This is a genomic window from Ruegeria sp. BE10 (assembly GCF_056538905.1).
The window spans coordinates 1,017,309-1,073,202 of record NZ_JBQFTX010000001.1; the positions used below are offsets into that span (position 1 = coordinate 1,017,309).

At 55.7% G+C, this 55,894-nt stretch carries 58 protein-coding genes and 1 tRNA gene (2 of these 59 only partly in view); 23 read left to right on the forward strand and 36 right to left on the reverse strand.

The genetic code is table 11. The annotated features are described in order from the left end of the window. The 5 genes from ACR0M2_RS05060 to ACR0M2_RS05080 all read left to right on the forward strand — a co-directional run. Window positions 1-55: the end of an ABC transporter ATP-binding protein gene (locus tag ACR0M2_RS05060; RefSeq protein ID WP_170347790.1), read on the forward strand. The gene continues 1,463 nt to the left of window position 1, outside the view; only the last 55 of its 1,518 coding nucleotides appear in the window; its start codon lies off the left edge, out of view; its stop codon occupies window positions 53-55. Window positions 56-91: 36 nt separating this feature from the next. Further along, complete coding sequence (locus tag ACR0M2_RS05065) at window positions 92-1,174, forward strand: ABC transporter permease (protein WP_170360597.1); 1,083 nt, start codon at window positions 92-94, stop codon at window positions 1,172-1,174. A gap of 3 nt (window positions 1,175-1,177) precedes the next feature. Beyond that, a complete protein-coding gene (locus tag ACR0M2_RS05070) occupies window positions 1,178-2,098 on the forward strand; it encodes an ABC transporter permease (protein WP_170374180.1) in 921 nt (306 codons plus the stop codon). A gap of 31 nt (window positions 2,099-2,129) precedes the next feature. Next, window positions 2,130-3,203 carry a BMP family ABC transporter substrate-binding protein gene (locus tag ACR0M2_RS05075; RefSeq protein ID WP_170408950.1) on the forward strand — a complete coding sequence of 358 codons (1,074 nt, stop codon included), beginning with the start codon at window positions 2,130-2,132 and terminating at the stop codon, window positions 3,201-3,203. 63 nt (window positions 3,204-3,266) lie between these two features. Continuing rightward, window positions 3,267-4,700, forward strand: coding sequence for an MFS transporter (locus ACR0M2_RS05080; protein WP_480704177.1), 1,434 nt, complete (start codon window positions 3,267-3,269; stop codon window positions 4,698-4,700). Window positions 4,701-4,719: 19 nt separating this feature from the next. Here the strand turns inward: ACR0M2_RS05080 and ACR0M2_RS05085 are convergent, their stop codons facing one another. Then, window positions 4,720-5,952 (reverse strand): HlyD family secretion protein, encoded by a 1,233-nt coding sequence (locus ACR0M2_RS05085; RefSeq protein WP_480704178.1) that lies wholly within the window; start codon window positions 5,950-5,952, stop codon window positions 4,720-4,722. A gap of 3 nt (window positions 5,953-5,955) precedes the next feature. Further along, the gene (locus ACR0M2_RS05090) at window positions 5,956-6,360 is read right to left on the reverse strand and encodes a hypothetical protein (protein ID WP_480704179.1); all 405 of its coding nucleotides are present in this window, start codon (window positions 6,358-6,360) and stop codon (window positions 5,956-5,958) included. A 128-nt stretch (window positions 6,361-6,488) separates the two neighbouring features. On the opposite strand from ACR0M2_RS05090, the gene ACR0M2_RS05095 reads away from it, so the two are divergent. Next, window positions 6,489-7,562 carry an NAD(P)/FAD-dependent oxidoreductase gene (locus tag ACR0M2_RS05095; RefSeq protein ID WP_480704180.1) on the forward strand — a complete coding sequence of 358 codons (1,074 nt, stop codon included), beginning with the start codon at window positions 6,489-6,491 and terminating at the stop codon, window positions 7,560-7,562. Continuing rightward, entirely contained in the window at window positions 7,559-8,212 is a 654-nt protein-coding gene (locus ACR0M2_RS05100) for a DUF938 domain-containing protein (protein WP_480704181.1), read from the forward strand. Before ACR0M2_RS05095 ends, ACR0M2_RS05100 begins: the two co-directional genes overlap by 4 nt. A gap of 42 nt (window positions 8,213-8,254) precedes the next feature. Here the strand turns inward: ACR0M2_RS05100 and ACR0M2_RS05105 are convergent, their stop codons facing one another. The 5 genes from ACR0M2_RS05105 to ACR0M2_RS05125 form a co-directional block, all read right to left on the reverse strand. After that, window positions 8,255-10,762: a GcvT family protein gene (locus ACR0M2_RS05105; protein WP_170408946.1), complete on the reverse strand. Its 2,508-nt coding sequence runs from the start codon at window positions 10,760-10,762 to the stop codon at window positions 8,255-8,257. Between the two features lie 136 nt (window positions 10,763-10,898). Continuing rightward, window positions 10,899-12,173, reverse strand: a complete 1,275-nt coding sequence (locus tag ACR0M2_RS05110; protein ID WP_480704182.1) for a hypothetical protein — start codon at window positions 12,171-12,173, stop codon at window positions 10,899-10,901. 66 nt (window positions 12,174-12,239) lie between these two features. After that, complete coding sequence (locus ACR0M2_RS05115) at window positions 12,240-13,661, reverse strand: FAD-binding oxidoreductase (RefSeq protein WP_480704183.1); 1,422 nt, start codon at window positions 13,659-13,661, stop codon at window positions 12,240-12,242. Between the two features lie 12 nt (window positions 13,662-13,673). Continuing rightward, the gene (gene ggt, locus ACR0M2_RS05120; protein WP_480704184.1) at window positions 13,674-15,467 is read right to left on the reverse strand and encodes a gamma-glutamyltransferase; all 1,794 of its coding nucleotides are present in this window, start codon (window positions 15,465-15,467) and stop codon (window positions 13,674-13,676) included. Between the two features lie 40 nt (window positions 15,468-15,507). Beyond that, complete coding sequence (locus tag ACR0M2_RS05125) at window positions 15,508-16,494, reverse strand: 2-hydroxyacid dehydrogenase (protein ID WP_170349330.1); 987 nt, start codon at window positions 16,492-16,494, stop codon at window positions 15,508-15,510. 170 nt (window positions 16,495-16,664) lie between these two features. Between ACR0M2_RS05125 and ACR0M2_RS05130 the strand changes: the two genes are divergently transcribed. Next, entirely contained in the window at window positions 16,665-17,153 is a 489-nt protein-coding gene (locus ACR0M2_RS05130; RefSeq protein WP_425081164.1) for an SH3 domain-containing protein, read from the forward strand. Between the two features lie 27 nt (window positions 17,154-17,180). On the opposite strand, the gene ACR0M2_RS05135 is transcribed toward ACR0M2_RS05130, so the two are convergent. Both ACR0M2_RS05135 and ACR0M2_RS05140 read right to left on the reverse strand, forming a co-directional pair. Further along, entirely contained in the window at window positions 17,181-17,687 is a 507-nt protein-coding gene (locus ACR0M2_RS05135) for a ferritin (RefSeq protein ID WP_170504517.1), read from the reverse strand. A gap of 51 nt (window positions 17,688-17,738) precedes the next feature. Beyond that, window positions 17,739-18,011 (reverse strand): hypothetical protein, encoded by a 273-nt coding sequence (locus ACR0M2_RS05140; RefSeq protein WP_480704185.1) that lies wholly within the window; start codon window positions 18,009-18,011, stop codon window positions 17,739-17,741. A gap of 106 nt (window positions 18,012-18,117) precedes the next feature. Here ACR0M2_RS05140 and ACR0M2_RS05145 point away from each other — a divergent pair. Then, window positions 18,118-18,192: transfer RNA gene (locus ACR0M2_RS05145), tRNA-Gln, on the forward strand. 105 nt (window positions 18,193-18,297) lie between these two features. Here ACR0M2_RS05145 and ACR0M2_RS05150 read toward each other — a convergent pair. The 8 genes from ACR0M2_RS05150 to ACR0M2_RS05185 form a co-directional block, all read right to left on the reverse strand. Continuing rightward, window positions 18,298-19,635 (reverse strand): adenylate/guanylate cyclase domain-containing protein, encoded by a 1,338-nt coding sequence (locus tag ACR0M2_RS05150; RefSeq protein WP_480704186.1) that lies wholly within the window; start codon window positions 19,633-19,635, stop codon window positions 18,298-18,300. Window positions 19,636-19,899: 264 nt separating this feature from the next. Then, window positions 19,900-20,778 carry a CopD family protein gene (locus ACR0M2_RS05155; RefSeq protein ID WP_480704187.1) on the reverse strand — a complete coding sequence of 293 codons (879 nt, stop codon included), beginning with the start codon at window positions 20,776-20,778 and terminating at the stop codon, window positions 19,900-19,902. Continuing rightward, a complete protein-coding gene (locus ACR0M2_RS05160; RefSeq protein WP_480704188.1) occupies window positions 20,775-21,119 on the reverse strand; it encodes a copper resistance CopC family protein in 345 nt (114 codons plus the stop codon). The genes ACR0M2_RS05155 and ACR0M2_RS05160 overlap by 4 nt, the downstream gene beginning before the upstream one ends. A 12-nt stretch (window positions 21,120-21,131) precedes the next feature. Beyond that, a complete protein-coding gene (locus tag ACR0M2_RS05165) occupies window positions 21,132-21,596 on the reverse strand; it encodes a c-type cytochrome (protein ID WP_480704189.1) in 465 nt (154 codons plus the stop codon). Further along, window positions 21,596-22,063 (reverse strand): DUF411 domain-containing protein, encoded by a 468-nt coding sequence (locus ACR0M2_RS05170; RefSeq protein WP_480704190.1) that lies wholly within the window; start codon window positions 22,061-22,063, stop codon window positions 21,596-21,598. The genes ACR0M2_RS05165 and ACR0M2_RS05170 overlap by 1 nt, the downstream gene beginning before the upstream one ends. Before the next feature lie 58 nt (window positions 22,064-22,121). Continuing rightward, window positions 22,122-22,457, reverse strand: a complete 336-nt coding sequence (locus ACR0M2_RS05175; RefSeq protein ID WP_480704191.1) for a hypothetical protein — start codon at window positions 22,455-22,457, stop codon at window positions 22,122-22,124. Between the two features lie 209 nt (window positions 22,458-22,666). Continuing rightward, window positions 22,667-23,206, reverse strand: a complete 540-nt coding sequence (locus tag ACR0M2_RS05180; RefSeq protein ID WP_480704192.1) for a luciferase domain-containing protein — start codon at window positions 23,204-23,206, stop codon at window positions 22,667-22,669. 63 nt (window positions 23,207-23,269) lie between these two features. Beyond that, window positions 23,270-23,860 carry a YceI family protein gene (locus ACR0M2_RS05185; RefSeq protein WP_480704193.1) on the reverse strand — a complete coding sequence of 197 codons (591 nt, stop codon included), beginning with the start codon at window positions 23,858-23,860 and terminating at the stop codon, window positions 23,270-23,272. Between the two features lie 124 nt (window positions 23,861-23,984). On the opposite strand from ACR0M2_RS05185, the gene ACR0M2_RS05190 reads away from it, so the two are divergent. Beyond that, window positions 23,985-24,566, forward strand: a complete 582-nt coding sequence (locus ACR0M2_RS05190; RefSeq protein WP_480704194.1) for a TetR-like C-terminal domain-containing protein — start codon at window positions 23,985-23,987, stop codon at window positions 24,564-24,566. Between the two features lie 463 nt (window positions 24,567-25,029). On the opposite strand, the gene ACR0M2_RS05195 is transcribed toward ACR0M2_RS05190, so the two are convergent. Continuing rightward, window positions 25,030-25,728, reverse strand: coding sequence for a hypothetical protein (locus ACR0M2_RS05195; protein WP_480704195.1), 699 nt, complete (start codon window positions 25,726-25,728; stop codon window positions 25,030-25,032). Window positions 25,729-25,962: 234 nt separating this feature from the next. Between ACR0M2_RS05195 and ACR0M2_RS05200 the strand changes: the two genes are divergently transcribed. Beyond that, window positions 25,963-26,844 carry a cation diffusion facilitator family transporter gene (locus ACR0M2_RS05200; protein WP_170351308.1) on the forward strand — a complete coding sequence of 294 codons (882 nt, stop codon included), beginning with the start codon at window positions 25,963-25,965 and terminating at the stop codon, window positions 26,842-26,844. 159 nt (window positions 26,845-27,003) lie between these two features. After that, the gene (locus tag ACR0M2_RS05205; RefSeq protein ID WP_480704196.1) at window positions 27,004-27,861 is read left to right on the forward strand and encodes a hypothetical protein; all 858 of its coding nucleotides are present in this window, start codon (window positions 27,004-27,006) and stop codon (window positions 27,859-27,861) included. A gap of 75 nt (window positions 27,862-27,936) precedes the next feature. Here ACR0M2_RS05205 and ACR0M2_RS05210 read toward each other — a convergent pair whose 3' ends face one another. The 3 genes from ACR0M2_RS05210 to ACR0M2_RS05220 form a co-directional block, all read right to left on the reverse strand. Then, window positions 27,937-28,584 (reverse strand): response regulator, encoded by a 648-nt coding sequence (locus ACR0M2_RS05210; protein ID WP_170351307.1) that lies wholly within the window; start codon window positions 28,582-28,584, stop codon window positions 27,937-27,939. Next, window positions 28,581-29,984, reverse strand: coding sequence for a sensor histidine kinase (locus ACR0M2_RS05215; RefSeq protein ID WP_480704197.1), 1,404 nt, complete (start codon window positions 29,982-29,984; stop codon window positions 28,581-28,583). Before ACR0M2_RS05215 ends, ACR0M2_RS05210 begins: the two co-directional genes overlap by 4 nt. 103 nt (window positions 29,985-30,087) lie before the next feature. Then, a complete protein-coding gene (locus ACR0M2_RS05220) occupies window positions 30,088-30,486 on the reverse strand; it encodes a MerR family transcriptional regulator (protein WP_170351305.1) in 399 nt (132 codons plus the stop codon). A gap of 99 nt (window positions 30,487-30,585) precedes the next feature. Between ACR0M2_RS05220 and ACR0M2_RS05225 the strand changes: the two genes are divergently transcribed. From ACR0M2_RS05225 to ACR0M2_RS05240, 4 genes are all read left to right on the forward strand, one after another. Further along, complete coding sequence (locus ACR0M2_RS05225) at window positions 30,586-30,909, forward strand: hypothetical protein (protein WP_170351304.1); 324 nt, start codon at window positions 30,586-30,588, stop codon at window positions 30,907-30,909. A 4-nt stretch (window positions 30,910-30,913) separates the two neighbouring features. Further along, a complete protein-coding gene (locus ACR0M2_RS05230; RefSeq protein ID WP_480704198.1) occupies window positions 30,914-31,132 on the forward strand; it encodes a GDCCVxC domain-containing (seleno)protein in 219 nt (72 codons plus the stop codon). Window positions 31,133-32,395: 1,263 nt separating this feature from the next. Further along, window positions 32,396-33,193 carry an MBL fold metallo-hydrolase gene (locus ACR0M2_RS05235; protein ID WP_254438689.1) on the forward strand — a complete coding sequence of 266 codons (798 nt, stop codon included), beginning with the start codon at window positions 32,396-32,398 and terminating at the stop codon, window positions 33,191-33,193. Between the two features lie 2 nt (window positions 33,194-33,195). Continuing rightward, window positions 33,196-34,137, forward strand: coding sequence for an MBL fold metallo-hydrolase (locus ACR0M2_RS05240; RefSeq protein ID WP_480704218.1), 942 nt, complete (start codon window positions 33,196-33,198; stop codon window positions 34,135-34,137). Window position 34,138: 1 nt separating this feature from the next. On the opposite strand, the gene ACR0M2_RS05245 is transcribed toward ACR0M2_RS05240, so the two are convergent. The 14 genes from ACR0M2_RS05245 to ACR0M2_RS05310 form a co-directional block, all read right to left on the reverse strand. Then, on the reverse strand, window positions 34,139-35,158 hold the full coding sequence (locus ACR0M2_RS05245; protein WP_254437323.1) for a YeeE/YedE family protein: 1,020 nt from the start codon (window positions 35,156-35,158) through the stop codon (window positions 34,139-34,141). A 97-nt stretch (window positions 35,159-35,255) separates the two neighbouring features. Next, window positions 35,256-36,479: a 5-aminolevulinate synthase gene (hemA, locus tag ACR0M2_RS05250; protein ID WP_480704199.1), complete on the reverse strand. Its 1,224-nt coding sequence runs from the start codon at window positions 36,477-36,479 to the stop codon at window positions 35,256-35,258. A 1-nt stretch (window position 36,480) separates the two neighbouring features. Then, window positions 36,481-36,915, reverse strand: coding sequence for a DUF302 domain-containing protein (locus ACR0M2_RS05255; RefSeq protein ID WP_170408939.1), 435 nt, complete (start codon window positions 36,913-36,915; stop codon window positions 36,481-36,483). An 80-nt stretch (window positions 36,916-36,995) separates the two neighbouring features. Then, window positions 36,996-38,258, reverse strand: a complete 1,263-nt coding sequence (locus ACR0M2_RS05260) for an FCSD flavin-binding domain-containing protein (RefSeq protein ID WP_480704200.1) — start codon at window positions 38,256-38,258, stop codon at window positions 36,996-36,998. Between the two features lie 24 nt (window positions 38,259-38,282). Continuing rightward, on the reverse strand, window positions 38,283-38,990 hold the full coding sequence (locus tag ACR0M2_RS05265; RefSeq protein WP_480704201.1) for a c-type cytochrome: 708 nt from the start codon (window positions 38,988-38,990) through the stop codon (window positions 38,283-38,285). Window positions 38,991-38,992: 2 nt separating this feature from the next. Beyond that, complete coding sequence (locus ACR0M2_RS05270) at window positions 38,993-40,318, reverse strand: c-type cytochrome (RefSeq protein WP_480704202.1); 1,326 nt, start codon at window positions 40,316-40,318, stop codon at window positions 38,993-38,995. After that, on the reverse strand, window positions 40,302-41,564 hold the full coding sequence (gene soxC, locus ACR0M2_RS05275) for a sulfite dehydrogenase (protein WP_480704203.1): 1,263 nt from the start codon (window positions 41,562-41,564) through the stop codon (window positions 40,302-40,304). Before soxC ends, ACR0M2_RS05270 begins: the two co-directional genes overlap by 17 nt. A gap of 24 nt (window positions 41,565-41,588) precedes the next feature. Beyond that, the gene (gene soxB / locus ACR0M2_RS05280; RefSeq protein WP_480704204.1) at window positions 41,589-43,286 is read right to left on the reverse strand and encodes a thiosulfohydrolase SoxB; all 1,698 of its coding nucleotides are present in this window, start codon (window positions 43,284-43,286) and stop codon (window positions 41,589-41,591) included. A gap of 88 nt (window positions 43,287-43,374) precedes the next feature. After that, window positions 43,375-44,220, reverse strand: a complete 846-nt coding sequence (soxA, locus tag ACR0M2_RS05285; protein ID WP_170408934.1) for a sulfur oxidation c-type cytochrome SoxA — start codon at window positions 44,218-44,220, stop codon at window positions 43,375-43,377. A 70-nt stretch (window positions 44,221-44,290) separates the two neighbouring features. After that, entirely contained in the window at window positions 44,291-44,620 is a 330-nt protein-coding gene (soxZ, locus tag ACR0M2_RS05290; RefSeq protein ID WP_480704205.1) for a thiosulfate oxidation carrier complex protein SoxZ, read from the reverse strand. A 36-nt stretch (window positions 44,621-44,656) separates the two neighbouring features. After that, complete coding sequence (gene soxY / locus ACR0M2_RS05295) at window positions 44,657-45,073, reverse strand: thiosulfate oxidation carrier protein SoxY (protein WP_170408933.1); 417 nt, start codon at window positions 45,071-45,073, stop codon at window positions 44,657-44,659. Between the two features lie 46 nt (window positions 45,074-45,119). Next, entirely contained in the window at window positions 45,120-45,596 is a 477-nt protein-coding gene (gene soxX / locus ACR0M2_RS05300; RefSeq protein WP_170408932.1) for a sulfur oxidation c-type cytochrome SoxX, read from the reverse strand. 131 nt (window positions 45,597-45,727) lie between these two features. After that, window positions 45,728-46,306: a thioredoxin family protein gene (locus ACR0M2_RS05305; protein ID WP_480704206.1), complete on the reverse strand. Its 579-nt coding sequence runs from the start codon at window positions 46,304-46,306 to the stop codon at window positions 45,728-45,730. 14 nt (window positions 46,307-46,320) lie between these two features. Beyond that, window positions 46,321-47,061: a cytochrome c biogenesis CcdA family protein gene (locus tag ACR0M2_RS05310; RefSeq protein WP_170408930.1), complete on the reverse strand. Its 741-nt coding sequence runs from the start codon at window positions 47,059-47,061 to the stop codon at window positions 46,321-46,323. A gap of 149 nt (window positions 47,062-47,210) precedes the next feature. Between ACR0M2_RS05310 and ACR0M2_RS05315 the strand changes: the two genes are divergently transcribed. From ACR0M2_RS05315 to ACR0M2_RS05325, 3 genes are all read left to right on the forward strand, one after another. Beyond that, window positions 47,211-47,516 carry a hypothetical protein gene (locus tag ACR0M2_RS05315; RefSeq protein ID WP_367647891.1) on the forward strand — a complete coding sequence of 102 codons (306 nt, stop codon included), beginning with the start codon at window positions 47,211-47,213 and terminating at the stop codon, window positions 47,514-47,516. A gap of 100 nt (window positions 47,517-47,616) precedes the next feature. Further along, window positions 47,617-47,925, forward strand: a complete 309-nt coding sequence (locus ACR0M2_RS05320; RefSeq protein ID WP_142635976.1) for an ArsR/SmtB family transcription factor — start codon at window positions 47,617-47,619, stop codon at window positions 47,923-47,925. A gap of 42 nt (window positions 47,926-47,967) precedes the next feature. Next, entirely contained in the window at window positions 47,968-49,029 is a 1,062-nt protein-coding gene (locus ACR0M2_RS05325; RefSeq protein WP_480704207.1) for a YeeE/YedE family protein, read from the forward strand. Between the two features lie 1,134 nt (window positions 49,030-50,163). Here ACR0M2_RS05325 and ACR0M2_RS05330 read toward each other — a convergent pair. Beyond that, window positions 50,164-50,766, reverse strand: coding sequence for a helix-turn-helix domain-containing protein (locus ACR0M2_RS05330; RefSeq protein WP_170360624.1), 603 nt, complete (start codon window positions 50,764-50,766; stop codon window positions 50,164-50,166). A 146-nt stretch (window positions 50,767-50,912) separates the two neighbouring features. On the opposite strand from ACR0M2_RS05330, the gene glyA reads away from it, so the two are divergent. The 4 genes in view from glyA to ACR0M2_RS05350 are tightly spaced (at most 25 nt apart) and all read left to right on the forward strand, a layout consistent with a single transcriptional unit that may run on beyond the window. Next, window positions 50,913-52,166 carry a serine hydroxymethyltransferase gene (gene glyA / locus ACR0M2_RS05335; protein WP_480645944.1) on the forward strand — a complete coding sequence of 418 codons (1,254 nt, stop codon included), beginning with the start codon at window positions 50,913-50,915 and terminating at the stop codon, window positions 52,164-52,166. A gap of 11 nt (window positions 52,167-52,177) precedes the next feature. After that, entirely contained in the window at window positions 52,178-53,557 is a 1,380-nt protein-coding gene (gene lpdA / locus ACR0M2_RS05340) for a dihydrolipoyl dehydrogenase (RefSeq protein ID WP_425081143.1), read from the forward strand. Between the two features lie 14 nt (window positions 53,558-53,571). Continuing rightward, window positions 53,572-54,516 (forward strand): lipoyl synthase, encoded by a 945-nt coding sequence (lipA, locus tag ACR0M2_RS05345; protein WP_170374142.1) that lies wholly within the window; start codon window positions 53,572-53,574, stop codon window positions 54,514-54,516. 25 nt (window positions 54,517-54,541) lie between these two features. Next, window positions 54,542-55,894 carry the 5' portion of an alanine/glycine:cation symporter family protein gene (locus tag ACR0M2_RS05350; protein ID WP_170360634.1) on the forward strand. 18 nt of this gene lie beyond the right edge of the window, so 1,353 of the gene's 1,371 nt are visible here — the first part of the coding sequence; its start codon is at window positions 54,542-54,544; its stop codon lies beyond the right edge, outside the window.

Below are 55,894 nucleotides of genomic sequence, written 5' to 3' on the forward strand. Positions count from 1 at the left end.
TGAGATTGGCCTGATGATGGGCGGCGCACATGGCATGGAGGTGGCCCATGTCTAACCCATTACAAAAGAATGAAATCAGGGGGATGAGCGGATGATTGTGTTGGAGAAACGGCCGCAGCCGTCCAAGGCGTGGTCTTATGCCACCCCCCTGGTGGCGGTGTTGGCAACGATGGTGTTTGGCGGCATTCTGTTCGCAATTCTGGGTAAGAACCCGATCGAAGCAATCGGCACCATTTTCTGGGAACCTCTGTTCGGAGAATTCGCCTTTTATTACCGTCCGCAATTGCTGGTGAAAGGGGCACCTCTGGTGCTGATCGCTATTGGCCTATCGCTGGGTTTCCGCGCCGGTATCTGGAATATCGGGGCCGAGGGTCAATACATCATGGGTGCCATCTTTGGTGCCGGTGCGGGCTTGGCCTTCTATCCGCTAGAGGCGTTTTACGTTTTTCCGATCATGGTGATCGCTGGCGCGCTTGGCGGTTGGTTGTGGGCATCCATTCCGGCCTTTCTAAAGGTCCGTTTCGGCACCAATGAAATACTTGTTTCGCTGATGCTGGTGTACGTGGCCGAACAGATGCTGGCCTCGGTCTCGCTGGGCCTGCTGAAAAACCCTGAAGGCTTCGGCTTTCCCGGCTCGCGTAACCTGCAATCCTATGAAAGCGCACATAATGCGGAACTGATCGCGGGGTCCGGGATGCACTGGGGTGTCGTGACCGCACTGATCGCGGTGATCTTTGCCTATGTCCTGCTGAACCGGCACATGTTGGGCTTCCACATCCGGCTGACCGGAGAAGCCCCTCGCGCGGCAAAGTTTGCAGGCGTGAACCCGGCGCGGCTGATCTTGTTCTGCCTGGGTCTGTCCGGCGCGCTGGCCGGGCTTGCGGGCATGTTCGAAGTGTCCGGCCCCTCGGGTGTGGTCAGCATCGACTTTAACGTCGGCTATGGCTTTACCGCGATCATCGTGGCCTTTCTGGGCCGTCTGCATCCGGTGGGTATCCTGCTGGCCGGTGGCCTGATGGCGCTGACTTATATCGGCGGTGAAATCGCGCAGTCTCAGCTGGGCCTGCCCGCCGCTGCCATTCAGGTGTTCCAGGGGATGCTTCTGTTCTTCCTGCTGGCTTTCGATCTTTTGACCAACTACCGCATCCGTGCGGCCCATAGCGAGGTGGCGTGACCCATGGATTTAGGTGAAATCAATCCCGTACTTCTGATCGCCTCGCTGATGGTGGCCGCAACTCCGCTGCTGTTGGCTGCAATCGGAGAGCTGGTGGTCGAGAAAGCAGGCGTCCTGAACCTTGGCGTCGAGGGTATGATGATCGTGGGTGCAATCAGCGGATTTGCGATCTCGGTCGAAACCGGCTCACCCTGGCTGGGGTTCATTGCGGCGGCCATCGGCGGCGCCGTACTGTCGCTACTGTTTGTGCTTCTGACACAGTTCGCGCTGGCCAATCAGGTTGCAAGTGGTTTGGCCCTAACCCTGTTTGGCCTGGGTTTCAGCGCCCTTCTGGGCCAAAGCTATGTAGGTATCAAGCCGCCCAGCATGGGTGACATCCACATCCCGGTGATCAGCGATATCCCGGTGATCGGCCCGATCCTGTTCCAGCATGACCCGATCCTGTATGTCGGTATCGCCCTGACAGCCGCCGTGTGGGCCGTTCTGAAATACACTCGCGTCGGTTTGATCCTGCGCGCGGTGGGTGAAAACCACGATGCGGCTCACGCCTTGGGTTACAAGGTTATCAAGATCCGCATCATGGCGATCCTGTTCGGTGGCGCGTGCGCGGGCCTCGGCGGAGCCTATATCAGCCTGATCCGCGTCCCGCAGTGGACCGAGGGGATGACGGCCGGTGTCGGCTGGATCGCCCTGGCGCTGGTGGTCTTCGCCAGCTGGAAGCCATGGCGCGCCTTGCTGGGTGCCTATTTGTTCGGCGGAATCACGGTGTTGCAGCTTAATTTGCAGGCGGCGGGCGTTGCCATTCCAGTCGAGTATCTGGCAATGTCGCCCTATATCATCACGATCCTTGTGCTTGTGATCCTTTCGGCCGACAAGAGCAGCGCACCTGCCTCACTAGGCCGGATCTTCCATGCCTCACACTAGGGGCCAATTAAACCAACTTGGGGAGTAACACATGAAATTCACATCACTTTTGGCAAGCGCCGCCATGGCGCTGGGTTTGGCGACAAACGCCATGGCCGAAGACAAAACCAAAGTCGGTTTCGTCTATGTCGGCCCCGTCGGCGACGGCGGCTGGACCTATGAACACGACAAGGGCCGTCTGGCGGTCGAAGAGCATTTCGGTGACAAGGTCGAAACTGTATTCGTGGAATCAGTGCCCGAAGGCCCGGACGCTGAACGTGTGATGACTCAGATGGCGCTGGAAGGGGCTGACCTGATCTTTACCACGTCGTTCGGCTATATGGACCCGACCATCAACGTGGCCAAGAAATTCCCAAACGTGAAATTCGAGCATGCGACTGGCTACAAGACCGCCGACAACGTTTCGGTCTATTCTGCTCGCTTTTATGAAGGTCGTGCCGTTCAGGGCCACATCGCCGGTAAAATGACCGAGTCGAACATCGTCGGCTATATTGGTTCCTACCCGATCCCCGAAGTGATCCGCGGCATCAACTCAGCCTATATTCACGCCAAGAAGGTGAACCCGGATGTCGAGTTCAAGATTGTCTGGGCTTACACTTGGTTCGATCCCGCAAAAGAAGCGGACGCCGCCACCGTTCTGATCGAACAGGGCGCCGACGTGATCCTGCAGCACACCGACTCGACCGCGCCGCAGGCGGCCGCGCAAGAGGCAGGCAACGTAATCACCTTCGGGCAGGCCTCGGACATGAGCGAATACGCCCCCAAGCCGCGCGTATCCTCGATCATCGACAACTGGGCGCCATACTACATCGCGCGCACTCAGGCTGTTATGGATGGGTCGTGGGAAACCGTGAACACCTGGGACGGCATCAAAGAAGGCATGGTTGAGATTGGCGAAATCTCGGACGCGGTTCCTGCCGAAGTGAAAGAAGAAGCGCTGGCGATGAAGGCCGCCATGGCCGCAGGTGAATACCACCCCTTCACGGGTCCGCTGAAAAAGCAGGACGGCAGCGACTGGCTGGCCGAAGGCGAAACCGCCGATGACGGAACGCTGGCGGGCATGAACTTCTATGTCGAAGGGCTGGAAGGCGACATTCCGCAGTAAACCTAACAACACTCACACCGAAGGGCTGGCCATTTGGCTGGCCCTTTTTTGTTGGAGTGCGCCTTGACGAACGGGCCGGCACCAGACCTGATGGGGCCGGTGATCCATCAACGGTGGGACGAAAAACCGATGCAAACCAAGGCACAAGATCGCAGCCGCTGGTGGATACTTGGCGCGATGGGGGCCATTCTTGGCGTCATATTGCTGGATGAAACAGTCGTCAGTGTCGCGTTGCCCACCATCCGGGCCGAACTAAATCTGTCGCGGTTGGATGCGCATTGGGTGGTCAATATTTACCTTTTGGTGTTGGCCTGTTTTGCCGGCGCTGCGGGACGATTGGGCGACATTTTGGGCATCCGGGTTTTGCTGAGCGTGGGCCTTCTAATCTTTGGTCTATCCTCAGCGTTGGGAGGGTTTGCCGAGAGCGGCCTGGCGCTGCTGACGGCCCGCGCGGTTCAGGGCGTTGGTGCTGCGCTGATCTTTCCCTTGTCGATGGTGGTGCTGATCCAATCCTTCGATGAAAAGGAACGCGGTCTTGCCCTTGGTCTGTACGGCGGCATCGGAACAGTCTTTCTGTCACTCGGGCCACTGGTCGGAGGCATACTGACCGAATACTTGTCGTGGCGCTGGATTTTCTGGGTCAACCCGCCAATTGTATTGGCTGTTGCCGCGATTGCCTTGGTCTACTGGCGTGATCCACCACACCAGCCTGAACTTGGGTTTGACTGGAAGGGTCTGTTGCTGCTGGTGCCGGGTCTGGCTGCGCTGGTGTTCGGGATCATGGAGGGGCCAGATCGGGGCTGGACCCAGCCCGAGGTGATTATGGCGCTTCTTGCAGGCTTCGTAGCGCTGGCCCTATTTGTCCGGGTCGAACAACGCATTCAAACGCCACTGATTGCAATATCACTATTTGCAAAGCCGGGTTTCGCGGCCTCGAACATGATCCTGTTCACTGCGCAGTTCGGCAAGATTGCCCTGTTTGTGTTCGGCGCGTCGTATTTTCAAACCAAACTTGGCTTTTCACCGCTGGCCGCCGGTGCCGCCCTTTTGCCAATCGCGTTTCCGCAGATCTTCGTGGCCCCATTGGCCGGTAAGGTGGCCGACAGGTTTGGCACGCGCGGCCCATCGCTGACGGGCACAGCGTTGGGGACACTGGCCATCGTGCTGGTTGCGTTGGGAATGCATCTGGAAGTCACGGCGCCGATCTTCGCTGGCTATGTTTTGTGGGGGTGTTGCGTACCGTTCCTGTTTGTCCCGCCCCGGCGGACCATCATGCTTGCCGTGCCACAGGATCTGCACGGGCAGGCCAGCGGGATATCCATGACGTTTCAACTGTTGGGTGGCACGGTCGGCATGGCCTTGGGCAGTTCCGTCTATGCCCTCAGCAACTCATACACCATGGTATTTGGCTTTGTGGCAGGCTTCGCAGCCTGCGTTCTGGCCTATTCTTATGCCTCGCTGACCGAGGCGAAAATACCCGGCCGCGCAACTAAGTGACGGCGCGGCCGGGGTTGGTTTAATGACCGGTCAAAACCAACGTATTCACCGGCATCAGGATCAGACGCAGGCGCAGGCCCGCAGCGTGAACAACGCCAATCGTGTCGATCACATGAAGCGTTGCAGATTTCCAGAAACCCAAATCCTCATGCTCTAGCCGTTCGTGGTTATCGGTATAGACATTGGCCAGACAGTTGCTGCCCGGCGGGATGTCATCGGCCATGCTTTCATAAAGCGGCTCCATATACACCAGGATTGATCCGGGATTGGTATTGGCCTGCACATCCCGCAGCTCATCCGAAGGGCGTATTTGGCCCGAGGGGATAACATCCTGCACCTCAACCACGACCATCGGGATCACGGTGAACGGCTTGGTCATACAACCCAGCTCTCCGATCATGCCCGGTTTGATGACTTGCGCGGACATTTGGTTGAACGCGGCCTGAAACCGATCATGGCCCGAGTGTGACGGCACCAAGATACCTGCCGGACGCAACAGAGGGCTGACATAGTCGCCGACCTGCAGGCCAAACTGTTCAATCCGGCCAGTGACCCCGGCGCTGATCACGGTTTTGTCCAGCTCGGTCAGGGCAGCGTCCAGCTGAGCGTTGGCGCTGGCCAGTTGAGCGGGGATCAACTCCTCGATCTGCTGCACGACTGCTGCGCGCTGTGACTCGGCGGCCCGCAATTGTGCCTCACGCTCGGCTACCAGGTTTTCCAGCCGGTCAATCTCGGCCAGACGCACGGCGCTGGACCCTTCGTCCCGCAGCGTGGTGTTGCGTTCAAGATCCTCCAGCGACTGATCCAACGCAGCGCGTGCCCCGGCGATGCCAGCCTCAGCCTCAGCCAGATCGGTCTGCGCCACCCTGAGCGATGCCTGAACCTGCGCTATATCGGCGTGCGCGGCCTCGACCATGGCTCTCTGTGTGAAATCCTCGATCCGGAAGATCGGCTGTCCAGCGGTCACCGTTTCGTTGTTGCGCACATAAACCTCGGACACACGCCCGCCCAGTTGCGGCAGGATCGTCACGGTGCGGAAATACGAGGCCGCGGTTTTGCTGGCGGGATGAAAATAAAACAGCGTGGTGATCACTGTCAGCGCCAGAATGGCGCAAGTGGTCAGACCCCAGCGCAATTCGTACCACATGGTGAACAGCGTGATTTCATGCCCGATCCGCTTACCCTGAACGTAGCGGCGAAACAGATAGTCGGGCAGCACCGTCACCAGCGCGCACATCAATGTCTCAAGCATATTCTAATGCTCCTGCTGCGCGGTGGGTTCGGTGGGTTGGGCCGTTGCGGGGCCTTCGGGGCGTTGATTGCCCAAAGATCGGATTGCATCCGCAATGGCTCTGAGTGGAGCGGCCACATCGGGGAACTGGAACCCAGCCACCAGAATGGCGGCGACCCAGAACAACCCGTTATGGGTGAACAGCGCCAGCAAGGCCAGTATCCCGACCAACTGGAACTGAGGGTGGTTGGATTCGTGCGCTATCTTTTCGGGGATCGAATGCAGGGTGAAATATCCAACCCCGATCAGAACAATCACCAAAACGGTAAACACAAACATGAACGTTAAAAGAAAATCACTGCCGTCCGCCTGGGTCACGTAGGACGGAATATGCCCCGTGGCCATCGGGTGTAGATCTGCGGTACTCACCCTGCCCTCCTGTTATTGCTTGTTACTTCTTTGGATGGGTTGATGCGCAAATTCAAGCCTGCTTAGAGTTCCAGACAGGTTAGGACGATCGGTTTCGCCATAGTAGGTACGCGGTGAAAAGGGGACATATGATTGATTTTCTTGTCATAGGCGGCGGTATCGCCGGTCTGAGCGCCGGGGCACGCCTGTCATATCACGGTCGGGTAACTGTGCTCGAGGCTGAGGATGCGTTGGGCTATCACGCGTCTGGCCGGTCCGCCGCGTTGTTCGAGGAAAACTATGGTCCGCCCTCCGTCGTTGCGCTGAACAGGGCCAGTGCCGCGTTTATGCGAGCTGAAAACGGCGGGTATCTGACGCCCCGCGATCTGATGTTGGTTGGTCGTAAGGATCAGGCCGAAATCTTTGAACGGGACGTCCATGATCTGAATATGCAAGTGATCCAAACGGCGCAGGCGCTGGCACGTGTGCCAATCCTGAACCCCGACACCCTTGGGTTCGCAGCGCTCAGCAGTGGGGCATTTGATATCGACACGGACCGGTTGCTGCAGGATTTCGCCCGCACCATTCGCGGCAATGGCGGTGACGTGGTGACCAAGGCCAGGGTCACCGCCATTCGCAAGGATGGGCGCTGGGTCGTCGAGGCTGGGGAAGTCTACGAAGCCCGCATCCTGATCAATGCTGCCGGCCCTTGGGTTGACGAGATCGCCGTGATGGCGGGGATTGCAACAATCGGAATAATTCCGAAACGCAGGTCGATGGCGCGGCTGCCTGCCCCCGGCGGGCATGACCTGAGCGGCTGGCCGATGATGTTGGGCGCGGGTGAGACATGGTATGCCAAGCCAGATGCGGGCAAACTGTTGGTTTCCCCGTGCGAGGCCGACCCCGTACCACCGCAGGATGCCTACGCCGATGACATGGTGTTGGCTGAGGGGCTAGCCCGGTACGAAGAGATGGTGACCGAACCCGTCACCCGGGTTGAGGTAAACTGGGCAGGGCTACGCAGCTTCGCGCCGGATGGAACTTTGGTATTGGGGCCCGATCCGTCTGATCCGACCTTTGTCTGGTCTGCGGGTCAAGGTGGCTATGGGTTCCAGACCTCTCCGGCGGCTTCGCAACTGGTTGCTGATCTGACGACCGGCGCGACATCTGAACTGGACCCTGAAATCATTGCCGACCTCAGCCCTGAAAGGTTGCGTCAATGAGCAAAAGAACCCTCCCCTCCAACGCCAGCGTTGCCACCGAAGGTCAGGACGGGCGGCTTGTCGCCCCTGCCGCGACCCGCAATGCCGAAGCTTTGTGTGACCTACTGGCTCAATGGGCCCCCAAAGCAGGCCGGGCGGTGGAAATTGCCAGCGGCACCGGCCAGCATGTCAGCGCATTCGCCCAGTGCCTGCCAAACCTCATCTGGCAACCGACCGAAGTCGAGGTCGAGCGGATAACCAGCATCAAAGCCTATGCTGCCGATCTGCCCAACGTTGTGGACGCAGTGGCTTTGGACGCCACTGCGCAAGGTTGGCACACCGAGTTCGCCGGTCAGGACCTGATCGTCCTGATCAATCTGGTGCATCTGATCAGCTGGCCGGAAACACAAATGCTGGTGACCGAAACCGCGCAGGCGTTGGCCCCCAAGGGGCGGTTTATCCTTTACGGACCATTCAAACGTTCGGGGCAATTGACCAGCGATGGCGACCAACGCTTTCACGATGCTCTGGTCCAGCAAGACGCTGAGATCGGGTATAAGGATGACGATGACATTGCCGCGCTGATGCGCGACCAGAACCTAACCATTGTCGAAATCGTTGAGATGCCTGCAAACAACCTGGCCTTTATCGCGGAAAAGCCGGGCCAATAGCAAAACAGGCGGCACCTCTGCGCCGCCTGTTCTCTGTCCGGGTTAACCGTCCTTGCGGATGGTTTCGTTTTTCGGATCGTAGGGGCTGTCGCAGGTCACGACCGCATCCCAAAGCTTGTCCTGAATTTTGACCTTCAGCTTGGTGCCTTCGACTGCCATTTCAGGTTTCACGTAGCCCATACCGATGGACTTTTCGAACGCCACCGAGTAGCCGCCCGAAGTCAGACGTCCCACACGCTCGCCTTCTGGCGTATACAGCGCCTCGCGGCCCCACGGGTCGGCATCGTCCGGCCCGTCGATCAACAAAGTGCAGCACTTCACACGCACGCCGGTTTCTTCCAGCTTGGCCTTGCCGTGGAAGTCCTTGGACAGGTCGACAAAACGCGGCAGGTCAGCTTCCAGTGGGGTCGCGTCGCGGCCCAGTTCGGTTCCAAAGGCGCGATAGGATTTCTCCTGACGCAACCAGTTCTGGGCGCGCGCGCCAACCAGCTTCATACCGTGCTTCTCACCCGCTTTTTCCAGCAAGTCGAACAGGTAGTTCTGCATTTCGATCGGGTGGTGCAGTTCCCAGCCCAGTTCACCGGTATAGGCCACTCGGATCGCGTTGACCGGGCACATGCCCAGTTCGATCTGACGGGCCGACAGCCACGGGAAACGCTTGTTGGACAGCGCGGTTTCCGGATCGGCGTCCTTGATGACCTCTTTCAGAACGTCACGCGACTTGGGTCCGGCGATGGCGAAGACGCCCCACTGGGTGGTTACGTCCTGGATTTCGATGTAGCCGAACTCTTCCATCTTGTCCTCAGCCGCCTTACGCAGATAGTCGGCGTCATATTCGGTCCAAGCGCCGGCTGAGACGATGTAATAGTTATTCTCGCCATTGCGGACGATGGTGTATTCGGTTCGGGTGGTGCCATGCGAGGTCAGCGCGTAGGTCAGGTTGATACGACCAACTTTGGGCAGCTTGTTGCAGGTGAACCAGTCCAGAAACTGGGTGGCGCCGGGGCCTTTGACGACATGCTTGGTAAACGCGGATGCATCGACCAGACCCACGCCTTCACGGATCGCTTTGGCCTCTTCGACGGCGTATTGCCACCAGCCACCACGACGGAACGAACGGCTTTCCTTATCAAAGTTATCTGGTGCATCGGTGGGACCGAAGTAGTTCGGACGTTCCCATCCGTTAACCCAACCGAACTGCGCGCCGCGTGCTTTCTGACGGTCGTAGGCCGGAACAGTCCGCAGCGGACGGCAGGCTTCACGCTCTTCATCCGGGTGGTGCAGGATGTAGACGTGCTCATAGCATTCTTCGTTCTTGCGGGCCGCGAACTCGGTGGTCATCCAGTTACTGCTGTAGCGTTTGGGGTCCAGCGAGGCCATGTCGATCTCGGCTTCGCCATCCACCATCATCTGTGCCAGATAGTAGCCGGTGCCGCCTGCAGCCGTGATACCAAAGCTGAAGCCCTCAGCCAGCCACATGTTGCGTAGGCCCGGAGCCGGACCAACCAGCGGGTTGCCGTCGGGGGTATAGCAGATCGGGCCGTTGAAATCGTCTTTCAGACCAGACTCGGCGCAGGACGGCACGCGTTCGGCCATCGCCATGTACTGATCAGCAATCCGGTCCAGATCCAGCGGGAACAGGTCCGCGCGGAAGCTGTCCGGCACGCCGTGTTCGAACTGCGCAGGCGCGCCGTGTTCGTAGATACCCAGAATCCAGCCGCCACGTTCCTCGCGGGCGTAAGATTCGTTGTCAGCATCGCGGACAACAGGGTGTTCGGGGTTGCCAGCTTCGCGCCATTTGACCAGCTCGGGGTCTTTGTCCATGACGATAAAGGTGTGCTCGACCGGGATCGCAGGCATTTTGATGCCCAGCATCTTGGCCGTGCGCTGCGCGTGGTTTCCGGAAGCGGTGACGACATGCTCGGCGGTGATAACAACCTGCTCATCCGAAGGAATGAGGTTGCCGCCCTTCTCGACCATCTTAGTGCAGGTGACTTCCCAGTGGGTACCGTTCCAGTGGAACGCATCGGCTTGCATCTTGCGGACGATATCGACGCCGCGTTGACGGGCACCTTTGGCCATCGCCTGCGTCACGTCGGCCGGGTTAATGTAGCCGTCTTCAGTGTGGTAAATCGCTCCCTTCAGGTCCGACGTCTCGATCAGCGGCCAGCGTTCCTTGATCTGGTCCGGGGTCAGCCATTCATATGCAACGTCGCAGGTCTCGGCCGTGGACGCATACAGCATGTATTCGTCCATACGTTCTTGCGTTTGGGCCATGCGCAGGTTGCCGACCACAGCAAACCCTGCGTTCAGACCGGTTTCTTCCTCAAGCGTCTTGTAGAAGTCGACCGAGTACTTGTGGATGTGAGTTGTCGCGTAGGACATGTTGAACAACGGCAGCAGGCCAGCGGCGTGCCAGGTCGAGCCGGACGTCAGCTCATCCCGTTCAATCAACATCACATCATCCCAACCCGCTTTGGCCAGATGATAGGCAATCGAGGTCCCAACGGCGCCGCCGCCAACAACCAATGCTTTGACTTGGGTTTTCATAACCGGGCGTCTCCCCTTGAATTCAGTTGACACCATATGGCGCATTTGAAGCACCCGGCGCGACATTCATCCGACCAGTGAGAGAAAAAAAACGACCCGCCACCGTAAACAGACTGCGGAATCATCGTGATTGGCGTTATTGCCCCGAGGCTGAACACCGCTTGATGCTGCCAACCTGCGCGCAGGACGTCCCCAGCCCGCCCTTATGCACGCGCACTGGTTGCGAGGTTTTTTTCGGAGCCGGTTTCACTGCCGTATCCTTGTACTTGGGCGCTGCAAAGGCTGGCAGTTTGTTTTTCAGCCTGTTGAAAAAACCCGATCCTTCGGCCTGGTCCTCTTCTGCCAAAGCCGCCTGGCGCTGATCAGAGTCCAACAGCAGTTTTTGCGCCCGACCATACCCGATTTGCAGGATGTCCTGATTTTCGAATACCTCACCCCCGGTAATATCCATGATGCCATCGCTGTTGAAATCCGACGCCGTCAACGAATTGACCATCATGGCCGTGACATCCAGATTCTTGAGCTTTTCATCGGTGATCTTTTCCTGAACCAACTGCATTTCCTTATACAGCTGATCCATCTTTTCGGCGACCTCTGGCTGGCGGTCTTGCTGGACCGAAACACCCTGCCCCACCACAAGCGACGGATAAGTCAGTAAAGTGTTAAGGGCGGCATAATCGACGGCCTCCAAAAGCTCTAGAATCGTGGCGTCATCGGCATTAGTGCCCATCCGGATCACAACCTCTTCGTCAATCCCGATCCGCCCGATGATCCTGCGATAATCCACCGCTTCAGTGGGATTGGTCAGGTCCTGAGTGATTTCCATGAATGCGACACCGTCAATCACCGCAAAACCCTGTTTGATCGCGGTATGCGACATGAAATTTTGCTGCCGCGAAAGGGCCATGCCCGCCAGCGAGTTACGCGCCGATTTTGGTTTGAGGCTGATGTCGAACCAGACGACCTCATCACCTTTGGCATATACCAGCCCGGTTTCGCTCAGCTTGCGCGCGATCCCTTTCTTGCCGCCTTTCACCAGACGCATCAGTTCAGCCGTACCAGATACCGAACTGATCAGGGGGATCGGGGCATAATTCGAAAGCACCGTATCGACGGGCGCGCTGTCCATCTGGGTCAGCTCAAATTGTGCCCATCCGGCGCTGGCTGCTGGCAGATAAGACTTGGCCCCGGCTTTCCAGCGTTTTTTCCGGTTACGTTCGACGGCTTTGGCCTCACGCTCTTCCTGTTGTTGCGCAAAACGGTGCTTGATCGATTCGACATAACCACTGACGGACAAAGTGCCTTCGTGCTTTTTGCCCTGTTGGTAATAATCAAGGCCCGCAATAGTCGATATTACGACCACCATAAAACCAAAAATCCGCAAAATGCCCATCTGAGATTCCAAAATCAATCGCTGCTCATTTTTGCGAAAGATAGAATGGAATTTGGGCAGCCTTGTGGCTTTCAGCCCGAAATTTTAACGATGGTCGAAATCTGCATTCGACAGGATTTTCCCCGGGTTCATGATGTTGTCCGGGTCGAGTGCTTTTTTGATTGCATCCATATAGCTGACCGCCGCGCCCAGTTCCTTGATCAGATAGGGTCGCTTGCCCTGCCCGATTCCATGCTCACCGGTACACGTGCCCTCCATCGAGATGGCCAGATCGTTCAGCCAACCGACAAACCCATCCGCCCGCGCCACCTCATCGGCGTTGTCCATGTCGATCAACAGCAGAGTGTGAAAATTCCCGTCCCCCACATGCCCCACGATCGGTGCCATCAGGCCCAGTTCCTTGGCCTTGTCCCGGGTCGTGGTGACGCATTCCGCCAGGCGCGAGATCGGAACGCAGACATCGGTGGAAATCCCCCGCGCACCGGGGCGCAATTGCAGACTGGCCCAGTACATATCATGCCGGGCCTGCCACAGCCTGTTGCGCTCTTCCGTTGTTGAGGTGGCGGCGAAATCCGTACCACCGAACTCTTCAGCGATCTGACCAAAGGTTTCGGCCTGCTCAACCGCGCCGGATTCCGATCCGTGGAATTCCAACAGCAGCAAAGGCGTTTCCGGCAGGCTAAGCCCAGAATAGGCGTTGGCTGCCTTGACTGACAGTTCGTCCAGCAGCTCGATCCGGGCCACGGGCACGCCGTATTGGATCGTCATCATCACCGCCTGACAGGCCGCATCAACCGTTGGAAAGGAGCACCGGGCCGAGGTGATCGCCTCGGGGATGCCCTGCAGGCGCAGGGTGAGTTCGGTGATTATGCCCAGCGTGCCCTCGGCCCCAATCAGCAAGCGGGTCAGGTCATACCCGGCCGAGGATTTCCGTGCCCTGCGGCCGGTGCGGATGATCTGACCATCGGGCATGACCGCTTCAAGGCTTAGGATATTGTCCTTCATCGTGCCATAGCGCACCGCGTTGGTGCCCGAGGCCCGCGTTGCCGCCATCCCGCCCAGCGATGCATTGGCACCGGGGTCAATGGGAAAGAACAGGCCCTGATCGCGCAGATGGGTATTCAGGTCTTCTCGCGTCACCCCTGGTTGCACGACGCAATCCAGATCACCTGCATGCACGGCCAGCACCTGATCCATCTGACCCAGGTCGACCGAGATACCACCCGCCGGGGCGTTCACATGCCCTTCCAGCGATGTGCCGGTGCCAAAGGCGATCACCGGCACCTTGTGCTGGGCACAGGTTTTGACAATCTCGGATACTTCCGCGGTCGAACGGGGGAAAACCACCGCGTCCGGAACCTGATTGTTGATCCAGGTCGTCGTGTGGCCATGCTGTTCTCGGACCGACTCGCCAGTTTGCAGGCGATCACCAAACTTCTGCTTTAGAATACTGACAGCCGTTTCAATCCCGGCCTCGTTTCGCGGCAACGCTGCTGCCTGCACCATTTAATTTTCCTTTTATTCGCCCAGCGCGATGCCTTCGCGACGTGGATCCGCGCCACCGGTTAGGACCTCTCCGATCTCGATCGCATGCAGGCCAGACGTCAGATCGCGCGGGTTCACCTCGAACCCCAGCTCGATCAACGGGTCCGAGAACCCTTCGGCTGCGGTGCCTTGTTCCACATCATAGGTGCCAAAGCGATTAACCAGATGCGGCAGTGACAACGCCTGTTGCACATCCATATCCCAATCAGCCCAGGCGATAATCGACTTGGCGACATAGCCAATGATACGGCTTCCACCCGGTGATCCGATGGCCAATACCGGTTTGCCATCTTGCATGACTATCGTCGGGCTCATCGAAGAGCGAGGCCGCTTGCCGGGCTCTAACCGGTTAGCAATCGGAACACCATCGCTGTGGGTTTTGAACGAGAAATCGGTCAGTTCGTTATTCAGCAGGAACCCGTTGGTCATCAACCGTGAGCCGAACCCGTTTTCAATCGTCGTGGTCATCGACAGCACATTGCCATATTGGTCGACAATCGAGATATGCGAGGTCGAGGGCAACTCGAGCGAGACATCATCCGCCCAGTTCGACGCGTGATCGAACTCTGGATTGCCCGGGGTCGCTTCGATCAACGCGCCCTCACCGCCCAGCAGTTGCCCGCGTTCAGACAGATAGGAGGGTTCGACCAGACCCTGCGTGGGCATCGGCACATAGTCGTGATCGGCCATGTAACGGCCGCGATCCGCAAAGGCCAAACGCGACGCATCGCCGATCAACCGCCAAGCATTCGCATCCTCGGGGCCCATCGCGGTCAGATCATACCCGTCTAGCATGCCAAGGATCTGACCGACCGTCAGCGCCCCGGATGAGGGCGGCCCCATGCCGCAAACCTCATAAACACGATAGGCAGCGCAGACCGGTTCGCGTTCAATCACCTGATACAGCGCCAGATCTACGCCGGACAGAACTCCGGGATTTCCGGGCGCTCCGCGCACCGTGCTGACGATGCCGGCGGCGATTTCACCGCCGTAGAACCCGGCCGACCCTTCACTGGCCAAAACACGCAACGTGTTCGCATAGTCCGGGTTCATCAGGCGCTGACCTTGCTGCAAAGGCGTACCACCGGGCAGGAAGTATTCAGCCGTCACAGGAAAACGCGATAACCTCTCAGCATCTGCCTCGACCAAAGTGGCCAATCGCGGAGATACAAGGAACCCTTCATCCGCCAGCGTGATGCCATCCTGAAACAGGCTGGGCCACGGGCTGCGACCCCAACGCCGGTGCGCCTCTTCCAGCAACGCTGGCGTACCGGGCGTACCGACTGACAGCCCCCCCACCACGGCATCGTAGAATTGCAAGGGCTCACCATTCTCATCGTGGAATAGGCGGTGGTTCGCTTCCAGCGGAGCCGTCTCGCGCCCATCCAGCGTGGTCAAATTGTCAGTTGCCGCGTCGTACCAAACCAGAAACGCGCCGCCACCAAGGCCCGAGGATTGAGGCTCGACCAACCCCAGCACAACCTGCACCGCGACCATGGCATCCGCCGCAGACCCTCCGGCCCGCAGAACCTTGGCTCCGGCCTCAACGGCCAACGGGTTCGCCGCAGCAACCATCCAGTTCTGCGAAGTTACGGGCTGACCGGCCAACTTCGCCTCAAGCGAGGCAATCACTTCGTCGGTCAGGCCCTGAACCTGCCCGTCCGAGGCACCCTCGGGTGCTACCGCATCCGCTGTTTCCTGCGCAAAGGACGCCCCGCCAAAGGTCAATGCCGTCACAAACAATCCTGATATCAGATTTCGTCGCATCGTATCCTCCTGAAAAAAATGTTCCTTCGGCGCGGGTGCGTCACAACATGGATGGCACAACCTGATCCGGCGGGCGGTGCCCGTCTTCGAAGGTCTTGATATTGATAATGACTTTCTCGCCCATCTCGATCCGGCCTTCCAGCGTGGCCGATCCCATATGAGGCAGCAGAACAACATTAGGCAATTGCCGCAAACGCGGGTTCACTTGAGTGCCATGTTCGTAGACATCCAACCCCGCGCCTGCGATATCACCCGATCGGATCAGGCGCGTGAGCGCATTCTCGTCAATCACTTCACCCCGAGAGGTGTTGATAACTACCGCCGAGGGCTTCAGCAACTTTAACCGACGCGCGTTCATCAGATGAAAGGTAGACGGGGTCGACGGGCAATGAATTGAAAGAACATCCATCCGAGCGACCATCTGGTCTAGGCTTTCCCAATAGGTGGCTTCCAACTCGTCTTCGACCTCAGGGCGTAGGCGACGGCGATTGTGGTAATGCACCTGCATTCCAAAGACACGGGCACGGCGGGCCACGGCCTGGCCGATCCGACCCATGCCCAGAATGCCAAGGCGACGTCCACCGATCCGTCCACCCAACAGTGCGGTCGGCGCCCAGCCGGTCCAATCCCCCCGTTGCATCACACCGACCCCCTCGGGAAAACGCCGTGTGACCGCAAGGATCAATGCCATGGTCATATCGGCCGTATCGTCTGTCAGCACACCGGGGGTGTTGGAAACAAGAATGCCTCTCTGTCGCGCCGTCGACACATCAATATTGTCGACACCGGCCCCATAATTGGCGATCAAGCGCAGGTTTTCGCCCGCCTGCCCCAGCAAACCGCCATCAATTGTGTCGGTCACCGTTGGAACAAGGACATCTGCACTCTGAACTGCTGCGACCAGCTCTTCGCGCGACATGGGGGTGTCATCCTCGCGCAGCTGGACGTCGAACAACTCGCTCAGTCTGGTTTCCACTGCCTCGGGCAACCGTCGCGTTACAACAACACTCAGACGTTCTCTTGGCACTTTCGCCCTCCCATCGCTTTGCAAACCTTCGCGCGCCATGGCATCGTGGCGCAGGATAAGGCGGGGCACAAGAACCCCAACGCATTGAGACGACCTTTTTTCGGAACCAAATCAACAGGCACAAGAGCAGGCAGTCAGTGAGTGGTTTTCTATCGGTAAAACGCCGCCTTCTGGTGGTTTTGTCCGTATTTCTGTTTGTGCTGGGCACTTTGGCTGCCAGCGCACAGGATGCCCGCGGCCCTGTGACCAACCTGCCATTGCCAAGATATGTTTCGATGAAGGCCGCCGAGGGCAATGTTCGGCGGGGTCCTTCGTTAACACATCGAATCGACTGGGTGTTCAAACGGCGCGGCATGCCGCTGCAAATCACGGCTGAATACGGCAATTGGCGCAAGGTTCAGGACCGTGACGGTGCCGGCGGATGGGTTCACTATGCCCTACTGTCCGGCGTGCGGACCGTATTGATCGAATCCGAAATGCTGCCTGTCTATGCCAGCCCCGACCCAAATGCGCAGATCAGTGCCCAATTCGAATCCGGGGTGGTGGCGCGCCTAGGCAGTTGCAGCCTGGACTGGTGCCAAATCTCGGCTGGCGGTTACCGCGGCTGGGCCCGGAAATCGAGCCTATGGGGAGTCGACCCCTCTGAAATCCGCGAGTAACGGGGGCGACCGCAGCCGCCCCGTCGCCTATTCCGTAGCCTGGGTGGGTCGCGTGCCCATATCCTTGTCCAACAGCAACAGGTTCCACCGATCGCCATTGGCCGCCTTGGTCTTGTCGAGAATCTTGCCAAACAAGTCTTCTTCTTCGTTCTGCTCGGCCAAAAACCAGTTCAGCATGTTTTGCGTGCTGTACTCCTTGACCCCGTGCGCCAGTTCAAACAGCGCATTGATCTGACCTGTGACCTTTTCCTCGTTGGCAAGCGCATATTCCAGCGCCTCGACCGGCGAGTCATAGTCCATCTTGGGTGTGTCGATGCCTTCCAGTTCGATTCTCCCGCCACGCTGTGCCACAAAATCGAAGATACGCATGGCATGTGTTTGTTCTTCAACCGAGTGACCGCGGAACCATTGCGCGAATCCTGGCAGATCCTGCGATTCAAAATATGCGGCCATCGCAAGGTAGGTGTAGGATGCCTGAAGTTCACTGTTGATTTGACGGTTCAGTGCTTCTGCGACATTCGGGTTCAGCTTCATCTTCGTCTCCTGTGACACGGGGTACCGGTTCATTTGCATTGCTACGTATTTTCAAGGAATCCCGCAACCCAGTTTCTTATTTTTATAATTTAATTTCAATATTTTAGATGCCGCTCCCTGCAAATGAAAGGCGTCTGCAAATCCGGCGCGAATTTCCGGGTCAATGTATTTCCCAGCTTCAAAACGCCGCTCAGAACGTGAGTGAAAGACCCTCCGCCCTTCGAACACAGTGGCCGTGCTCAACACTTTCAGACCTTTCCCATAGGCTTTGTGACCAATAAATCCTTTTCCAGATAGGCAAGCCATGACCGGAAATTTCGCCAATTTGGATCGTCGGGAGCGTGGAAAAAAATTTTTGCTCCAAGTCAGTTTTTTTCACTCGAAAGCCCTTGAACCCTCCAACCAACAATCGTAGACAGCGCCTCACCGTTGGGGTGTAGCCAAGTGGTAAGGCAGCGGTTTTTGGTACCGTGTATCGTAGGTTCGAATCCTACCACCCCAGCCATTTTTTCTCTTAATTGCGAATTAACTATAAGCGTGCAAATTTCACTCGGTTCGTGCAAATCGATGTCAATAAGTTTGTCTACTCACACTGTGTCGATGATCAGCTTCAATGAAGTTCCTGATGGGCTTCATACAATGACCACTCTCCCGGCAGACCCTTGAGTGATTGCTTTTCGATGAATGCAAGCTCGAGCTTGGAGCCAACGACCAGATCTTTCACTGTGCCTGAAACCCGTATCTGGCTCGGTAATGCAGAGTCCATAATTCGCGCTGCAATGTGAACTGCCAGCCCGCCAATATCACCGCCACGTCGTTCACATTCTCCAGTGTGGATACCGGCCTTCACTTTTAACTTGGTATTGGCCAAGTCAGAGTTAATTGCGTTAGCACACTGAATTGCACGTGTCGGTCCTGTGAAAGCGGTGATGAACCCATCCCCCGTAGTGTTGATTTCAGAGCCATCGTAAATTCCCAGCTGTCGACGCACGATCTCATCATGTTGGTCTAGCAAGGCACGCCATTGATCATCACCCAAACTGGCGGCCAGTTCTGTGGAACCTACGATATCTGTCATCAATATCGTCAGCAGCACCCGCTCGCTTGGAGTGACGGTTTTTTGGCCCGTCGCAAACTCTTCGATTTCGTTTATTACCCGGTCCTGATCTCCATACCAGACCAGGTGATCAATGCCGGGAACGAACTTCAAAACCGAATTGGGAATAAGGTCGGCCACGAATTGCGCCTCATCTTTTGGATGCCAGACATCATTTTCGCGATTAACTATGAGCGTAGGGGCATCGATCAGTGGTAAGATTTCACGAATGTCGAGCTCCGCGTTCAATCGGGTTATTAACTCCGCAGTTTTTGGACTTGCCGAATTGCGCATGTAGCCGCCCCACCACTCACATGCCTCAGCATCTTTTGCCATACTTGGCGCGGCTTCATCGAGCCCAAATGCACTTCCCCAGTTTTCGCGGAGATAGCTGATCGTATTCTCAGTAGCCTGCTGTGTCGGCGCCCAAGGGTAGTCTGGAGCCCAACTACCTTTAGCTGATGTTCCACTCAAAATGACAGCTCGTGTACGTTCTGGGTAAGTAGCTGCGAATAATGCACTTATGTTGGCGCCTTCTGATACACCAAGTAACACGGCCTGATCCGAACCGATGGCATTGAGCACAGCGGTGATGTCCTCAATGCGTTGCTCCAGCGTTGGAAAACCAACATTGCGCTCAGAAAGACCAGTCCCACGCTTGTCGTAGAAAATCAGTCGGCAAAACCGGCTGAGTTTGGATAGAAAATTCGCATAGTGCGGGCTTTGCCAAGCATATTCGATATTGGTCAGCCAACCTTGGCTATACACAACATCTATAGGTCCATCGCCAATCACCTGGTACGCGATGGCAATGTCGTCTGCGAATGCATACTGAGTTTGCGGTTGTTTCATTGTCCGATTGAATAGGCTCTCCGGGCTCAAACCAACGTCCGAGCTCACCAGCTCAATTCATGCCAGACAAGTCCAATCGGATCAACTTCCTGCTTCGGGCGCCCTGCTTTATCTGACTGATAGTGGACTTTTAGTTCAGTTCGCTGCTTCATACACTTTGGGCTCGTAGTCGACCTTCGCTACCTCTCGCATAATTGGCTGGAGGCAGCCCCAAGCGGACATTCGTAACAAGTATTTTCAGCTCCTGCTTCGGACCATAGGCCGTCAGAGATTGATAGGAGGTGTCGTCACACTGGTTAGCGTCGCCGTTGCAAACAGGATCAGGACAACAGCCAACATCTCCATTGAAATCGACCGCCGGAGAGCAATTTCCGCGCCACGCTTCTCAGCCCTGAGAGCCGGAACAAATCTCAGCTTGTTCAGCGCCGCCAGGCCAAGAAGGGCAGAAACGATAACGACCTTGGCCAAAAGTACCAATCCATAGGCCGTTCCGAACAAGGCGACCACAGAGCCCGAAAGCAGCCATGCGAGTGCTGCGCCAGCAACAATCAGGACGGCAACTCCGTAAGCAGCGACATTGCCAAAATGGTGCAGTAGATCGGCCCCAGTGGGAGTGAGCGCCGCTTTGTGCAGGGGCAGAAGAGCGCCAACCCAAAAGGCGACTGCCAGAAGATGAAGAACCAGTAAGACTGCGAGAGGCGCCCTGGGCTCTCCAAGCGAGTGTCCCACCTGAGCAAAGGAAATCGCTATGGCAAGGCTGCCCGCCAAAGCGACCCACTGCCCTACGCGGGGGAGCAGGATTGCCAATATCGCGAGTTCGCCCACCCCTCGCCAAATCGCAGCGGTGCCAAGCGGGCTGTCCCAGACAATGCCAAGCATCATTGGGTCCGTCGCGCCCTCAAAGCCCATTCCGGATATCCGCGCCGCTCTGATGCCGAAACGTAGAGCCAGAACGGCGAGACCGAGAAGCGCCGCACCGACCGAGAGGTGACGTGCAAGGCGCAAAACGGACGCCTCGGCGCGCGTGGCAAAGAGAACGGTGAACAGGATGCTGCCCATCGCCAGCAGCGCCGCGCCGTAGCCAAGTGCTTTCGCCAAAATGGCCAAGACGACAACACCGTCAATGGGGGCCAGTCCGGTCACTCAGCGACCGTGAAAGAGAAGCTGCCCTGCATCGGGTGACCGTCTGACGCCATACCTCGCCAGTCGAAGCGGTAGCTTCCCGGTGCAAGCTCTTCCAACGGCATGGCCCGGAATTCTGTGGCGGGGTCCATATCTGTCTCGCGTTCAATTTCGACGTCGCCATCTGAGGAGGTCAGCGTAATCGAAATGATGCGCATCGGATCATCGAACCGCATGGAAATCTCCGGCGCGTTCGTGACAGTCGCGCCGTCAGCCGGTGTCGTTGCTTCAGACTTTGAATGCGCAGCCGCAAGCATCGGAGCCATTGCAACGGCCAAACCGAAAAGAGTTTGTTTGATCATCTGAGTTGTTTCCTATTCGGACTGGGCATTCAGTTCGTCATGATACTCACGAAGGTCATCGGGCCAGGTTGATTTGATAAAGGATAGCACCGCAATGATTTCGTCATCGCTGAGCACACCTTCATAGACCGGCATACCAGTTGCGGGCGCAATCTCTATCAGCCCGGCCAGGCCAAATTTGGTCAGGGTGAAAAGCGTTTCATCATCGTGGTGCCACGTATGCCCTGTGGCGTCATGCGGAGGTGCCGGTAGCAAACCATCCTCGCCGCGTATCCGCCAGTTTGGCTGTCCTTCCAGGCGTGCTCCGTGGCAGGCAGCACATTGTTCCGCGTAAATTATTTGGCCAATGGCGACCAGTTCAGCGTCATCCGGTGTCAATAGACCGACCGCTTTGGTGGGCTGGGCCAGAACGAATGCTACGGTGAAACCGGCGAGCGCAAGCCCGCCGGTGACCAATAATGTTGTGCGCCCAGCCATCAGGTGTCGAACGGCTGCGCGGTGCCCGCGCGGTAGTACACCGTTCCGGTTCCAGCCTTTCCCCCAAATGCAATGACATCATAGCGGGCGGACGGATCGTCGCCCATACCAGGGGACCCCACTGGCATGCCGGGAACAGCAAGCCCTGTGATGTCAGGCCGATCCTTCAACACGGCTTCCAGTGCTTCAAACGGCACATGGCCTTCAAAGACATAACCATCGGCTTCAATGGTGTGACAGGATGCGAGGTTCAGCGGGATACCCCGCGCTGACTTCTGTGCCTCGGGGTCTGTCAGTTCCTCAACGGTTACGGCGTAGCCACGTGCGCGAGCCAAGTCGGCCCAGGCGTGACAACATCCGCAACCTGGTGAGCTGAGCACGTGCATTGGGGTGCCTGCACGGACTGGAAGAGCGGTCGCGATGAGGGCAGTTGCAGACAGTGTGGTGAAGTGACGACGTGTGATCATGTCTGTCGGTCCTTTGATGTGAATTTTGAACGGATTGCGGGCGGGCGCCCATTGCCGTTCAGGCTTTCGGAGGACCGGTGGGGACGCCCATTGCGAGGCCCGAAAAATCGGAATCAGCGTGCGTCACACCACCCTCTGAGATCGCGAATGGAGCAATCGGCAAAATCCCCGCCGTGGCGACAAGATCACCAAAACAGGATGCTGAACCCATGCCGCTGGTGGTGTCGCAACAATCCGCAACAGCTTTCTCGGCATTAGCCAATGGATCGTCGTCCGCCATTTGAGCATGATGACCAGAATGATTCGATCCATGGATCAAGCCATGCTTCACGGACGCTGCGGATGCGCCAGAGAATGCAACAACAAGAAGTATCGACAAGATCAAGCGAAACATACCAAATATCTACTGGGGGTATGTAGTTTTGACAAGTTACGAGGATGTGTCGAAGCAAACGATCCTAGTTGCATCCATTGAAGTTGCGCCACATCTCTGGATCCGGCCCGTCTAAAGCGGTTGTACATGAATCACCTGAAATTCCGGTAAAACTGAATTTTGACTGACCTGCTTATTTGTCAGCAACGGAAAGGTCAGCAGGTGGGCGTTTAGCCCAGAGTGATGCCGGTGATGAAGGTGTACGAGCTTTCAACCAGATCGATGACGACATCCAGCTCTTCGGGTGTGGTTGGAGTATAGATCATGACAAAGCCGCTCCACCCAGGACGCTGCTTGGCCCAAGGGTGAGCTACGGCCCAGCCAGCCTCAATTGCCCTTCGAGCCATTTCTGGGTCGAGCGAGGCGTGCAAGCTGCCATCAGGATGCATGTGCGCAAACTCAAACCCACCGACGATAGAGTTCGGTTGGGACAACAACATATCGGGATCAAGCTGAAAGCCAATCGCTCCAGGTAATGATATGCGCGTGGGGCCAAGTGTGACCCCCGGGAATTGCGCAACTCGCTCCAGTAATAGCTGGGCCAAATCGGCATTAATTTCGACACCAATCTGAGTGTGCGGCACGCCGCTTGTCGTTTCGGGACGGGGCGAGATGCGCTCCGGCAAGGAGCGCTCTTGCGCGGACGCCATCGAGCACATCAATGTCACCGCTGTCGCGGCAGCCGCCAGTAGTTTCAGGAACACATTCATTTTTGTCAGCCGGTCAAAAGTTAAGAATGAGCGCTCGGCACCATATCAGTTCCCTTGCACACATCATTCAGCCTTTAACGCTTCGACATTGATCAAGACCGCTATTTCGTCGCTCACCGCAGGTGCAAATGCCCCAAGTCCGAATTCAGACCGCACGATAGTCGCCGTGGCTGCCAGCCCCAAGGTCGGCGTGCCCTCCTTTTCGCCAAAAGGGTATGGCGCTGACTTGTTAAGCGTTGTTTCCAGAACAACAGGTTTGGTGACGCCATTCATGGTCAGGTCGCCAGAAATATTTGCGGAATTGTCCCCGGTCACTTCAATGCTGGTCGAGGCGAAAGTGACCACGTCATCGTCCCTCGCACTGAAAAAGTCATCGGACATGAAGTGTTGCAGACGGGCGTCCCAGCCCGTGATCATGGATTTTACAGGCATAGACACTGTGACAGATGACGCAGACGGATCATCTTCGTTGAAATCTATCTCGCCGCTAAAACCAGAGAACATTCCAAACGTTTCTGAGAACCCGATGTGGTTGTAGCTGAACAATACCTGGCTGTGTCCAGGATCCAGCTCGTAAGTGCCACTCTCGGACAACGCGGTTGTCGCGCCCATCGATAAGAGTACCGCCAGCGGGGTTGCTGCCACTTTGAACATTGATACGCTCCCATTTTGACAAGACGTGTTCGCGGAATTGAGTATTGAGCTTCAGCTTTTAGCCGGCCATACTTTTAGTACAAAATGTTCTGCTGCGCAACAGTACGTTCTATAGGAGGGGCGGTTGAAAGAAGATCCTAGGCTGATCGCCACACGGCAGGCCGCGCTTGATGCGGCGCAAAGGATACTGGTGGATGAGGGCGTGCTGCACGTAACTCATGGCGCAGTTTCAAAGGCAACTGGCATTTCGCGCAGCACACTTTACAGGCACTGGCCAGATGTGCGTTGTCTGCGTGATGCAGCGTTCAGGCGCATCGCAACACCGCCGAACATACCGCCCAAAACCGATGGCCCGATGCGATCTGACCTGCGCTGGTTGCTCGGAGTACTGATGGGAGCCTTGAATGACACACCATGGGGCCAAATCGCACCTCAAGTGGTCGCTGCTGCGTCCACCGACGAAGAGGCGCGGTTAGTGATAACTGAATTCATGAAAGACAGGTTCGCAAGTGTAGAAGCAGTATTTGCAGCCGCAATCGGCCGCGGTGAGATCACCGCCGACGTTCCGGTTGACCAGCTCATAGAACTAGCAGTCGCTGCACCTTATTTTCGCAAGCTCATACGTCACGAGGCCCTGGACGAAGATTGGTTGGATCGACATGTCGATCTGCTTTGCAGTTTTGCGAAAACCAATTCTGGACGGTGAGAACCGCCTGAAATTGCAAACAAAGCGGCCAATAAACATAACAGTTTCCAAGATCGCAGTATGGCTACGTTCGCCGCTTGACATCAGCACGTCGCAGGGTCAATTCGAACCGCTCCCCACAACGTTGACGACTTCACCCTGATTTGTCGCTGCCGCTAATTCACAATGCAACATGAACACCTTTGGGTTCAGTGTCGCCCACGGCAATGTCGACTTTCGGGAACCGGCCAAACATTGCAATGTCCAGTATCCTCCTCGGATGCGCCTTTCGCTGACTTGCACATAAGTGACTAGAAGCAGCCCAAACTGAACCTTCTCACCCAAGCATTGCAATTTAGTAAACTCGCAACGAAGCGGCATTTAGACTATTTCCGCCCAAAAACCGCTTCCAAAACGCGATCCCCCAAGCTGACTTGGTAATGTCAGGTTCAATGTGGGCGTCACGCGTACCAATGCTGCCCGATTAGTCCGTTGCGAAGCAATAAAACAGACCTGCCCCGCCTGAACGTGGCAGATGTTCCTCTCCGCAACCGCGCGAGCCGTGCGATGAGTTCCAGGACACCATGTTTCGGGCATCGTTGAGACCGATACGGTCATGATGCCCGACAATCGCAGATCCATCCTCACTATTCGAAGTCCAGTTGCTGCATGTCGTATCACCTCCTGCCGTCGAGAAGAAACCCGCAGAATCGGAGCCCGTCAAAATGTCATGTTTGTTCGGCTGACTGCCACGCCCATTGACAGGGTTACCATTTTCGTCGAGCGCGGTCTGAAGGTTAATATTCACGCTGTCGCTGTGCAGGTCCTCAACATTGTTGGCGATGAGCTCTCCATCGGCATTATGCCACGGACCCGATCCGATCCGGTCGCGTGCAGAAACGCCATTGGTGATTGTCATCGGGTCGGTGCTGCGATCAATGGACATTGAGGTGCTCAGATAGGCCGCGAAAGTCTTGGAAGAACCGGTCGCGGAGGCAAGCGCATTGCAATGAGCATCGGCGCCTTCGAGGCCACCTAAGTTGGCACCGTCGCCCTTGCCCACACTAGTGATGAAGAACGACATCTCCTCGCCTGCCGATTGCGCCTGTGCGGTCGCCGCGATACAGCAGATTAGGAGTGCAACAACCCCGTGGGCAGTTTTTCGTTTGGTGAACTTCGACATGTGTGTCTCCCTTCGTGCTGTGTGATCACTGATGCTAGCCGTATGTAACAATCGGGTCCATCCGAGTAACAGATGTATGACGCTGTGGTGCCAGCGCCATTCACGACAGCCGGTCGAGCATGACCGACCCTACGGCCCTGTTCATCTTTATCCTAATCCTGTCTTACGTGTTAAGCACGATAGCTCATCTGTTCCTAGGATCTCTTGTAACGATTGACTGAGGCTCGTGACCGAATGACACAAAAATTTGCTCTTTGGTCCATTCCGATTTCCATTGCGGTACTGGCTCTGAAACTGCTGGCCTGGTGGCTGACGGGCTCGGTGGCGTTGTTGTCAGACGCAATGGAATCAACCGTGAACGTCGTTGCGGCGCTGCTGGCGTATTTCGCAGTTCGCGTTGCAAACAAGCCTCCTGACGAAAACCACCCGTTTGGTCACAAAAAAGCTGAGTATCTTTCCGCCGTCGCCGAGGGCGTACTGATTGTGCTGGCAGCTTTCCTGATCATCAGAGAAGCTGTGCTGGCGCTCCCTAACCCGCATCTTGAGGATGCGCCGCTGCTTGGAATTGCCGTCAATGTCATTGCAACAGGTGTGAATGGCGCATGGGCCTACCTATTGCTCAAAATCGGCCGGCGCGAGGGTTCGCCTGCATTGGAGGCAAGCGCCCGGCACATTTTTACGGATGTCATGACTTCAGTTGGTGTCATAGCAGGTCTGATACTTGCACTTGTCACCGGCTGGCTGATCCTCGACCCGATTCTGGCAATTCTTGTTGCACTGAACATCTTGTGGGAGGGATGGAAAGTTATTCGGGCATCCATCGATGGCCTGATGGATGTGAGCCTTTCAGACCATGACTTGCGGGCTATTTCTAACGCAATCGAAGCAAATCTCGGCGCAGCCTTAGAGTACCACGATCTCAAAGGGCGCAGATCCGCGAATGTCATCTTCGTGGAGTTTCATCTTGTTGTGGACGGCACAATGCCAGTCAGCGCGGCGCATGATATATGCAATGACATCGAGGAAGAATTGGATCGTTTGTATCCGGGTTCCGTCTTTGTCATTCACCTCGAACCTGATGACGAGTTGAAGGGTGACGGGGTTAATTCCCACTAAACTGGTCAAATGGCTCAGCAAAAACTCTATTGGTTTGACTGATCTGACTAAGACGTTCGGCTTGAAATTCGTCAGACCTAAGCCCGATGTGGGAAAGCCGAACCAGAAGTAACCTGTCTCCAACGTCACGAAGCGTGACGCTTAGAAATGGAGGCGAAAATGAAAATTCAAAGAAAGCTGGGTCAACTTCTTAGTACAGCAGCGTTGGCTTCGTTGATTGCGGCTACGCCTTATGTGCCAGCGTTTGATGCCGATGGTCGCCTACATTTTGAACCGTCCTATGCCTTTGCCAAGAGCGGCAAGGGGAAAGACGGGGATGGTCGCGACGATGATCGGGATGATGATCGTAACGACGACAGAGATGATGACCGCGACGACAACTCGGGGTCAGGTAATAGCGGCCGTGGTGGTGACCGGGACGATGATCGTGATGACGATAGAGACGATGATCGCGACGACGACAGAGATGATGATCGTGACGACAATTCGGGATCAGGAAAAAGTGGTCGCGACGACGATGACGATGATGATGATGATGATGATGCCTCCAAACGCTCCAACAAAGGCAGCGGAAAGAAGGATCGGTCTCAAACAGGGGGCAAGCCGTCGGGTTCGGCTGGGATAACAAAGATCGAAACAAACGCTAACGGCATTGAAGTGCGTTACGCCGACGGAACCAAGGAGGAGATCGAAAACGGGCGGTATGAAAGAAAGAATGCTCAGAACCGAACTGTTGAGGAGCGCCCCGCGACTGGTGCTGACGTCTCAAGGCTCCGGTCTTTGGCAAATGGCATCTCAATCGGCAACGTGCGCTCTTCAGGGCAAGGCGGCGCTGCTGGAAGTCGGCCCACGAAAATCGAACGCCAGGGCAACAACATCGAAGTGAACTATGCCAATGGTTGGAAAGAGGAGATCGAGTTTGGGCGCTACGAGTTGAAAGACCCGTACAACCGAACTGTTGTTGAAAGAAACGCAACGGCCTCTGATCGCAGGAGGTTGCAGTCGGTTGCCAACTGAACAGCAACTCCAGTCGATAATCCGTTGGCGGCTTCTTTGAGTGAGGGGCCGTCATCGTCTTCAAAGAGACCGCAGTTAATCTCCCTTGTTCCAAACATCATGCGCAATGAGCGCGGCCTCTACCCGATTTCGCGCATGAAGCTTGGACAGGATTGCCGTCATGTAGTGCTTCACGGTCTTTTCCTGAAGGTCTAACTCATCAGCGATTTCACGATTGCTCAGTCCCTTGGCCACGCGTCGAAGTATTTCTTCCTCACGATGCGTAAGATCATCGAGAATGCTGCTGTTGATAGACATGCCAGTGTCAGCGTTGATTTGAAGCAATACCCGCGAGGCCAAGCCCGGAGAAACGAACCCTTCACCTGCGGCGATGCTGTGTAAGGAAGCGGTCAATTCGCTCGCGGTTACGCCCTTTACAATGTACCCAATCGCGCCCGCCTCCAAGGCGTCCGCGACATCGCTGCTGTTCTCTGAGACCGTTAAGATTGCAATGATGGGCGGATTTGCCATTGCCGCAATTTCACGTGTTGCGCTTATCCCGCCACCGGGCATCGAGAGGTCAAGAATGGCTATGTCCGGCTGATGCGTGACGACCAGCGATACTGCATCTTCCGCGCTGGACCCAGCAGCCAAAACTTCAAAACCATCAGCTTCATCCAGCGTGCGTTGCAAGCCATCCCTGAATATCGGGTGATCATCAGCTATTACGACAGATGTAGTCATGATGTGCCTAACTTTCTGGGAAAGAGTGTCATAGAAATGGTCGTGCCCTCACCCGGTCTCGATGCGACTTCGAACCTGCCGCCAATACTCTCGACCCGATCTCGCAAGCCCATAAGCCCCTGGCCACCATCGTCTCGCAACGCGGCTTCTTCTGACCTGTCAAATCCAGGTCCGTCGTCTTTGACCTTTACAACTATGCGGTCGTTCTGCGCCTCAGAAATAACAGTGCACTTGGAAGCTGGAGCATATCTCGCGGCATTGGAAAGCGTCTCCTGAAGGAAACGAAAAACGCACAGCTTGTCGGACAATGACAACCTTGGGGCCTGGCTACCCAGGAATGAAATATCCGGTCGCAACGGGCTGTGTTCGGCGTGATCCTCTACGGCTCTCTTCACAACATCGGCAAGCGCCAGGTTGTCGATGTCCGGGGCGGACAGCCCTCGCGATATTGCACGAATTTCAACCAGAGATTTTTGCAAAGACTGCTGAATTCCCTCTGCCTCTTTAGGCCTTTCGGACTCTTTGGAAAACGCCGCCTCCAGTCTAAGGGCAGCGAGCGACAGGTATTGTGCAGGACCATCATGCAGCTCGGCACCGAGTTTCTTGAGGAACCGATCTGTTTGCGTGGCATATCTTTCTGACGCCTCGACCACACGCGACCGCAGCAGGGCATTCTGCTCAGCCATCCTTTCACTTTCTGTCAAGCGCTGTTTAAGAAGAGTCCCCTGTCGTCGAATTGTTTTGTCGCCAATTGCGACGATGGAATACAAGACAATCGTACTTGCAAGAAATGCGGAACCGACGACCAACCAACTCGTTCGCCTGGCCTTGGCTAAGTCTAACTCCAGTTGGTCAGCTCTTTCGTAGAACTCCGCGACCGCGATGATTTCGCCGGACCAGAGTTCGCGGATAGGGCTGTAAACTTCAAGTAGTGGTATCCCCAGTGCTGCCTCGGCAGCGCTTTCGGCATGATCAAGCTCTTCAAAAGAGCCGGAGATATTTCCACCCCATGCTCGTTTCAGGTCATCCGTTGGATTGAAACGGTTTCCTATGATGTCTATATCCGAGGCATGTGCAATCACGCCGCCTTGCTTCCAGAATTTGTAGGAAACAATGCGGTCACGCATTGGCTGGCTCATGAAAATCTCGTCCAGCGCTAGGCTCGCCTGCTCGGAAAGGCGGTAGCCATGTGCCAATTCCTGGCTGAGCGGGGATACTACGCTTTCCATATACAGCGCCGCGGAGTTGGCGGAGTTTTGCACGACTGCGTTCTGGATTCGATTAGACACCCAGACCCCGACGATTGCGGTAGCAGTACCCATCACGAAAATGCTGGCCGCAAGAAAGACTCGCGACAACGACCAATTTCCAATCGTCAGGTCAGTTACTTTGGCTCTCATCGTGAAATCGACTATGAACTACAATCTGTTATCGCACCACGGACCTTGGTCTGACGTGATCTGGCTAAATCTCGGATACTGAGCTTCTGCCCAGTGGCCGGAGTCAGATATCATCCATCGTTCTCAGTCTTTGCAGCATCGGGCAGTGAACGTTACCGCTATCACAATTGGCCGTAAGCTCACTCAAGGCGTGCTCCAGTTGTCTGAGCTCATCAATCTTGCTTCGAACGCTGGCAATGTGTGCCTCGGCCAATTCTTTCACTGACCGGCAATCTTCAGCACTTCCTTCTGACAGCTCTAAAAGCACCTTTGCGTCAGATAGAGGAAACCCCAGGTCGCGGCACTTCTTCAAAAATCGAAGTCTTCCCACATCGTTTGCTGAATAGAGGCGACGATTGTTCAGAGCTCGTGCGGGTCCTGGTACGATACCTTCGCGTTCGTAGTAGCGGATAGTTTCTATGCCGACCCCGCTTTGCCGGGAAGCCTCACCAATCGCAATCATGTGAAGTGCCTCCACTTGATCCTGTAGTTACTACAGGAGTTATACGCTCTGAATGCCGGTGCCTCAACACAATCAAATAGAGTACCTCGGGAGCAAAAGATGAAGAAATATTTGAGCCTCAGCTACTTGGGATCGGTTTCAGCTCTGGGGGTCGCGACATGCTGTGTTCTTCCAATGGCCATGATGTTGCTCGGCTTGGGTGGCAGTTGGTTGGCGATATTCGGAAAAATAGCGGCAGCAAGCTACTATGTTCTCGCCATCTCAACAGCGCTGGTCGCGGTTTCGTTGTTCGTAGCGCATCGAAACGGGACGTTGGCAAATCTGAAATGGTGGCTTGTCGGAAGCACGGCGACTACCGCGTTGGCATGGGTCATCGTGTTCAATGAGGCTCAAATCAACGATTATCTAATCATGCAGATGTGAGACAATGACAAAACAAACTGTGGTGCTGAATAGCATTTTGACCTGCCCTCGGTGTGGGCACGTTGAAACCGAGAAAATGTCAACTGAATCGTGCCAGTGGTTTTATGAATGCAAGTCATGCAAGGCAGTCTTGAAACCGTTAGAAGGCGATTGCTGTGTTTTTTGTTCCTACGCAACTGTCCCGTGCCCGCCAATTCAGTTAGGTGATTGCTGTTGTGGATGAGCGGGCCGCAACCGCAATATCCGACAAAGATGTTGAGTGTCTTAATTGGCTCGTCCGCCAAAGTTTGCAATGTCTGCTTTCTGCGCTTCGCTGACGTAGTACAATCGGGATGCTGCGCGGCAGAGAATTGAATCTTTGCCCGCAAAGCGGAAGTTGACCGGAGCCATCTCAATATCCGATTTCGGCGCAGTAGGTAGCTCTCAAAAAAGCCTTCGATCTGCGATGCTCGCCGAAGCCAGTCAAATCTGGGATGGTCTAGCGTTGTTTCGAAATTTACGACGTGGGCTGGCACTTCCAGTGCTTTTGATCTTTGTTCTGCATTTGCATGCTTATGCTTCCTAAATTTGGGCTTGCACGCTTATGCTTCATGCGTTGCACAGTTATGGTGTTCCATCAAACTTACTACTGTCTAAAATGTTGTTTTTAAAGGGGATTTTTACACAACCTATGCGCGAAAACACTGATTCGTGCACGCTTATGCTCAATTTGCAAGAAAAGCCAGGAAAATAAGGGGCGACAAAGCCTCCGGAAAATCCGATGTGTCACAGCATTCGGAAACTGTGACACATGCTGTGACACAGCCAGCAAGAAATCGACCCGGCGCGCGGTCGCGCAAACCTCGAGTTCCGATCCCAGCATGTCGTCAATTGAGTCGCAGTGCTTGAACCGTGCTCCGTCAATCGCGCCCAGAACCTTTGCCTTCCGGTCAGGCAACCTTGCCCAACTGGCATAACAGTGCACTTACTGATCCAGTGCATTTGCGCTGGATCAGCAAACATACGGTGTTTTCCCGCAAAAATTGGATAGACATGCTCAATGAATAGGCTCGCTTTAGGTTTTCTTTCTGTCTTTCTTTCAGCCAACGCCACTTGATGTCAGGCCGCGACTGACCTTCAGTTTGCCTTCTTAAGCAGCTTTGTTGCTTTCATTTTAATCTGACCCAAGCACGCGAAGATTGGTGAAACGCTCTTGGGATTCAGGCGTAAGTGTCACGGTGCTCTCCCAAAACTCATCGACCCAGACTTCCTGCTCCTCTTCAGTCAGTTCATCGGGCTGCAGACTGGGACGAATCCGGCATTGCCCCCATCTCCATCTTTCTTCATTTACAAATTAAAACATTCATTTTATTGATTTCGTATGAATGAAAATACGTTTTCGCGGCGCAGCTTCTTGTACGGTGCCGCTTGTATAACAGCGGTTGGAGCGCAATCCAAAATCGCTTGGGCAGAGCTACAACTTGGTTCATCGGCTCGGATTGCAACCATGTCAGACGGGTACCTCTCATTGCCTCCAGAAATGGTCTTCGGCGCCATGCCGAAGGAAGAACTCAGGCAGCTTCTTGACAGCTACAAGGTGGACGCTATCAAGTACGACCCAGAGTGCAACGTGGCGCTTTATCGAGATGATCAAAACACGGTGCTGTTCGATGTGGGGGCTGGACCCGATTTCATGCCCACTTCCGGTAAACTTCTGGAAACTCTTGAAACTATCAACCTGTCGCCCGAAGATATCTCGCACGTGATCTTCACACATGCGCACCCGGATCACATCTGGGGCGTTTTGGATGATTTCGACGACCTTCTTTTCCCCAACGCCACGCATCACTTTGGCCGAAATGAGTGGGATTATTGGTGGAACCCCTCGACGGTGGATACCATTGGAGAAGATCGCGCTGCGTTCGCTGTGGGCGCGAAGCGGCGTATGGCAGCAATTGAGGATCAAGTCGCGTTCTTTGACGACGGACAAGAGATCCTTCCCGGTATTGCCGCACGCGCAAGCTTTGGACACACACCCGGCCACATGGCGTTCGAAGTTCGAGGCGGCAGTGAATCCGTGATGGTTGCCGGCGACGCGTTGGGAAATCCACACGTAGCTTTTGAACGCCCCGACTGGCTCAGCGGCACGGATCAGGATCAACAGGCGGCCGCAGCAACTCGGAATTCGCTGCTGGATCAGATTTCCCACGAGCAAATGAAAATAATTGGTTTCCACCTTCCGAATGGTGGGATCGGCCGGGTCGAAAAGACTGGGTCTGCTTATAAGTTCATTGGAGAACCATAATGATGCGATCGCTGGCGATTGTCTTGGCCCTGGGCACACCAGCTTGGGCAAGCGAGGATATTGCAGACCAATACCCGCAAAGTGTGCTGTATTCCAAACCGGTCGAATACATCCCAGGCGTCTATTCTGCCATTGGCGCAACCGCCCCGCCGACCTACGAAAACTCTGGTCACAACAACAACCTCAGCTTCATAGTTACCGGAGAGGGCGTGATCGTCATAAACGGCGGCGCAGCCTATGTGCTTGCTGAAGCGCTTCACCAGGAAATTCAGGCAATCACGGATCAGCCGGTTAAGCTTGTCTTCAACGAAAATGGTCAGGGGCACGCGACGCTTGGCAACGCCTACTGGTCAGAGCTCGGTATTCCGATCATCGCCCATTCAGATGCTGCGGCTGAATTCGAGGAATACGGCCCACAGATCCTTGAAGGTATGCAGCGGTACAACCAGGACAAGGCTGAAAGAACCTTCCTGGCTGGCCCAACCGAGACATTCGAGGATGAATACGTGGTTGAAATGGGTGATTTCCGGATTGAGGCCAAATATCTCGGGCCGGCCCATAGTCCCGGCGATATCTCGATTTGGCTGCCGAACCAAAGCCTTGTTATCGCGGGTGATATGGCGTTTCACGAGCGAATGCTGCCGATCTTTCAAGAGACCTATACAGCGGATTGGCTTGAAACATGGGACAACGAGTTCGAAGCTTTGGGAGCCAAATATGTCATCCCCGGACATGGTCATCCGACGAACATGGATCAGGTGCGCCGTTATACACGCGACTACCTGGTCTATCTGCGCGGCAAGATCCAAGAGCACATGGATGCCGGCGGCGATCTGGCAGAGGCTTACTATGTCGATCAGTCACCGTATGCCCATTTGGACACGTATGAGGAACTGGCGACAAAAAATGCCGGGCGGGTATATGAGCAGATGGAATTCGAATAACTCAGGACGTTTGAGGAACAGGGATTCGGCGCATTAACCTATGCGCGCTTATCGCTCCAACCCACATGAAGAAAACGGCAAGCCACGCCGTCAATGACAGGGCGGACCCTCCTGAAAGCCCTGCACCCACTGCGCAACCTCCGGCCAGCATGGCTCCAAACCCCATGAGGACAGCTCCAACAAGGTAGCGCTCCATCGGAGTATCCGGGCCAAAACGTTCGATCTTCCACTCCCCTGCAGTTAGGGCCGAGCCTGCGGCACCAATTGCTACGCCTGGAACAAGGCCGATACCGAAGGACAACACGACGTTTTGCTTCGCAACCAACGCCATCAGTGTATCCGTAGCCGGTCCGGTGAACGTGACTGACGACACGGGCACGACGTCAAAAGATGCTTGCGCGATCGCAAATGTCATTAACCAGCCGAGCGCCACCGTCACACCAACGCCTGCGGCTGTTACGATCCTGATAGGCGCAACTCGCCGGTGGAATGCAAATGCAATTGCCGACACCATTCCCATCGCTGCAACGGCTGAATAAGCCGCTGGCGAAAATCCAAGAATTTCTGAAAGATCTCTCGAGGCGCCTCCTGAGACAGTCCAGATCCCGGAAAGCAATTCGCGGGCGGGACTAAGAACGCCCGTGTAAGCAGCCTGAGCCACTAAGGTTAAAACCAAACCTGTAATCAGGGCGCGCAGATTACCGCAGGAGGCCAATACCAACAGGCGAGATGCACACCCACGCGCCAGAACCATGCCGGCACCGAACAGCGCCCCGCCAATTATTGCTCCGCTGAGGCTACCCGTCGACGCGATCGCGCGTGTCTCGGAAAGGTTTAACCACTCAAACGCGACAAACGCCTGTACTAAGGTGAGCGCTGCGGTGAAGGCGATCAGCCAAACCGCCAGGCGAGGACCAAGCTCGCCTTCGGCGACCTCGATGGTCGACGCCCGCAAACAAAAGTGAGATTTCTGGGCCGTCACGCCGAACAGGAGACCTACAAGCGCACCGGCAAATGCCAAAGCGCCAGGGTCTCCCAACAAATCGATGAGCCTTTCCATCAACAGAAACTCTCACTTCGTTGCTTGCGCGTCCTTGTCTTCGGTCAAGTTGTCATTGTCACTGCGCAGCCATTGGCCTGCGGGCCAATTGGCATTGGGTCCATAACTCACCCAAGGCAGATACCAGTCGATCCACGTCTTCGGTGGAATGCACTGGGGAAGGTGTAATCCGTAGACGTTCTGTTCCCTTGGGGACGGTCGGATAGTTGATCGGCTGGATGTAAATCCCATAGTCACGCATCAGCACGTCAGAGATGAAGCGACACTTGACCGGATCGCCTACCATGACCGGAATGATGTGACTTGGGTTCGGTGTATGCGGGATGCCCAGATCGTCCAGCCTGTCTCGCACGTCGCGCACGCGCTGCTGGTGCAAATGTCGTTCCGCATTGCTTTGCTTCAGGTGCCGAACCGAAGCGGCAGCTCCTGCGGCCACGGCGGGAGGCAATGCAGTGGTGAAGATAAACCCACTGGCAAAGGATCGGACAAAATCGACAAGCTCTGTCGACGCGGCGATGTATCCACCAACTACGCCGAACGCTTTGCCTAATGTCCCCTCGATGACAGTTATCCGATCCATCAGGCCTTCGCGCTCAGCTATGCCTCCGCCGCGCGTCCCATAAAGCCCCACCGCGTGAACCTCATCCAAATAGGTCATCGCGCCATAGCGATCCGCCAGATCACAGATCTCGGCAATTGGTGCAAGATCGCCATCCATGGAATAGACGCTCTCGAACGCAATGAGCTTAGGAGCGTCGGCAGGCAGTTCAGCAAGGTGCCTTTCAAGGTCTGCCACGTCGTTGTGTTTCCAGATACGTTTCTGGCACCGACTGTGGCGAATGCCCTCGATCATCGAGGCATGGTTCAACTCGTCAGACAAGACTGTGATGCCAGGAATGCGAGACGCCAGAGTTCCCAGTGCGGCCCAGTTCGAAACGTAACCAGACGTAAACAGCAACGCAGCGTCCTTGCCATGCAGGTCAGCAAGCTCTTGCTCCAGCAAAACATGCTGGTGGGTCGTTCCAGAGATATTACGCGTTCCTCCCGCCCCGGCACCAACCTCATCAATCACTTTGTGCATTGCTGCAACAACACTGGGGTGCTGACCCATCCCCAGATAATCATTTGAGCACCACACAGTGATTTTCTCGGGGCCATCTTCCGCGTAGCTACGCGCTGTCGGAAACGCGCCACGCTGCCTTTCGAGATCCGCAAAGACCCGATAGTTCCCTTCCTCCTGAAGCTGGTCGAGTTGACCACGAAAAAACTGCTGATAGTTCATTTCAGTTCCCAACGGCTTCTTCTACGATCCCGGACAACAGGGTCTGAACCTTTTGCATTGGTCCATCAGGATAGCTTCGGTATCCAACCATCACGCCGTCGTCGTCTTCGGCTACAAAAATCCCATAGGGGCAGAAGCCAATATTCATCGGGTCTGCTTCCATCACTTCACGCGAGACTTTTGCCGAGCAGAAGATGAAGATTTCTGCAGCTGCAAATATCTGTTTGTCGCTGCCGACATCAGCGCCTGTTCGATTCAACATGTCGCCGACGTGGCTTACATAGTCGATGACCAGTCCCTGTCCCACAATCGCGGACTCGACGGCGAATGTTGCATCATCAAAACTGCCGTCGAAGGGTATAGTGATGATCTCTTCTGCCAGCCCTTGGCTCGCCAGAACAGTGGAAAACGCGGCTGCGGCAATATAGTGTTTCATGGTTTTAGTCCTCCTCCTGAACCGCATTTTCTCAGATTGATCATCGGGGTCTTTGACACCGGTCAAAGCCCCCGATTGCCTCAACCAAACATGTCCGACGTGATACCGGCGTACCAACCCAGTGACTCTTCGTAAGTCGCTTTTCTCAAATCGGCATCTTCACCGGTTTGACTGATAAAGCCATCGACTTTCGCGATCTTTTCTGGCGTCGCCTCATAAGTTGCGCCAACCTTAACGCCATCATCAGTATCGATCAGCGACCAGCATGTGTTCGAGAACTTGGCCGGGAATACTTTAGACCCGGTCAACGCACCTCGTACCGCATTCGCACATACTTTCGCCTGGCTGTTTGCCGAAAAACCGGATTTCGGCATGTCACCCTGCTGGCTGGCATCACCAAGAACATAAACGTCCGAATCGGCTTTGGAGGACATGTCCGCAGCGTTCACTGGTGCCCAGTTACCGTCGGTTACTCCCGCCATTTCCGCAATGCGACCTGCTTTCATCGCTGGGATCACATTACAGACATCGACTTTTGTCTCTTCGCCGTCGATAGTCACCGTCATTGCATCCGGATTCACGGATACATTGCCACCGCCGAAATCTTCGCCGATCCAGTCGACCATTCCTTCGTAGTTGTTTCCCCAGCCTTCTTGGAACAAAGCCATTTTCGAGAATTTCGGCTTCGGATCGGCTACAATGATCTTTGCTGTTGGGTTGTTTGCCTTCAGCACATGCGCCACCATCGAAACCCGTTCATACGGCCCGGGCGGGCAACGGTACGGGTTAGGAGGAGCGACCATCGCGAAGGTACCGCCCTCGGGCATCGCCATGATCTGCGCTTTCAAAAGCTCTGTCTGAGAACCAGCTTTGTAAGCATGCGGCATCTTATTTTGGGCCGAGAGGTCCCAGCCCTCTACCGCACCATCAACAAAGTCGATACCCGGGCTAAGGATCAGCTTGTCATAAGGAACTGATCCGCCGCCTGCCAAGGACACCGTCTTAGCGTCGCGGTCGACCCCAGTGGCCCAATCATGCACGATGTTGATACCGTAGTTCGCGGCAAGCGTGCCATAGCTGTGGGCGATGTCCGATAGCTCCTGAAAACCTCCCAAATAAAGGTTTGAGAAGAAACAGGTGTAGTAGGTCCGAGACGGCTCGATCAGCGTCACGTCAATCTCACCTTTGCTGTCCTTCGCTATGTAACGCGCGGCAGTCGCACCGCCCGCACCGCCGCCGACAACCACTACACGGGGTTTGCCTTGAGCCAGCACCATCGGAGCAGATAGCCCGGCGGCCACTATCCCGGCGGCTCCAAGAAATACTCGTCTATTGAGTGTCATCGCGTTTCCTCCCCTTAGACACTGTCACTCTGGATTATTGAAGTATGCGGCCAATGCCGCGATTTCGTCATTGCTCAACCGCCCAGCGATCATTTGCATGACCGGATGTGGCCGCTGTTTGTCCTTGTAAGCGTGCATGGCGACCACGAAGTCTTCGTCAGGCCAATACACAATCGAAGGAATGCCCTCATCGCCTCCTTCAATCTGGTGACATGTCGTACATTCGCTGCTGAGGTATGCGCCGTACTCAGGATCTCCTTGAATCGCGAGAATCGTGGGGTCGATAGAATGATCCGTTCCTATTGCCGTCGGGTCCGCTTCCGGGATGTCCTGAGGATTGTCGGAAAACGCCCGCAAATAGGCGATCACATTGGCGCGGTCTTCCGGGTCTTTCAGACCACGAAAACTCATCCTGGTGCCAGACGCAAATGCACGCGGATTTTCGATGTAGGCGGATAGAGTGTCAGCGTGCCATTCCAGACCCGAATTACCCGCGCGCACAAGACTCTTGGAATATTTGAACCCCTCGAGACCTGCAGCTTTCCGACCAAAAACACCGTTTAGATGCGGGCCTATTTTATTCTCTGCTCCTTTGCCAACCTGATGGCAGCCTTTGCATTTGGCGAACACTTTTTTCCCAGCTTCGGCGTCGCCGAGGTTTTCGGCGGCGTGGGTGGATGCGGCGATAGCAACCATAACCGCAGCGCACTTCAAAATGTTCGACCAGCGCATGATCAGCTTCCGAACGACTTGAGGTAAACGATCACGGCTTCAATATCGTCTGGTTTCTTAAGCCCAGCAAAGGACATGCGTGTACCCTTCATGTAGTCCTTGGGTTTTGCCAGGAAGGCCGCCATTTCTTCTTCGGTCCAAACAAGACCAGCCTCGGCAGCTGTTTTCATAGCTTTTGAGTATTTGAACCCTTCAACCGACCCTGCGTTGGCCCCTATAACCCCGTTCAGCGCCGGACCCGTACTGTCCTTTGCACCGTCACCAACCTGATGGCAGGATTTACATTTCTTGAAGACCTTCTCACCAGCTGCGAACAGTTCCGTAGTCTGGTCAGCCTCGTCGGTTTCTTGAACAGCCGGTGTTGCGGCGGCTTCTTCCTCAGGCTTTGGCGCTTCGGCCGGAATGAACGAGGGCCCTTCCACCGTGAACGTCGGCAACTCGTCCGCGCTGGCTTCGTTCATGACCGAATTCGAACCGCCTTCTGGTGGCGTCTCAACCAGAAATACAGAGCGCATAGTAACAGCGGCTTCTGTTTTGCAGTTCTCCATACAGGGCTCTTCTCGCCATTCTGCGTACTCAGTCTCAGGTCGCGTATCGACGACAAACCCATCCTTGTTGTGCATCTCGAATTCGGCGAAGTTTTCATTGCTGAGAACGAAATCGTCATCCACCAGATCATTGGAATAAAGGATATAGGCGACGATTGCGTAGGTCTCATCCGCCGTAAGCGTACCCGCTTCACCAAATGGCATTGAGCGGGAAATATAGTCCCAAGCGGTCGACAAATGCGGCCAATAAGACCCGACGGTTTTTACAGGATCCTCGTCGGCAAGCGTGTCGAATCCACCGGCCAGAACAGGCCAATTGTCGGCGCCTTCGGCAAACTCGCCGTGACAGGACGCACATCGGTCGACAAACACTTCTTCTCCCGTCCAGACATCGCCTGATCCAACCGGCAAGCCACGCCCGTCGGGCAAGATGTCAACGTCCCAGGCAGCGATCTCTTCCTCCAATGCAGGACGTCCAAGCCCAATAGTACCGTCGCGACTGGGCGCTGGTGCAGTTAGGTTCGCACCATTTGCAACCCGCTCCGCAGCGGCCGCTTGGATTTCTTCGACTTTAGTCTCGAGTTCAGCCGCTCGATTGGCCTCCGCTTGCGCGTTTTCCAGAGCTGATGCTGCATGCGCTTCAACCTGACCTATCCGGGTTTCCAAAGTGTCTATCTTCGACTGGCCGTAGTTCCGATTGGCAAATACCAAAGCTGCCGCAAGCACCAAGGCTGTGCCACCAAATACGGGCAGGAAAACATGACTAAGAGACTTCGACATTCTCAGCGATCCCTTCTGCGCTCACGTACCAAGTTTGGATACAGTTGTTGTGGTAGACCGCGTTTTCTCCGCGCTTTTCGCGTAGCTGGTCTTTGGCTGGCTGCACATAGCCGGTCTCGTCTATCGCCCGGGCCTGTAACAACATTGGTGCTCCGTCCCAATTCGTATCAAGATAGAAACGCGTCAAAGCCTTGCTGTCGCCCTGCTTGCCAAGACGCGCCGTCTCCCAGGTGATCCCACCGTCCTTGGACACATCGACACGCGTAATTTGCCCGTGGCCTGACCAGGCAAGCCCGGAAATGACCAATGGTCCCGGTCCGTGTTTGATGGGCATTTGCGGGCTGGGTGAAGTAATGACGGACTTTGCATCCATCACCCACGTCCATTTCTGGGCTGTGCCATCGGCGTAGACATCAGTATACTTTGATGTTTCTTCGCGGCTTTCGACCGCCATATCGACGACCTCAATGCGGCGCAGCCACTTGACCCACATGTTGCCTTCCCAGCCAGGAACAACCAGTCGCACCGGATATCCATGCTCCATGCGCAGCGCTTCACCATTTGCTTTGAAAGCCACCAACACGTCATCCAGTGCTTTTTCCATCGGGATGGAGCGGCCATTTGATGACGCGTCTGCGCCTTCAACATAGACCCATTTGTCTGGTGAGATATCGGCGCCTGCTTCCTGCAACAGCGTGCGCAAAGGAACGCCAGTGTATTCCATGTTATGAATCATGCCGTGCGTAAATTGGACGCCATTGAGTTGAGCACCAGCCCACTCCATACCGGTGTTCGCCGCGCATTCGCAGAAATACACATGGTTTTCGCGCGGGAAACGCTCAATGTCTTCATAAGTAAACACAAGCGGTCGATCGACCAGCCCGTTGATCATCAGGCGATAATCCTCCTTGCGCAGCTCGATCGCACCCGAATGGTGACGCTCAAAGGCGCATCCTTGCGGGGTGATAGTGCCATCAAGCGCGTGGATCGGTGTGAAGTTGATCGACGAAATTGGAGAGGCGGTCAGCCATTCAACGTTGCGCCGAACGACATGAGATTCGAAGCTGATCGGCATGCCATAAGGTGACTCATCAACACCAGCACCCGTGTAAGACGCCCAATCCTGAAGCTCTGTTATCAGTGGGTCGGGCGTGTCTGCCGCTGCCGCACCCGCAACTGATCCTGCGGCGACCGCAGCGCTGCCTGTCAGGAAGGCCCGGCGCGACGGTTTGAACGCGTCATCCATAACTCTTAGGTCTCCATCTGTTTCTTAAGCGCCGGCAACATCGACGCTGGTGTTCTCTTGCACCGTGACGGTGCCAAGGTTGCGAATGTGGTTTTCGACGACATCCCAGATCGGCGGCCCCTCGGTGCCTTCGTTGACACTGGCCCAACCAGCTACGACGTAGGTTTTCGATGGATCAATCGCTTCACCCGTTTTGAGCAAAGTCATTTCGCTGATCCGTTGCCCTTGTGGCTTGTTCACATCGATGCGGTAGCCAAGCCCACCGACGCGGACCATATCGCCGCCCTGCTGGTAATACGGGTCGGGGTTGAACAGGTTGTCGCCGACATCCTCGAGGATCACATGGATGAATTCGCCTGTCATTTCTGTGCGATAGGCATTGGGATACGACATCGATGTGACGTTCCAGATGTCCTCACGCGTGATATCTTGTCCCGGCAGGATTGAGGGTCCCCAACGGACGCCAGGCGACATCGCGATGTCTGCCTCACGCTCATTGATCAGGGCATCGCAAATCAGGTCATCCCAGGTGCCGTTAAAGTTGCCTCGGCGGTAGAGCAACGAATCCGTTTTGCCAATCACCTCACTCAGCGCAGCCTCGTACGGCGCGCGCTGATCATTTATCAGAGCGGTGATCGCAGGATCAGGAGCGATGACGTCAGAGAAGATCGGGATCAGCTTGTGCTTCAGCCCCATCATCTGCCCGTCCCTCACGTCGAGATCGACGCGGCTGACGAATTTTCCGTTCGAACCAGACGCGATGATATGCGTTTTTCCGACCAGAACCGGCTCCGGCAGCGCGTCATGAGTGTGGCCGCTGAGGATCACGTCGATCCCTTGCACTCGACCTGCCATCTTCTTGTCCACGTCAAAGCCGTTGTGGCTGAGGACGACAACGACATCAGCGCCGGCATCGCGAACCTCGTCGACCATGGCCTGCATGTTTTCATCCCGGATACCGAACGAATATTCTGGGAACATCCAGCCTGGGTTCGCGATTGGCATGTAAGGAAACGCTTGTCCGATAACAGCAACCTTTGCACCGCCCCGATCAAAAAACTTATAGGGCTGGAACAATTCTGCAGGTTCGTCCCACTCGGCATCAAAGATGTTTTGACCTAAGGCCGCAAAGGGCAAACCTTCGACGATTTCGTTAACCCTGTCGCTGCCCAACGTGAACTCCCAATGGAAGGTCATAGCATCGGGTTTCAGAGCGTTCATGACATTGACCATGTCCTGACCGGCCGTCTGATAGCAGGTGTAGGAACCGTGCCAAGTGTCGCCCCCGTCCAGTAGCAGGGCATCAGGACGGTCAGCACGAATGGCGTTAATGACAGTTGAGACTCGGTCCAATCCACCAACCCGACCATAGGTCTTGGCCAGCGAAGAGAAATCATTGTAGGTCAGCGCATAGGCCGACGGGCTTCCATCTTCGATCCCGTAGGCCTTGCGGAACGCCGCCCCTGTGACATGCGGCATCTGCCCTCGTGCATCGCCAATACCAAGGTTTATCTCAGGTTCGCGGAAATAGATCGGTTTGAGTTGCGCGTGAATATCGGTGACATGTATCAGGCTGATATTTCCGAAGGTCTCGAACTCCAACAATTGATCCTGCGTTAGGCTTTGCTGCGCGGCAAGTCTGGCCCAGTTGCCGAACCCGGACGCCCCGTACAAAGCCGATGCAGCCATTGAAACCTGCAAGAAGTCACGTCGAGAAATCATCTATCAGCTTTCCTATAACACATATAAATGTGTGAATGTTATCTTCCTGGAAAAACCCGCGCAGGACACTGTTTACGCGGGTCGTTCACTATTGCCGTACTGCAGGAGTTTCGACTGAAAGCCCGTTGCCACGCGAGGCCACATAAAGCTCAAGCGCGCGAAACTCGTCCGATCCTTCGGCAAAAGTTTCCGCCCGCGTATCGCGAATACAGCCACGGAAACGGTTGTGGCGCGAAATCAGCTTTGCTTGTTTCAGACGATATGTTGGGAACCCGTTGATCATACCCTGGCTCAGGTGGTCGGCACGGATCATGTTACCCCAGTTGTCTTCATGACAATTGGCACAGCTCAACTCCAGCTGACCATAGCGAGTATAATACATCTCTTTGCCCTGCTCCCAATACGGGGCGGCATCGCCATCAATCGCGACATTCATTGGCATGCCGCGTGATTGCAGTCCGATCAAAGCGACCATGCCCTGCATATCGCCCCCGGACCATTTCCAGGCATCGGCTTCCATGCGGTCCGTACGGCACTTGTTGATTAGGTCTTCCATGACGACCAGCTTACCAGTTTCGGCATCCACCTTCGGCATGGACGCCTGCAATCCCTTGAAGCTTTCCACCCCATCGTGGCATGAGGCACAGCTCTCGCCAGCGGCACCATCAACGGTCTCAAAGAGATCGGCGGCCTGATCGACGAAGATCATTGCAGGATTGTCGAAGTCATCAATTTGCAGCGCTTGCGTTTCATCCGTGCGAAAATGCCAACCCGAGTAGATCGTGTCCAAATTTTCCAGATGTGCCGGAGCTTCAGTGACCGAGGTCATGTCCAACTCATCATTGATCACCAAATTGTCTTCGTCCGGTCCAGCCATCGCTGCAGCCGGGAAAACCAGAATTGCCGCGATCGCCGTAAGTGCCTTGGTATTCATTGCGTTCCTCCCTTGGTGGATCAGCGCCAACTCCTCCTACCAGCGCTGATCTGCCTTAGTGTTCGAGCCGTCAGGCGATCTCGATCGTTTTTTTCTCATAGTAGACAGAGCCGTCATCATCGTACCAAGTGAAGACAAACTCACCGGCCTCGGGCACAGTCGCTTCGAACTGGAAGTACGGGTTGGTTGAAATCGCCGGCTCCATCGTCACATCCACCACCATTTCTCCATTAAACTCGCAGGTGAAACGGTTGATGATCGAACGCGGGATCACGTTGCCTTCTTTATCCTTACGCTGGCCGCTTTCCATCTTGTGGCTGATCAATGTTTTGATCGTAACGGTTTCGCCAGCGGCGGCTGTCTTTGGAACCTTGACACGGGGTTTTACACCGGAAGCCATTGGTTAATCTCCTGTTCTTCGAGGCGCGCGTGGCGATCAGCCGCCGCAGCCGCCGATTGTCACTTTTACGGTCGCGGACGCTTTGGCAAAGCTGCCATCTGTCATCTTCGCCACGGCAATGACATCCTGCGTTCCGGCAAGACGAATACGGGTTGATGCGGCTTGTTCAGCAGCCAACGGACCGAAATTGAAAGTTGCAACGCCCGGTTCGGGGTTACCTGCAGCCACGATGAGAATTGCAGCTGCGCCCGGAGCACTGACTTCGATTGGTACGGTATTGCCGTTTTCTGCGATTTCCGGTGCAGTCAATGTAACACCGCCGTCAGCCACATCTGCGCCGCCTGTAAATGCCGCGATGGCATCTTCAGCAGCTGCATTTGCGCGTAGCGGCATAATTGTCAGGAACGCGGCGCCCAGCCCAAGGGCCAGTGTCTCGCGGCGAGAGAGTTCCATTTTCAATCTCCTTTGAAACTTCGAAAATTCACGCTTTAAAGCGCGACTATTCCTCTTTCAGGGTCGCAAGAAACGCGACCACATCCTCGATTTCTTGCGCTGTCAGGATCGACGTCAAAGGCGCGGTCGGGGCTTTTCCGGTATAGGCGTCGCCCGGGCGGATATATCCGTCATCCTTGTAGAACGCAGGCATCACCGAGCCTTCGAATGTCATCTTTGCATTTGCGACCAATCCGCGAAGTTCCGCTTCGGTCCAACGATCGCCAGCGCCATCCAGCATCGGACCAACTTCGCCATGGAACGGTATTTCGGCCAAAGCCGAGACCGCGTGGCATGCCACGCAATTGCCTTTTGATTTGTCGCCAACGATAAGCGCGCCATTTGCCGCATCACCATTAGCTCCAGTCAAAGAGACTTCGATAGCGCCATAGTCGTCATAGGTTACGTCTTTCGGGTCTGTATCTGCCGCAAATGCGGCGACGCCCGTCATTGCGCAGACCAATGTTAAGAGTCTCAGCTTCATGATCCCTCCCATTTGCTAACACGCCGGCGGCGCCTTGCGACCCAAAGCATTTGTGTACCGTAGTCGACGAGTGCCGCCTGTCGCAACATTAAATTCATCATAATGAATTTTTTTATTTGTAGTGATGGAGCTCAATCTTGAGAAATATTATTTCGCTCCTGAATGCGCCGGGCATGATACCGTTGAAAATCTTCGCCATTATCAAGTTCGTATCGCTTCTCGTCGACCCAGGTGAAAAGATCCAAGGTTGTCCCCTTAGAGAAAGCTCCCGGCATCACAGCGACCGCAGCGTCAATGGCTGTGGCATCCTCCGTCACCTCTTCCGGCAGAAAAACAAGTGTCGGGGTAAACAGAATCCCCCATTTGCGCATCAGTGCTCTTTGCTCATCCTCTTCCCCGTCAAAGTCGGTGGCCGTGGTGCTGCCATGCAAATCCAGTTGGACGACAAAGAAGTTCTCTTCGATGAACGCTGCGAGGTCAGACTGGGGAAACACTTCATCGTGCATTTTTTTGCAGTAGATACAGCCCTGCTGTTCAATAAATAACACCAACCGCTTACCTTCGCTTGAGGCCTCTTCAAGATCCTCTCGGAGGTCTTTGAACGTGTCGCGCATCCACGGCGTTTTATGCAAACCGTCGTCGCCGAGTTCAGCGGCGGAAACTACCCCGCCGATCAGACAAGCGATCAATACTGACAAAACTCGTTTCATGTCTTCCTCCCGAATTAACCGATGGCTGCGAGCCAAGGCATATGGTCGAGCATCCATTGTGCGATGTGATTGATGGAGTTGGTTGCGATGAGGATGCCGAAGAGCACCAGAAAGCCACCCATTGCCTTTTCGATGAGGGGCAAGTGCTTTCTGAACTTTGCCATCCATTGCATGAAGGGGCGAACCAGAAAGGCCGCCAGAACAAACGGTGCGGTCATTCCAACCCCGTAGACGAATAAAAGCGCCGCTCCGCGCCAAGCCGTTTCGGTTCCGGCCGCTGTAAACAAGATCGCAGCGAGCACAGGGCCGACGCAGGGTGTCCAGCCAAAAGCAAATGCCAAGCCCAAGACGTAAGCCCCAATCAGGCTAACGCTTGATGCCTCTCCGACGTCCGCACGAAATTGGCGATACAGGAAACCGATGCGAATGAACCCCAGGAAATGCAGCCCCATCGCAATGATGATGGCCGCTGCAATCCAACGCAGAATGTCGAAATACTCTCGGACCAATTGACCGAAAATCGACGCAGTCGCTCCAAGTGCCATGAAGATCGTAATGATTCCAGCTGCAAATGCCATCGCAGAAAGCGCTGCCTTGCGACGAACGCCGGCGGAAAGTGTTGACCCCGCAGAAATCTGATCAATCCCGACGCCGGCCAGATAGCTAAGATAAAACGGCACGATAGGTAGGATGCAGGGCGACAGGAACGACAATAGCCCTGCGACTAAAGCTCCCGCAAATGTAATGTCGAGCATGGTCAAACCCGTCCTGGCGCGCTATCATTCACACATTCAAAATAATAAAGATATATCGCTGCGGTCAATCGGAGCTTGAGATGCGCCACCTAATTCTACTATTGCTTGCAATCACGTTGTTTGTTTCTCCCGTGGTTTCACGGGCAGAAATGACGCTTCTGATGGCCGAAGAAGATGGGTGTATGTGGTGCGCACGTTGGGACACCGACATCTCGGATATCTACCCCAAGACACCGGAAGGACATGCCGCTCCACTTCAGCGCGTCGATATCCACGCAGCTATACCTGATGGCATCGCATTGGAGCGGCCTCTCTACTACACGCCAACCTTTGTTCTGCTGGACGATGGCCAAGAGGTCGGCCGGATAGAAGGTTATCCCGGCGAAGATTTTTTCTGGGGATTGCTGGGCGTTTTGCTGCGTGACGCGGGGGTACCGATTGAGACCTCTGGATAAACTGTGGCGCATTACATAAACTGTTATGAATGCGTGAAGCTATGAAAGCGAGGCGATCTTGTTGCACAAATCTTCGAAACTGCCTGTGTTCTCCAAGGACATGTGCGCCGAAGACATGGACAGAATGATGGAGAATGCTCAGACAGCGTCAAATTTCCTCAAGGCAATCAGCCATGAGGGGCGCCTGATGATTTTGTGTTATCTGTCGTCAGGGGAAAAATCGGTCACGCAGATGGAAGAAATGCTCTCAGCACGCCAGGCTGCCGTGTCTCAGCAACTATCCCGCTTGCGCTTTGAGGGCTTGGTCAAGACACGACGCGAGGGGAAAACGATCTACTATAGATTGGCGGATGATCGATCGACACAGATTCTGGAAGTCGTCTACGATCTATTCTGCAGGGAAAAGTAGAAGCCGCCAAAAATACCCGCCAGCTTTGGGAGGAGACTGGCAATGTTTGAAACATTGGGAGACGCCAACACCGTCGCCCTGATCGGTTTGATCGGTGGCATTGTGTTGGGCTTGGCCGCACGCATTGGCCGTTTTTGCACGCTGGGTGCAATCGAAGACTACCTTTACGCAGATGATGACCGGCGGCTGCGCATGTGGGCAATTGCGATCGGCGTAGCAATTGTCGGCAGCCACTTGGCTATGGCTTTCGGGTGGCTGGACCCTGTTGGAACAAGGTATCTTGCACAGACCTGGAACCCACTTGGGTCGATCATAGGTGGCCTCATGTTCGGTTACGGAATGGCCATCAGCGGGAATTGCGGCTATGGCGCGCTGGCAAGGCTTGGAGGTGGCGACCTTCGATCATTCGTCATCGTATTGATCATGGGTCTATCTGCTTACGTTGTCATGTCCGGGCCCCTCGCATATCTGCGCGTTTGGGTCTTTCCAGAAGAGATGGATCTCAAGGGTCCCCAAAGCATTAGCTTCCTTGCTGAACAGCTAACCTCTATCCCAGCTTGGCTCATTGGCTCCGTTATCGGCGTTGCCTTAGTGATTTTCGCATTAGCGAACCAGCGCTTCCGCCGCAATCCTGCACAAGTGTTCTGGGGATCTGTAGTTGGACTGGCGATTATTTCAGGCTGGCTTGGCACGAATTGGGTTGCGACGCACGGTTTCGACGGTGAGCCGGTGCAAACTCACACCTTCGCTGCACCCCTTGGCGACACAGTATTCTACCTCATGACAGCATCTGGAAACACTTTGTCCTTTGCGGTCGGATCAGTCTCCGGCGTTCTCATTGGCGCATTTTTGGGGTCTTGGTCCAAAGGTCATTTCCGATGGGAAGCATGCGAGGATCCACGTGAACTAAAGCGGCAAATGCTCGGCGCGGCGATTATGGGACCAGGCGCGATCATCGCGGTCGGTTGCAGTGTCGGACAAGGTATATCTGCCTTCTCACTTTTGGCCTACAGCGCGCCTGTAACATTCGCTGCCATCTTCGCCGGCGCGGCGCTTGGCTTGAAACAACTCGTGTCTGGGCTGTCCTTCATAACTGAGCGTTGAGTTTACAGTTCAAATCAGTCTGCGTCCGGATTCGCATCCGCGCTGCTCACGCGCTGCACCAAAACTGATAGAAACTCGGTTAGTTTGGTATGGTGCCGGCGGCTCTGCCACACAATAGCAGGCCAAAGTGCTCTTTTTCTGACTTCGCCCTCGATCTCTCCACTAAGGACATACCAAACCTCACCTTGCCCATGAGTCAGCACCGCCAGCTTCAGTAGCCGGAAAAAAGAGCTCATGTTTTAGGAAGGACGAAGCTTAAAAATGGAATGTCTGCTTTTCGCCGATTTGTTGGCTTCCTTCGCCTTGGCCGCTAATGGCCGTTTCCCGCCCGATCCCGCGCAAGTCGTATGACCGGCGAGCTCGTTAGCGTCCCAAAAGTCAAAAGCAGAAAAGTGAGGCACAATACTGGGCTCAAACCAATTTCCGAACACTACCCATTGACCCCATTTCCTTTATTTTGTTAATTTTCAATATGTTGACAAAAAAACCTACCACCCCAGCCACTTTTTCTCTTAGTGTGCCATCCGGTATGAATCGCGACTTGTCCGGTTAGAAAACCAACTTTTGTCGGGCTAGAACGCAATCTTCAACAAATTCGGCGGATTTGGTAGTGGGCTCTCGGCCTAGTTTGCTGATTTGTTCATTTCCAAGAACCACCGCGGCACATGCTGCCAAGGGACTAAAAAGTCGGTAATTGGCGCGGAAAGTGTGCATTCGCCGCTCCGCAGCGAGGATTTCCGGAGATCGAGGAAGCGGACCTTCGCCCCCACGAACCCGGGTTGGTACTGTTTCGGGACGGTTCTTCAGGGAGGCGAACGTTCGCTGCCAATGCACAGAAATCCGCTCGTTCTTCCGAATGCAGACATTACTGGCCGGAAATGCCAGACTGACTTTTAGCTGCCGAAAGCCGCTGAAAGCTCCGAAACTCTTCGGATATACGAAGTTGACCGCATAGATTGTTCTTAAACCGCGACAGCAAAGGATCACAGCAGGTTTTAGCGGTCCATCCCAAGACGTCTAACCTCAATATTGAAATTTCCACAAACTGGGTTTTTAGTTCTTCTGTGCGCGAAACCTAAGCCACACCGGAAAGGTGAAAAACTGCGGTAACGCCTAATTTCCCAGGTACACGACCTATTCCAACGACACCCAAAGAACCTGCGCGTCTTCTTCACTGGTCGACACACAGCCATGCCCCATGCTGCTGTCATAATACAGTGAATCACCCGTTTTCATCGGCAGAGGGCGGTAGTGTTCCGAGATAAAGATCAACTCGCCACTCAGCACGTACATGAATTCTTCGCCCGAATGTCGGATCCAGGGGTCAAACTCAGAGATATCGCGGGCCCGTATCGTGGCCACATAGGGCAGCATGCGTTTGCTTGTCAGATCCGAACACAGCAATTCGTGCAAATAGGTGGCGGTTTCCCGGAACTCACCCTGCCCCTTAGCGGTATAGTCCCGCCGACCGTTTATGCCTGACTGACCCGATTGAAGAAAAAGTTGCGGAGGGTTCATATCCAGCGCCTGTGTCAACCGCCGCACGATCTCAAAGCTGGGTTTGGTTTGATTGTTTTCGATCTTCGACAGGGTCGATCGCCCGATACCTGCCGCACGCCCGGCCTCTTCCAGAGTCCAGCCCTTTTCCCGTCGCGCGTCGCGGATGGAACGCCCCAAGGCCGCCCCTTCATCCAGTTCTTCGGGTGTAACCCCTTCGTTTCTTTGGTCTTCGCCCATGAAAATCTCCCCGTTCTTTCCAGCTTACATATTCCCTTAGTCGCACGCAACTTCACGAATAAGAGATTTATGTTGCTTTAAGGGAACCAATTCCACTATAGGAAACTTAGTTTCGAACCGGAGATTCGAAATCAGAGGAGATGACCATGTTCAAAACGTCGCTTACACAGGCCGATCCGACCATTGCTGCATCAATTGCTCGCGAGGGCGCACGTCAGGCCGAACAGATCGAACTGATCGCATCTGAAAACATCGTCTCTCAGGCTGTGATTGACGCTCAGGGCTCGGTTCTGACCAACAAATATGCCGAAGGGTATCCCGGTCGCCGCTATTATGGCGGATGTGAATATGTGGATGAGGTCGAGCAGGAAGCCATCGACCGGTTGAAGCAGCTGTTTGGCTGCGAATTTGCGAATGTGCAGCCCCATTCGGGCGCCCAGGCCAATGGCGCGGTCAAGCTGGCACTGCTCAGCCCCGGTGACACCATTCTGGGCATGTCGCTAGACGCCGGCGGCCACCTGACCCATGGCGCGAAACCGGCGCAATCCGGCAAATGGTTCCGTCCGATCCAATATGGTCTGACCGATGCGGGGCTGATCGACTATGATCAGGTCGAAGCACTGGCCAAGGCCGAAAAGCCCCAACTGATCATTGCTGGCGCGTCGGCTTATTCGCAAAAAATCGACTTTGCCCGTTTCCGCGCGATTGCGGATGAGGTTGGCGCCTGGTTGCTAGCCGACATGGCGCATATCGCCGGTCTGGTTGCAACCGGCCTACACCCTTCTCCCGTCGGGCACGCTCATATCGTGACATCGACCACGCATAAAACCCTGCGCGGTCCGCGCGGTGGCATCATCCTGACCAATGACGAAGCGCTGGCGAAAAAGATCAACTCAGCCGTATTCCCCGGTTTGCAGGGCGGCCCGCTGATGCATGTGATCGCCGGTAAGGCCGTCGCTTTCGGTGAGGCTCTGAAACCCGAATTCAAAGAGTACATGCAGCGCGTGGTCGACAGTGCCTCGGCTCTGGCCAACGTTATGATGGCACGCGGCTGCGACATCGTCTCGGGCGGTACGGAAAACCACCTGATGCTGGTGGATCTGCGCCCGGTTGGCGTAACCGGTAAAGACGCCGAAGCCGCGCTGGAACGCGCTGGCTTTACCTGCAACAAAAACAGCGTGCCCGGTGACCCCGAGAAACCCACCATCACCAGCGGTATTCGTCTGGGTACTGCGGCCGGTTGCAGCCGGGGCTTTGGCCCCGAGGAATTCAAGCAGATCGGCCATCTGATCGGTGACGTTCTGGACGCGCTGGCGCAGAACCCGGGCGGAGACGAAGCCGTTGAAAAAGCAACCCGTGAAAAAGTGCGCGCCCTGTGCGCAAGCCACCCGATCTACTGAAAGTTAGCGTCATGACCTACGATCTGATTGTCATCGGGGGCGGACCTGGCGGCTATGTCGCTGCGATCCGCGCGGCTCAGCTGGGACTGAAAGTGGCCTGCGTCGAAGGGCGCGGGGCACTTGGCGGGACCTGTCTGAATGTGGGGTGCATCCCTTCCAAAGCGTTGCTGACCTCCTCGGCCAAGTATGCCGAACTTGCACATCTCTCCTCCCACGGCATTGCGGTCGAGGGGGCCAGCATCGACGTACCCGCGATGATGGGGCGTAAGGACAAGATCGTAGGCGACCTGACCAAAGGCATCGCGTTTCTGTTCAAGAAAAACGGGGTCGACCATATCGATGGCTGGGCCAGCATCCCCTCTGCCGGACAGGTCAAGGTCGGCGATGATGTCTATCAAGCGAAAAACATTCTGATCGCCACCGGCTCGGAACCGACCTCGCTGCCGGGGATCGAGATCGACGAGCAGGACATCCTCAGTTCGACCGGTGCGATTGCATTGGAGAGCGTACCGGACCATCTGGTCGTGATCGGCGCAGGTGTGATTGGGCTGGAACTGGGGCAGGTTTGGTCCCGTCTGGGCGCAAAGGTTACCGTGGTCGAGTATCTGGACCGCGTTCTACCCGGCATTGATGGTGAAATCGCCAAGCTGGCACAACGCGCACTGTCCAAGCGCGGGTTGAAATTCCAGCTGGGTCGTGCGCTGAAAACGGTCGAAAAGACCGATACCGGTCTGGTGCTGACCGTTGATCGCGTCGGCAAAGACAAAGAAGAAGTGATCGAGGCTGATAAGGTCCTGATCGCTGTGGGCCGCCGCCCTGTCACCCGTGGGCTGGGCCTGGAGGAGCTGGGCGTTACAGTAAGTCAGCGCGGCTTCATCGAGGTGGATGGGACGTTCCAGACCTCGGTTCCCGGCATTTACGCCATCGGCGACTGCGTGCCCGGTCCGATGCTGGCGCACAAGGCCGAAGAAGACGGCGTCGCCTGCGTGGAAACTCTCGCAGGACAAGCTGGCCATGTCGATTACAACACCGTGCCGGGGGTCGTGTATACCGACCCCGAGGTCGCTTCGGTCGGTCTGACCGAAGAAGCGCTGAAAGAGGCTGGCACCGAGTATTCGGTTGGCAAGTTCGCCTTCATGGCCAACTCGCGCGCCCGTTCGACCGGCGACACCGACGGCGCAGTCAAGGTTCTGGCGGACCCAAGCGGCAAAATCCTGGGCGCCCACATCTGTGGCGCCCACGGAGGAGACCTGATTGCCGAGTTGGTTCTGGCCATGACCAAAGGCGCAACCGTCGCCGAGGTCGCTGCCACTTGTCATGCACACCCAGCCATGGGCGAGGCGGTCAAAGAAGCCTGCCTTGACGCCATGGGCCGCGCAATCCACGCCTAAGAGGGACCTGCCAGATGACCATCCAGCTTCGCCCCCGCCACCCTGAAAAGGCCAAGAAGGCAGACAGTGTCATCCCGCGTAAGCCCAAGTGGATTCGCAAGAAAAAGGGCGACAGCGCCGAGTATTACGAAACCCGTCGTCTGATGCGCGAGCACAATCTGGCGACCGTCTGCGAAGAGGCCGCCTGCCCCAATATCGGCGAATGCTGGTCCAAACGTCACGCCACCATGATGATCATGGGCGAGATCTGCACCCGCGGTTGCTCCTTCTGCAACGTGGCCACGGGACGTCCCGATGCATTGGACGCATTTGAACCGGGCCGCGTCGCAGCGGCGGTCAAAAAGCTGGGCCTGCGCCATGTGGTGATCACATCCGTGGACCGGGACGATCTGGCTGATGGCGGGGCCGAACATATCGCTCAGACCATTAGGGCCGTCCGCCACCAAAACCCAGGCACAACGGTCGAGGTTCTTACCCCCGATTTTCTAGGTAAAGGCGACGCGGCGGATGTCGTGTTCCAGGCTGCCCCAGACGTCTTCAACCACAATTTGGAAACCGTTCCACATCTGTATCCGTCCGTTCGCCCCGGCGCGCGCTACTATACCTCGCTGCGGCTACTGGACGATGCCAAGCGCGCCAACCCCGAGATCTTCACCAAATCCGGCTTGATGGTCGGGTTGGGAGAAACCCTAAACGATGTTCGCCAGGTGATGGATGACCTGCGCGCGGCTCAGGTCGATTTCCTGACGGTCGGGCAATACCTGCAACCGACCGCGAAACACCACCCGATTGATCGTTTTTGGTCTCCGGACGAATTCGCCCAACTGGAGCAAATCGCGCGCTCCAAGGGCTTTCTGCACGTGTCAGCAACCCCGCTGACCCGTTCGTCGTTCCATGCGGACGAAGACTTTGCCGCCCTCAAGCAAGCCCGCCAACGGGCTATCGCCACCGGGGCATAATCCAAACGCAAATGGGAGGGAAACCATGGAAGCGTTAAATTCAATCGTAGGGGCCATCAATGGCGTCGTGTGGGGGCCGCTCATGCTGGTTCTCATTCTTGGCGTCGGCTTCTTCTTGCAGGTGGGGCTGAAATTCATGCCGATCCTGCGCATCGGCACTGGCTTTAAGCTGTTGTTCGCAGGCCGCGAAGGTCAGGGTGACGGTCAGATCAGCCCGTTCAACGCGCTGATGACGTCGCTGTCGGCGACCATCGGTACGGGTAACATCGCCGGTGTGGCCACTGCTGTCTTCCTGGGCGGTCCGGGCGCATTGTTCTGGATGTGGATGACCGCCCTGGTGGGCATGGCCACCAAATATGCCGAAGCCGTCTGCGCGGTGAAGTATCGCGAGAAGGACGAGCTGGGCAATTTTGTTGGCGGCCCGATGTACTACATCAAGAACGGTCTGTCGTCGAATTGGCACTGGCTGGGTTGGGCCTTCGCCCTATTTGGTGCCATTGCTGCCTTCGGCATCGGTAACGGTGTACAAGCAAACGGTGTGGCACAAGTTCTGGAATCGAATTTCGGCGTGAATACCTCGGTCACCGGAATTGTTCTGATGGTCCTGACCGCCGCCGTTATCCTGGGTGGCATTACCCGCATCGGTGCGGTTGCCGGTAAGTTGGTTCCGGCCATGGCGATCGCTTACATCGTCGCTGGCCTGTTAGTTCTGATCATCAACATCGGCGAAATCGGTAACGCCCTCTCGCTGGTCTTCACCTACGCCTTCACCCCATCTGCCGCCGAAGGTGGTTTCGCGGGTGCAGCCGTTTGGGCCGCGATCCGCTTTGGTGTGGCACGTGGTGTGTTCTCCAACGAAGCTGGTCTGGGCTCCGCTCCGATCGCACACGCAGCAGCCGAGACCAAAGGTCCGGTCAATCAGGGCCTAATCGCGATGCTGGGTACGTTCATCGACACCATCATCGTCTGCTCGATCACCGGTCTGGCAATCATCTCGACCGGCGCATGGACTTCTGGTGAGTCCGGCGCTGCCCTGACCTCGCTGGCATTTGCAACCTCGCTTCCGGGCGGTGGTCACCTGATTGCAATCGCGCTGTCGATCTTTGCCTTCACTACCATCCTTGGCTGGTCGTTCTATGGCGAGAAATGTGTTGAGTTCCTGCTGGGCGTCAAATCCCTGCTGCCCTACCGCATCCTTTGGATCGTTGCGATCTATTTCGGTGCGACTGCAGATCTGGGCTTTGTCTGGCTGCTGGCGGATACGCTGAACGCCATGATGGCCATCCCGAACCTGATCGCTCTGGCATTGCTGAGCCCGATCGTCTTCAAACTGACGAAAGAGTTCTTTGCCTCGAACGGTCAGTCCGAAGAACCGGGC

What these genes read in the sequence shown, in the direction of transcription:
- ACR0M2_RS05065 (WP_170360597.1), top strand. Translation starts at nt 92, where the DNA reads ATGATTGTGTTGGAGAAACGGCCGCAGCCGTCCAAGGCGTGGTCTTAT.
- ACR0M2_RS05070 (WP_170374180.1), top strand. Translation starts at nt 1,178, where the DNA reads ATGGATTTAGGTGAAATCAATCCCGTACTTCTGATCGCCTCGCTGATG.
- ACR0M2_RS05075 (WP_170408950.1), top strand. Translation starts at nt 2,130, where the DNA reads ATGAAATTCACATCACTTTTGGCAAGCGCCGCCATGGCGCTGGGTTTG.
- ACR0M2_RS05085 (WP_480704178.1), bottom strand. Translation starts at nt 5,952, where the DNA reads ATGCTTGAGACATTGATGTGCGCGCTGGTGACGGTGCTGCCCGACTAT.
- ACR0M2_RS05095 (WP_480704180.1), top strand. Translation starts at nt 6,489, where the DNA reads ATGATTGATTTTCTTGTCATAGGCGGCGGTATCGCCGGTCTGAGCGCC.
- ACR0M2_RS05100 (WP_480704181.1), top strand. Translation starts at nt 7,559, where the DNA reads ATGAGCAAAAGAACCCTCCCCTCCAACGCCAGCGTTGCCACCGAAGGT.
- ACR0M2_RS05105 (WP_170408946.1), bottom strand. Translation starts at nt 10,762, where the DNA reads ATGAAAACCCAAGTCAAAGCATTGGTTGTTGGCGGCGGCGCCGTTGGG.
- ACR0M2_RS05115 (WP_480704183.1), bottom strand. Translation starts at nt 13,661, where the DNA reads ATGGTGCAGGCAGCAGCGTTGCCGCGAAACGAGGCCGGGATTGAAACG.
- ggt (WP_480704184.1), bottom strand. Translation starts at nt 15,467, where the DNA reads ATGCGACGAAATCTGATATCAGGATTGTTTGTGACGGCATTGACCTTT.
- ACR0M2_RS05135 (WP_170504517.1), bottom strand. Translation starts at nt 17,687, where the DNA reads ATGAAGCTGAACCCGAATGTCGCAGAAGCACTGAACCGTCAAATCAAC.
- ACR0M2_RS05150 (WP_480704186.1), bottom strand. Translation starts at nt 19,635, where the DNA reads ATGAAACAACCGCAAACTCAGTATGCATTCGCAGACGACATTGCCATC.
- ACR0M2_RS05160 (WP_480704188.1), bottom strand. Translation starts at nt 21,119, where the DNA reads ATGATCAAACAAACTCTTTTCGGTTTGGCCGTTGCAATGGCTCCGATG.
- ACR0M2_RS05165 (WP_480704189.1), bottom strand. Translation starts at nt 21,596, where the DNA reads ATGGCTGGGCGCACAACATTATTGGTCACCGGCGGGCTTGCGCTCGCC.
- ACR0M2_RS05170 (WP_480704190.1), bottom strand. Translation starts at nt 22,063, where the DNA reads ATGATCACACGTCGTCACTTCACCACACTGTCTGCAACTGCCCTCATC.
- ACR0M2_RS05175 (WP_480704191.1), bottom strand. Translation starts at nt 22,457, where the DNA reads ATGTTTCGCTTGATCTTGTCGATACTTCTTGTTGTTGCATTCTCTGGC.
- ACR0M2_RS05180 (WP_480704192.1), bottom strand. Translation starts at nt 23,206, where the DNA reads ATGAATGTGTTCCTGAAACTACTGGCGGCTGCCGCGACAGCGGTGACA.
- ACR0M2_RS05185 (WP_480704193.1), bottom strand. Translation starts at nt 23,860, where the DNA reads ATGTTCAAAGTGGCAGCAACCCCGCTGGCGGTACTCTTATCGATGGGC.
- ACR0M2_RS05195 (WP_480704195.1), bottom strand. Translation starts at nt 25,728, where the DNA reads ATGTCGAAGTTCACCAAACGAAAAACTGCCCACGGGGTTGTTGCACTC.
- ACR0M2_RS05200 (WP_170351308.1), top strand. Translation starts at nt 25,963, where the DNA reads ATGACACAAAAATTTGCTCTTTGGTCCATTCCGATTTCCATTGCGGTA.
- ACR0M2_RS05205 (WP_480704196.1), top strand. Translation starts at nt 27,004, where the DNA reads ATGAAAATTCAAAGAAAGCTGGGTCAACTTCTTAGTACAGCAGCGTTG.
- ACR0M2_RS05210 (WP_170351307.1), bottom strand. Translation starts at nt 28,584, where the DNA reads ATGACTACATCTGTCGTAATAGCTGATGATCACCCGATATTCAGGGAT.
- ACR0M2_RS05215 (WP_480704197.1), bottom strand. Translation starts at nt 29,984, where the DNA reads ATGAGAGCCAAAGTAACTGACCTGACGATTGGAAATTGGTCGTTGTCG.
- ACR0M2_RS05220 (WP_170351305.1), bottom strand. Translation starts at nt 30,486, where the DNA reads ATGATTGCGATTGGTGAGGCTTCCCGGCAAAGCGGGGTCGGCATAGAA.
- ACR0M2_RS05225 (WP_170351304.1), top strand. Translation starts at nt 30,586, where the DNA reads ATGAAGAAATATTTGAGCCTCAGCTACTTGGGATCGGTTTCAGCTCTG.
- ACR0M2_RS05230 (WP_480704198.1), top strand. Translation starts at nt 30,914, where the DNA reads ATGACAAAACAAACTGTGGTGCTGAATAGCATTTTGACCTGCCCTCGG.
- ACR0M2_RS05235 (WP_254438689.1), top strand. Translation starts at nt 32,396, where the DNA reads ATGTCAGACGGGTACCTCTCATTGCCTCCAGAAATGGTCTTCGGCGCC.
- ACR0M2_RS05240 (WP_480704218.1), top strand. Translation starts at nt 33,196, where the DNA reads ATGCGATCGCTGGCGATTGTCTTGGCCCTGGGCACACCAGCTTGGGCA.
- hemA (WP_480704199.1), bottom strand. Translation starts at nt 36,479, where the DNA reads ATGAACTATCAGCAGTTTTTTCGTGGTCAACTCGACCAGCTTCAGGAG.
- ACR0M2_RS05255 (WP_170408939.1), bottom strand. Translation starts at nt 36,915, where the DNA reads ATGAAACACTATATTGCCGCAGCCGCGTTTTCCACTGTTCTGGCGAGC.
- ACR0M2_RS05260 (WP_480704200.1), bottom strand. Translation starts at nt 38,258, where the DNA reads ATGACACTCAATAGACGAGTATTTCTTGGAGCCGCCGGGATAGTGGCC.
- ACR0M2_RS05265 (WP_480704201.1), bottom strand. Translation starts at nt 38,990, where the DNA reads ATGCGCTGGTCGAACATTTTGAAGTGCGCTGCGGTTATGGTTGCTATC.
- ACR0M2_RS05270 (WP_480704202.1), bottom strand. Translation starts at nt 40,318, where the DNA reads ATGTCGAAGTCTCTTAGTCATGTTTTCCTGCCCGTATTTGGTGGCACA.
- soxC (WP_480704203.1), bottom strand. Translation starts at nt 41,564, where the DNA reads ATGGATGACGCGTTCAAACCGTCGCGCCGGGCCTTCCTGACAGGCAGC.
- soxB (WP_480704204.1), bottom strand. Translation starts at nt 43,286, where the DNA reads ATGATTTCTCGACGTGACTTCTTGCAGGTTTCAATGGCTGCATCGGCT.
- soxA (WP_170408934.1), bottom strand. Translation starts at nt 44,220, where the DNA reads ATGAATACCAAGGCACTTACGGCGATCGCGGCAATTCTGGTTTTCCCG.
- soxZ (WP_480704205.1), bottom strand. Translation starts at nt 44,620, where the DNA reads ATGGCTTCCGGTGTAAAACCCCGTGTCAAGGTTCCAAAGACAGCCGCC.
- soxY (WP_170408933.1), bottom strand. Translation starts at nt 45,073, where the DNA reads ATGGAACTCTCTCGCCGCGAGACACTGGCCCTTGGGCTGGGCGCCGCG.
- soxX (WP_170408932.1), bottom strand. Translation starts at nt 45,596, where the DNA reads ATGAAGCTGAGACTCTTAACATTGGTCTGCGCAATGACGGGCGTCGCC.
- ACR0M2_RS05305 (WP_480704206.1), bottom strand. Translation starts at nt 46,306, where the DNA reads ATGAAACGAGTTTTGTCAGTATTGATCGCTTGTCTGATCGGCGGGGTA.
- ACR0M2_RS05310 (WP_170408930.1), bottom strand. Translation starts at nt 47,061, where the DNA reads ATGCTCGACATTACATTTGCGGGAGCTTTAGTCGCAGGGCTATTGTCG.
- ACR0M2_RS05315 (WP_367647891.1), top strand. Translation starts at nt 47,211, where the DNA reads ATGACGCTTCTGATGGCCGAAGAAGATGGGTGTATGTGGTGCGCACGT.
- ACR0M2_RS05320 (WP_142635976.1), top strand. Translation starts at nt 47,617, where the DNA reads ATGTGCGCCGAAGACATGGACAGAATGATGGAGAATGCTCAGACAGCG.
- ACR0M2_RS05325 (WP_480704207.1), top strand. Translation starts at nt 47,968, where the DNA reads ATGTTTGAAACATTGGGAGACGCCAACACCGTCGCCCTGATCGGTTTG.
- ACR0M2_RS05330 (WP_170360624.1), bottom strand. Translation starts at nt 50,766, where the DNA reads ATGGGCGAAGACCAAAGAAACGAAGGGGTTACACCCGAAGAACTGGAT.
- glyA (WP_480645944.1), top strand. Translation starts at nt 50,913, where the DNA reads ATGTTCAAAACGTCGCTTACACAGGCCGATCCGACCATTGCTGCATCA.
- lpdA (WP_425081143.1), top strand. Translation starts at nt 52,178, where the DNA reads ATGACCTACGATCTGATTGTCATCGGGGGCGGACCTGGCGGCTATGTC.
- lipA (WP_170374142.1), top strand. Translation starts at nt 53,572, where the DNA reads ATGACCATCCAGCTTCGCCCCCGCCACCCTGAAAAGGCCAAGAAGGCA.